Source organism: Brumimicrobium aurantiacum, from assembly GCF_003402975.1.
Classification (GTDB): Bacteria; Bacteroidota; Bacteroidia; order Flavobacteriales_D; family Crocinitomicaceae; genus Brumimicrobium; species Brumimicrobium aurantiacum.
In genome coordinates, this window is the sequence record NZ_QURB01000005.1 from 173,015 (window position 1) to 230,685 (window position 57,671).

At 34.6% G+C, this 57,671-nt stretch carries 50 protein-coding genes (2 of these 50 running past the window's edge); 33 read left to right on the plus strand and 17 right to left on the minus strand.

The genetic code is table 11. From position 1 onward, the window contains the following. Positions 1-233, minus strand: the 5' portion of a protein-coding gene (locus DXU93_RS09465) for an FkbM family methyltransferase (RefSeq protein WP_116881042.1). It extends 604 nt beyond the left edge of the window; 233 of the gene's 837 nt are visible here — the first part of the coding sequence; it begins with the start codon at positions 231-233; its stop codon lies off the left edge, out of view. An 18-nt stretch (positions 234-251) separates the two neighbouring features. Then, positions 252-1,091, minus strand: a complete 840-nt coding sequence (locus DXU93_RS09470; protein WP_116881043.1) for a universal stress protein — start codon at positions 1,089-1,091, stop codon at positions 252-254. Between the two features lie 314 nt (positions 1,092-1,405). Here DXU93_RS09470 and DXU93_RS09475 point away from each other — a divergent pair, with 314 nt between their 5' ends. The 7 genes from DXU93_RS09475 (at position 1,406) to DXU93_RS09505 (ending at position 8,015) form a co-directional block, all read left to right on the plus strand. After that, positions 1,406-3,574, plus strand: a complete 2,169-nt coding sequence (locus tag DXU93_RS09475) for a tetratricopeptide repeat-containing sensor histidine kinase (protein ID WP_116881044.1) — start codon at positions 1,406-1,408, stop codon at positions 3,572-3,574. Continuing rightward, positions 3,564-4,310: a LytR/AlgR family response regulator transcription factor gene (locus tag DXU93_RS09480; RefSeq protein WP_116881045.1), complete on the plus strand. Its 747-nt coding sequence runs from the start codon at positions 3,564-3,566 to the stop codon at positions 4,308-4,310. The genes DXU93_RS09475 and DXU93_RS09480 overlap by 11 nt, the downstream gene beginning before the upstream one ends. A gap of 39 nt (positions 4,311-4,349) precedes the next feature. Then, positions 4,350-4,982, plus strand: coding sequence for a DsbA family oxidoreductase (locus DXU93_RS09485; RefSeq protein WP_116881046.1), 633 nt, complete (start codon positions 4,350-4,352; stop codon positions 4,980-4,982). Positions 4,983-5,084: 102 nt separating this feature from the next. Then, a complete protein-coding gene (locus DXU93_RS09490) occupies positions 5,085-5,699 on the plus strand; it encodes a hypothetical protein (RefSeq protein ID WP_116881047.1) in 615 nt (204 codons plus the stop codon). A 3-nt stretch (positions 5,700-5,702) separates the two neighbouring features. Then, positions 5,703-5,993 (plus strand): winged helix-turn-helix domain-containing protein, encoded by a 291-nt coding sequence (locus DXU93_RS09495; protein ID WP_116881048.1) that lies wholly within the window; start codon positions 5,703-5,705, stop codon positions 5,991-5,993. Positions 5,994-6,046: 53 nt separating this feature from the next. After that, a complete protein-coding gene (locus tag DXU93_RS09500; protein WP_116881049.1) occupies positions 6,047-7,336 on the plus strand; it encodes a DUF4153 domain-containing protein in 1,290 nt (429 codons plus the stop codon). 163 nt (positions 7,337-7,499) lie between these two features. Beyond that, a complete protein-coding gene (locus DXU93_RS09505; protein WP_116881050.1) occupies positions 7,500-8,015 on the plus strand; it encodes a biotin transporter BioY in 516 nt (171 codons plus the stop codon). A gap of 36 nt (positions 8,016-8,051) precedes the next feature. Here the strand turns inward: DXU93_RS09505 and rlmN are convergent, their stop codons facing one another. Continuing rightward, positions 8,052-9,116 carry a 23S rRNA (adenine(2503)-C(2))-methyltransferase RlmN gene (gene rlmN, locus DXU93_RS09510; protein WP_116881051.1) on the minus strand — a complete coding sequence of 355 codons (1,065 nt, stop codon included), beginning with the start codon at positions 9,114-9,116 and terminating at the stop codon, positions 8,052-8,054. A gap of 476 nt (positions 9,117-9,592) precedes the next feature. Between rlmN and DXU93_RS09515 the strand changes: the two genes are divergently transcribed. The 12 genes from DXU93_RS09515 to DXU93_RS09575 all read left to right on the plus strand — a co-directional run bounded on the left by DXU93_RS09515 (position 9,593) and on the right by DXU93_RS09575 (position 25,529). After that, positions 9,593-10,003 carry a DUF983 domain-containing protein gene (locus tag DXU93_RS09515; protein ID WP_116881052.1) on the plus strand — a complete coding sequence of 137 codons (411 nt, stop codon included), beginning with the start codon at positions 9,593-9,595 and terminating at the stop codon, positions 10,001-10,003. Then, positions 10,000-10,296, plus strand: coding sequence for a thioredoxin (gene trxA, locus DXU93_RS09520; protein WP_116881053.1), 297 nt, complete (start codon positions 10,000-10,002; stop codon positions 10,294-10,296). The genes DXU93_RS09515 and trxA overlap by 4 nt, the downstream gene beginning before the upstream one ends. Positions 10,297-10,368: 72 nt before the next feature. Then, a complete protein-coding gene (rnpA, locus tag DXU93_RS09525) occupies positions 10,369-10,749 on the plus strand; it encodes a ribonuclease P protein component (protein ID WP_116881054.1) in 381 nt (126 codons plus the stop codon). 46 nt (positions 10,750-10,795) lie between these two features. Further along, positions 10,796-12,433, plus strand: coding sequence for a S41 family peptidase (locus DXU93_RS09530; protein WP_116881055.1), 1,638 nt, complete (start codon positions 10,796-10,798; stop codon positions 12,431-12,433). Positions 12,434-12,442: 9 nt separating this feature from the next. After that, positions 12,443-13,981: an O-antigen ligase family protein gene (locus DXU93_RS09535; protein WP_116881056.1), complete on the plus strand. Its 1,539-nt coding sequence runs from the start codon at positions 12,443-12,445 to the stop codon at positions 13,979-13,981. A 186-nt stretch (positions 13,982-14,167) separates the two neighbouring features. Continuing rightward, on the plus strand, positions 14,168-17,590 hold the full coding sequence (gene ileS / locus DXU93_RS09540) for an isoleucine--tRNA ligase (protein ID WP_116881057.1): 3,423 nt from the start codon (positions 14,168-14,170) through the stop codon (positions 17,588-17,590). Positions 17,591-18,612: 1,022 nt separating this feature from the next. Continuing rightward, positions 18,613-19,152, plus strand: coding sequence for a hypothetical protein (locus tag DXU93_RS09550; RefSeq protein WP_123776104.1), 540 nt, complete (start codon positions 18,613-18,615; stop codon positions 19,150-19,152). A 147-nt stretch (positions 19,153-19,299) separates the two neighbouring features. Continuing rightward, positions 19,300-21,702: a TonB-dependent receptor gene (locus tag DXU93_RS09555; protein ID WP_116881060.1), complete on the plus strand. Its 2,403-nt coding sequence runs from the start codon at positions 19,300-19,302 to the stop codon at positions 21,700-21,702. 308 nt (positions 21,703-22,010) lie between these two features. Further along, the gene (locus DXU93_RS09560; RefSeq protein ID WP_116881061.1) at positions 22,011-23,198 is read left to right on the plus strand and encodes a 1-deoxy-D-xylulose-5-phosphate reductoisomerase; all 1,188 of its coding nucleotides are present in this window, start codon (positions 22,011-22,013) and stop codon (positions 23,196-23,198) included. A 306-nt stretch (positions 23,199-23,504) separates the two neighbouring features. Beyond that, positions 23,505-24,164, plus strand: coding sequence for a T9SS type A sorting domain-containing protein (locus DXU93_RS09565; RefSeq protein ID WP_116881062.1), 660 nt, complete (start codon positions 23,505-23,507; stop codon positions 24,162-24,164). A 12-nt stretch (positions 24,165-24,176) separates the two neighbouring features. Further along, a complete protein-coding gene (locus DXU93_RS09570; protein ID WP_116881063.1) occupies positions 24,177-24,863 on the plus strand; it encodes a T9SS type A sorting domain-containing protein in 687 nt (228 codons plus the stop codon). Positions 24,864-24,875: 12 nt separating this feature from the next. Next, positions 24,876-25,529 (plus strand): T9SS type A sorting domain-containing protein, encoded by a 654-nt coding sequence (locus tag DXU93_RS09575; protein ID WP_116881064.1) that lies wholly within the window; start codon positions 24,876-24,878, stop codon positions 25,527-25,529. Between the two features lie 303 nt (positions 25,530-25,832). Here DXU93_RS09575 and DXU93_RS09580 read toward each other — a convergent pair whose 3' ends face one another. Continuing rightward, complete coding sequence (locus DXU93_RS09580) at positions 25,833-26,147, minus strand: DUF3817 domain-containing protein (RefSeq protein ID WP_116881065.1); 315 nt, start codon at positions 26,145-26,147, stop codon at positions 25,833-25,835. 212 nt (positions 26,148-26,359) lie between these two features. Here DXU93_RS09580 and leuS point away from each other — a divergent pair, with 212 nt between their 5' ends. The 5 genes from leuS to DXU93_RS09605 all read left to right on the plus strand — a co-directional run bounded on the left by leuS (position 26,360) and on the right by DXU93_RS09605 (position 33,947). Next, complete coding sequence (gene leuS / locus DXU93_RS09585) at positions 26,360-29,170, plus strand: leucine--tRNA ligase (RefSeq protein ID WP_116881066.1); 2,811 nt, start codon at positions 26,360-26,362, stop codon at positions 29,168-29,170. A gap of 113 nt (positions 29,171-29,283) precedes the next feature. Beyond that, a complete protein-coding gene (locus tag DXU93_RS09590) occupies positions 29,284-30,000 on the plus strand; it encodes a LamB/YcsF family protein (protein ID WP_116881067.1) in 717 nt (238 codons plus the stop codon). A 5-nt stretch (positions 30,001-30,005) separates the two neighbouring features. After that, positions 30,006-30,740: a 5-oxoprolinase subunit PxpB gene (pxpB, locus tag DXU93_RS09595; protein WP_116881068.1), complete on the plus strand. Its 735-nt coding sequence runs from the start codon at positions 30,006-30,008 to the stop codon at positions 30,738-30,740. Next, positions 30,733-31,584: a 5-oxoprolinase subunit C family protein gene (locus DXU93_RS09600; protein WP_116881069.1), complete on the plus strand. Its 852-nt coding sequence runs from the start codon at positions 30,733-30,735 to the stop codon at positions 31,582-31,584. Before pxpB ends, DXU93_RS09600 begins: the two co-directional genes overlap by 8 nt. A 140-nt stretch (positions 31,585-31,724) precedes the next feature. Beyond that, on the plus strand, positions 31,725-33,947 hold the full coding sequence (locus tag DXU93_RS09605) for an NADP-dependent isocitrate dehydrogenase (protein WP_116881070.1): 2,223 nt from the start codon (positions 31,725-31,727) through the stop codon (positions 33,945-33,947). Between the two features lie 409 nt (positions 33,948-34,356). On the opposite strand, the gene galE is transcribed toward DXU93_RS09605, so the two are convergent. After that, on the minus strand, positions 34,357-35,385 hold the full coding sequence (galE, locus tag DXU93_RS09610) for a UDP-glucose 4-epimerase GalE (protein ID WP_205679252.1): 1,029 nt from the start codon (positions 35,383-35,385) through the stop codon (positions 34,357-34,359). Positions 35,386-35,449: 64 nt separating this feature from the next. After that, entirely contained in the window at positions 35,450-35,812 is a 363-nt protein-coding gene (locus DXU93_RS09615; protein WP_116881071.1) for a hypothetical protein, read from the minus strand. 98 nt (positions 35,813-35,910) lie between these two features. On the opposite strand from DXU93_RS09615, the gene DXU93_RS09620 reads away from it, so the two are divergent. Both DXU93_RS09620 and DXU93_RS09625 read left to right on the plus strand, forming a co-directional pair. Further along, positions 35,911-36,102 carry a hypothetical protein gene (locus DXU93_RS09620; RefSeq protein WP_116881072.1) on the plus strand — a complete coding sequence of 64 codons (192 nt, stop codon included), beginning with the start codon at positions 35,911-35,913 and terminating at the stop codon, positions 36,100-36,102. 48 nt (positions 36,103-36,150) lie between these two features. Then, complete coding sequence (locus DXU93_RS09625; RefSeq protein ID WP_116881073.1) at positions 36,151-36,591, plus strand: nucleoside deaminase; 441 nt, start codon at positions 36,151-36,153, stop codon at positions 36,589-36,591. Between the two features lies 1 nt (position 36,592). Here the strand turns inward: DXU93_RS09625 and DXU93_RS09630 are convergent, their stop codons facing one another. Genes DXU93_RS09630 through DXU93_RS09640 form a run of 3 tightly spaced genes read right to left on the minus strand, consistent with a single transcriptional unit; the run spans position 36,593 to position 39,088 of the window. Then, a complete protein-coding gene (locus tag DXU93_RS09630; protein ID WP_116881074.1) occupies positions 36,593-37,498 on the minus strand; it encodes a hypothetical protein in 906 nt (301 codons plus the stop codon). Next, entirely contained in the window at positions 37,498-38,838 is a 1,341-nt protein-coding gene (locus tag DXU93_RS09635) for an FAD-dependent oxidoreductase (RefSeq protein WP_116881075.1), read from the minus strand. Before DXU93_RS09635 ends, DXU93_RS09630 begins: the two co-directional genes overlap by 1 nt. 37 nt (positions 38,839-38,875) lie before the next feature. Continuing rightward, positions 38,876-39,088 carry a hypothetical protein gene (locus DXU93_RS09640; RefSeq protein ID WP_116881076.1) on the minus strand — a complete coding sequence of 71 codons (213 nt, stop codon included), beginning with the start codon at positions 39,086-39,088 and terminating at the stop codon, positions 38,876-38,878. Positions 39,089-39,271: 183 nt separating this feature from the next. Between DXU93_RS09640 and DXU93_RS09645 the strand changes: the two genes are divergently transcribed. Next, on the plus strand, positions 39,272-40,129 hold the full coding sequence (locus DXU93_RS09645; RefSeq protein ID WP_116881077.1) for an ion transporter: 858 nt from the start codon (positions 39,272-39,274) through the stop codon (positions 40,127-40,129). A gap of 53 nt (positions 40,130-40,182) precedes the next feature. Here the strand turns inward: DXU93_RS09645 and DXU93_RS09650 are convergent, their stop codons facing one another. The 3 genes from DXU93_RS09650 to DXU93_RS09660 form a co-directional block, all read right to left on the minus strand. Beyond that, entirely contained in the window at positions 40,183-42,096 is a 1,914-nt protein-coding gene (locus tag DXU93_RS09650) for an alkaline phosphatase D family protein (RefSeq protein WP_116881078.1), read from the minus strand. A gap of 1 nt (position 42,097) precedes the next feature. Beyond that, positions 42,098-44,671, minus strand: a complete 2,574-nt coding sequence (locus DXU93_RS09655; protein ID WP_116881079.1) for a T9SS type A sorting domain-containing protein — start codon at positions 44,669-44,671, stop codon at positions 42,098-42,100. Positions 44,672-44,835: 164 nt separating this feature from the next. Continuing rightward, on the minus strand, positions 44,836-45,789 hold the full coding sequence (locus tag DXU93_RS09660) for a hypothetical protein (protein ID WP_116881080.1): 954 nt from the start codon (positions 45,787-45,789) through the stop codon (positions 44,836-44,838). A 110-nt stretch (positions 45,790-45,899) separates the two neighbouring features. On the opposite strand from DXU93_RS09660, the gene DXU93_RS09665 reads away from it, so the two are divergent. Continuing rightward, entirely contained in the window at positions 45,900-46,091 is a 192-nt protein-coding gene (locus DXU93_RS09665) for a hypothetical protein (protein ID WP_116881081.1), read from the plus strand. 97 nt (positions 46,092-46,188) lie between these two features. Here DXU93_RS09665 and DXU93_RS09670 read toward each other — a convergent pair whose 3' ends face one another. The 3 genes from DXU93_RS09670 to trpS all read right to left on the minus strand — a co-directional run bounded on the left by DXU93_RS09670 (position 46,189) and on the right by trpS (position 49,580). Beyond that, positions 46,189-47,190 carry a glycosyltransferase family 9 protein gene (locus DXU93_RS09670; RefSeq protein WP_116881082.1) on the minus strand — a complete coding sequence of 334 codons (1,002 nt, stop codon included), beginning with the start codon at positions 47,188-47,190 and terminating at the stop codon, positions 46,189-46,191. Continuing rightward, positions 47,174-47,938 (minus strand): glycosyltransferase family 2 protein, encoded by a 765-nt coding sequence (locus DXU93_RS09675; RefSeq protein ID WP_116881083.1) that lies wholly within the window; start codon positions 47,936-47,938, stop codon positions 47,174-47,176. The genes DXU93_RS09670 and DXU93_RS09675 overlap by 17 nt, the downstream gene beginning before the upstream one ends. Before the next feature lie 670 nt (positions 47,939-48,608). Then, the gene (trpS, locus tag DXU93_RS09680; protein ID WP_116881084.1) at positions 48,609-49,580 is read right to left on the minus strand and encodes a tryptophan--tRNA ligase; all 972 of its coding nucleotides are present in this window, start codon (positions 49,578-49,580) and stop codon (positions 48,609-48,611) included. A 263-nt stretch (positions 49,581-49,843) separates the two neighbouring features. Here trpS and DXU93_RS09685 point away from each other — a divergent pair, with 263 nt between their 5' ends. The 5 genes from DXU93_RS09685 (at position 49,844) to DXU93_RS09705 (ending at position 55,018) form a co-directional block, all read left to right on the plus strand. Then, positions 49,844-50,419, plus strand: coding sequence for a lysophospholipid acyltransferase family protein (locus tag DXU93_RS09685; RefSeq protein ID WP_240623449.1), 576 nt, complete (start codon positions 49,844-49,846; stop codon positions 50,417-50,419). A gap of 518 nt (positions 50,420-50,937) precedes the next feature. Next, positions 50,938-51,237, plus strand: a complete 300-nt coding sequence (gene gatC / locus DXU93_RS09690; protein ID WP_116881086.1) for an Asp-tRNA(Asn)/Glu-tRNA(Gln) amidotransferase subunit GatC — start codon at positions 50,938-50,940, stop codon at positions 51,235-51,237. Next, positions 51,237-51,503 (plus strand): hypothetical protein, encoded by a 267-nt coding sequence (locus DXU93_RS09695; RefSeq protein WP_116881087.1) that lies wholly within the window; start codon positions 51,237-51,239, stop codon positions 51,501-51,503. The genes gatC and DXU93_RS09695 overlap by 1 nt, the downstream gene beginning before the upstream one ends. A 36-nt stretch (positions 51,504-51,539) precedes the next feature. Further along, positions 51,540-53,420 carry an LTA synthase family protein gene (locus tag DXU93_RS09700; protein ID WP_116881088.1) on the plus strand — a complete coding sequence of 627 codons (1,881 nt, stop codon included), beginning with the start codon at positions 51,540-51,542 and terminating at the stop codon, positions 53,418-53,420. Between the two features lie 278 nt (positions 53,421-53,698). Next, positions 53,699-55,018, plus strand: a complete 1,320-nt coding sequence (locus DXU93_RS09705) for a hypothetical protein (RefSeq protein ID WP_116881089.1) — start codon at positions 53,699-53,701, stop codon at positions 55,016-55,018. A gap of 60 nt (positions 55,019-55,078) precedes the next feature. On the opposite strand, the gene DXU93_RS09710 is transcribed toward DXU93_RS09705, so the two are convergent. Beyond that, positions 55,079-56,794, minus strand: coding sequence for a SulP family inorganic anion transporter (locus DXU93_RS09710; protein ID WP_116881090.1), 1,716 nt, complete (start codon positions 56,792-56,794; stop codon positions 55,079-55,081). Positions 56,795-56,994: 200 nt separating this feature from the next. After that, positions 56,995-57,671: the 3' portion of an ATP synthase F1 subunit gamma gene (gene atpG, locus DXU93_RS09715; protein WP_116881091.1), read on the minus strand. Its footprint extends 202 nt past the window's final position; only the last 677 of its 879 coding nucleotides appear in the window; its start codon lies beyond the right edge, outside the window; the stop codon is at positions 56,995-56,997.

Sequence of the window (57,671 nt, forward strand, 5' to 3'; positions counted from 1 at the left end):
TGACGCAGAACATTAAGTTCTGCTTTTTCATATTCCCCTGTAAAATAAATCTTTTCTTGAATCCAATCATCGATTTTCAATTTCAATTTGAGTCCATCATGCTCCACTTCACAAACCAAGTTCTTAAATAAATTGTAGGGTTTAAACACACGTTGATGAAAACCAAAGAACATGGGTTTCAATACTGGAATTTTAAAAACTACACGAAAAAACTTAGCGATTAAAAGCTTCATATCTGTTTAATTCTAAATTTAAACAGCAGGCAAAGTAAACAAAGGAATATTTAAATGATGAACCATTTGTTTTGAAACGCTTTTCTTAAATAGTTGTGTAAAAAAATTTCTTTTTCGTGGCTGAATTGCCAAAACATCAATGTCCTCATCAATGTATAATCTTGAAACTGCTTCTTCAAAGTTAGCACCAGAAACAACATGTGACTCCAATTGATTGGAATCAACATTTAATTTCTTTTTCCATTCTTCCATTTCACTTTCTTCCATTTCAGTGACATCCTTATAGAAATGAATAGTACTCATTGAAGCGTCCATTATCTTTGCAAAATCATGAACAACGTTAAACGAATCAATTTCTTCATCTTGATAATTCGTTAGGTAGGCAATTTTATCAATTGTATTGGTTGGACTCACATCATTTGGAATACTCAACACATTACAAGGTGATCGATCAATAACACCAGCAGTTACAGATCCAAGCAAAACTTCTTTTAATCCTGATGCTCCAGTAGTTCCCATCACAATATAATCTGCTTTCTCTTTGATGGCTAAATCGATAATTTTTGGAACCGTTTGACCTTCATCCATCTGTTGTCTAAACTCAACATTTACATAACCATTAACGATCGCTTTATTGCGTAATTCCTCCACAGACTTTTTGAACTTTTCCAGCGTTTCCATTTCCATTATCTCGAAAACTTCTTTGGATGTATTGTGTAATGACCTTCCTAAATCTGGCAATTCATAAATATGTGTTAGTACCAACTCAGCATTTAGCTTTTTGGTAAGTTGAAGTGCATAAAAAAAGGCATTTTCTGCAGCTTGCGAAAAGTCGGTTGGGAAAAGTATCTTTGTCATAGCAGATGTTTTATAACTTTTGGTATCAAAATTAAATAGGGTACTAAGTTAATTTCATATTTTGAATTTTAACATTTTAGCTTCAAAAAAAAATGATTTTTTTGACAAAAAAACTATCTCTGCTTCGAAATATGAATTTCATAAAAAAACCTTTTTCATTCGTAAAAATTAAAGATATTTGAGCCGTTTATTATTTTTAGAAGAACAATCTTACTCAATTTTAAGTAAAGGAAAGAAGGTCTATATACACATAGATCTAAAATGTTTTTATAACTTCATAAAACAATGAACACTAACAATATTGATTTTTTGGCATGAAAAGAATACTACTTCTATATGTATTGATTTTGCTTACTTTCTCAGTAAATGCTGAAGGTGAAGACAATTTCATCAATGAAATAGTAAATGCTAAAACTAAATTAGAAAAAGAGAAGCACTTTTTAAATTGGGTAAATTCACTAAGTCAAACCAATAACTTAAGTTGTGATTCCTTAATCATCAACCACAAACGATATATCGACCAGTTTTCCGAAGAAGGAAGTTTTTATTTATTGATTTATGGATTTAATAATGCAAGAATAGGTGGTTTAAACAACCCTGAAAGTAGATTTGCAAATTTCAGTATGAAGGCCCCCGATGTTCTACTCACCAGTGGAATGATAAAATTCCTCGAAAAGAGTTTGATCACAGATGAGGAATATACCACTCTAAAAAACAACATTGACCATTTTTCAGATCCTATTCGTAAAAGTCTTTTTTATACAATATCAACTGCCAAGACCAACATCACTAAACGTTCAAAAATTGATTTTTTGGAAAAGGCGTTGGAACAAGCTAAATTAGGTCCAACACAAACTTTAGCTTCCTCCATTTATGATATCATCTCGAATTTATACTTAGAAAATGAACAATTTGAATTAGCTCTTCTTAATCAACAAAAAGGAGTTTCCTTATCTCGAGAGAATAATTTAACCGCAAATACAGCATTTCACTTAGTAAGGATTGGTGAAATACATTTAAAACTAGGCAACTTAAACAAAGCAAAATCTAGCTTTAAAGAAGCAGAACAATTGGTTAAAAACACACAATTAGATTATATTCTTGGAACTTTATATAATTATTTAGGGGTGATTTATGAATTGGAATTCAAATACAAAAAAAGTATTTCTAACTATCAGAAATCATTGATAAAGTTTTACAATGTTCAGAACGAAGACGGCCTTGCCCGTACACATAAAAACATTGGTAAAGTATTTTGCACCAAAAATTATTTCGAATTAGCTGATGAAAATTATGACTTGAGCAATGAATTCTATCTTACGATTGGCGATTCTAGTGGATATGCTGATTTAAATTACTATCGATCTATTCTATACCTCAAACAAGATAAACTCGAAAAAGCTGAAAATGCCTTAATATCTGCAATTGAATATTGGACATCAAGGAAGAAAAAAATCCCACTAAAAAAAGCGTATTTGCAATATGCAAAAATCAAATCCGAACAAGGCTTGGTCAAAGCTTCGAATGATTATTTATTAAAATACATATCCGTTAGTGATAGTATTCACAAAGCAGAAACAGAACATAAGCTCGCTGAATTAAGTGAATTATATCAATCTGAGCAGAAGGAAAGAAAAATCATCGAACAAGAGAAAGAACTTGAACAACAACAAGCGGATAGAAATAAGGTTGAAAATGAGTTAACAATTTCGCGGTTAAAAACCAATCTGATGATTGTTATTTTCATCTTCGCTATCGGACTATTCATCATAATCTACATTACAATTAAGAATAAAAATAAGCGAGAACAGTTAGTCAACGCTCAAAAAGAAACGGAGTTGCAGCAGAAACTTTTACGTTCACAAATGAATCCACACTTCATATTCAATGCAATGACAGTCATTCAGAGTTACATTTATGATGAAGACACCTCTAATTCTACAAAGTTCTTGGTTCATTTTTCGAAACTCATGCGTTTAATGCTTGAAAACAATACCAAAGAATTTATTTCATTAGAAAAAGAAATGGAAATCATCAATCGTTATTTGGTGATTCAAAAGATGAGATTTGAGGAACGATTCGAATTTGTTATTGAAAATGAGACCATTAAAGATCTGTCAAACATATCTATCCCTCCAATGCTTATACAACCCTTTATTGAGAATGCAATTGAGCATGGGAATTTGGATCAAATTGAAGACGGAATGATTAAAATTCGCTGTGAAATAAAAGGAGATTTATTTATATTTACAATAGAAGATAATGGAATTGGAAGAAAGGCTTCTTCCCAACGAAAAACCAAAAATTCGGAGAACCATCAAAGCATGGCCATTAAACTTACAAGAGAAAGAATCGCTCTACTTAATAAAAAACATAAAAGAAAAGGTGAACTACGTATAGTTGATCTTAACAAAGCTGAAGAAACTGGAACCAAAGTTTTTATTTCTACTGCTTATAAAACTAATTATATAAATGAGTTATAAAGTAATCATAATAGACGATGAAGGTCGAACCAGATCTATGTTAAAAAAAATGGTTTCTAGCACAAACTTTCCTTTAAAAATTGTAGCAGAAGCTGACAGTGTACAATCAGGAATAGACGTCATCAACGAACACAACCCTGATATCGTTTTGTTAGACATTCAAATGCCAGATGGCTCTGGATTTGATTTATTAGATAGACTAAGGCATCGTAATTTTGAAATCATATTTGTTACTGCACATCAGGAATTTGCTATTCGAGCAATTAAATTCTCTGCCTTAGATTACATCCTTAAACCTGTAGAAATTGAAGAATTAGAAAGTGCTTTGGAAAATGCTATCGACACTATTCAATCAAAGTCTGATTTGTCAATGCGATATGAAACGCTGCTCGAAAACCTCAAACACAGTAATAAAAGAGTCGTGATAAGGACCAAAGGCTCTATGTATGTTGTAGACCTTAAAGACATCATCCATTGTCAATCCGATAGAAATTACACTTACTTTCATTTAACTGACGGAAGAAAGATTTTTACTTCCAGAACCATGAAAGAGTACGAGAATGTTTTAAGCCTTCCAGACTTTATTCGATGTCACCGTTCCCACATCATCAACTTTAATCACATAGAACGATACGAACGTGGAGATGGTGGTATAATCGTAATGAAAAATGGTTCAGAAGTTCCATTGTCGAGACAAAGTAAAGATCGTTTTATGGAACTTTTAGAAAGTTTATAAACAAAAGCTAAATCTAACTGTTTAGCTAAAAATAGAATTATGAAAATTGAAGTTTGGAGTGACATAAGATGTCCATTTTGTTATATAGGAAAAAGAAGATTAGAAAAAGCTATTGAGGCTCTTGGTGCAGAGAATATTGATGTTGAATACAAGAGCTTTCTATTGGATCCAAGTATAAAAACGGATGAAACAATAGATGCAAAAGAGCATTTAGCACATTCCAAAGGAATATCTGATGACGAAGTCACTAAAATGTTTGGACACGTTACTGAAATGGCTTCAGGTGAAGGTTTGAAATTTAATTTTGATTCTTCAATCGTTGCCAATTCAATCAATGCTCACCGACTTTTACACCTTGCTAAACAAGAAGGTAAACAAGCAGAAATGAAAGAAATCCTTTTGAAAGCACATTTCGAAGATGGAAAAAACATTGATGATGCGCCTACCCTAAAAGCCCTTGCTGAAATGGCAGGTTTGTCAAAAGACAAAAGTACAGAGGTTATCGAAAGCGATGCCTTTACAGAAGAAGTGAAAAACGATATTCAACAGGCAAGAGACATCGGCGTTCAAGGTGTTCCATTTTTTGTTGCCGAAGGTAAATACGCTGTATCAGGTGCTCAAAGTGTCGATGTTTTTAAAGGTTTCTTAGAAAAAGCACAAGAAGAAGCATAAAACTCATTTGAAGGGACTCTACCTCAAAAAACGTTAAAAAAGCATTTTTTTAAGGTGGAGTTTTTAAAAGTCAATTAACTTTGTATTTAAAAGTACTTTATTATGGCTGATAAAAATATAGATGATCTTAAGGCGATTCGTTCCATGATGGAACAATCATCAAGGTTTATTTCATTGAGTGGCTGGTCTGGTGTTTTCGCAGGAATTTACGCCTTGATAGCAGCAGGAACAGCATACATGCTCTTTGCAAATAGTGGTACGCATTATTTTGAAACGACTAACAGGACCATAAGTATTGACTTACTTAACCAACTTTTTGCGATAGGAATGATCACTCTCGTTCTCGCATTAACAACTGGTATTCTTTTTTCGGTAAGGAAAAGCAGAAAAAACAATCTCCAGATATGGAATCATGTCACTAAAAAGCTATTAATTAATCTTGCCGTTCCTTTAGCTATGGGAGGAATTTTCTGTTTTGCATTATTTTTAAATGGAAGTGCTGTTTTGATCGCTCCTACAACTTTAATATTTTATGGTCTTGCGCTTCTAAATGCTGGAAAATACACTTTCCCTGCAATAACATATTTAGGATATTGTCAGTTAGTTTTAGGAATTATCGGATTATTTTTTGTTGGAAAAGGACTCTTATTGTGGGCCATTGGTTTTGGAGTACTTCATATCATTTATGGTTTTTACATGCAAAAGAAATATCAATAACCAATGAATGTCCAAGAACTAAATAAAGACTTTGAAAATCGAACAAGACTTGGAATCATGTCTTCACTCATGGTGAACGATTGGCTCAGTTTTAAAGATCTGAAAGAATTGCTCAATGTAACGGATGGTAATTTGGCGAGTCATATCAAAGGACTTGAACGCAAAGAATATATTGAAGTCAAAAAAGAATTTATTGACCGCAAACCCAACACCACTTATCGTGTTACCCAATTGGGAAGAATGGAATTTAAAAAGCACATTGAAATACTTGAAAAACTAATCAAAGGGGAATAGTATATTTTTTTAAACCTGTACTTTGAATTTAAAAGTACTTTTAAATATTAATTATGAAGAGAAATAAAAAGTTAAATCTGACGCTTATCACGACAATCTTATTTGTCATCTTATTCTACAATCAATACATTGGTATAAACTTTGGAATCATTGCAATCGTTACCTGGCTGCTATTCCACCTGAATACTGATAAAAAAAGAAAAACGAAGAACTATTGGTTGCTTTCAGGTATGGTTTTTATCGGATTTATCTCACAAATCTATTATGCCGACACCTACTCCTTTTTTGCGCTTTTCATCGCTCTTTCAGCGTATGGAGTAAATGGAAAATATGAAAATCTAAACATTATTTTATACCCTTTTTTAAGGTTTTATAACTCCATAACTTTTATTTTCAGATTGCTTCATGGAAAATGGATGCCGTCCAAAAAAGCCAACAATAAAGTATTCACCAAAATCATAGCATTGGTAATTATACCTCTCATATTTTCTATTATTTTCCTCTTGGTTTATGCTACTGGAAGTAGTACTATATCAGACTTCTTTAAAAACTTATCTTTCTCATTTGATCCATCAAAAGTAATTCTACTCACATTATTAGGAGGGTTCTTTTTCTTTAACTTTTGGTTTACGCATTTACCGAGATTATTTGCAACTTATAATCAAAAAATGACCAACGATTTTGAGCCCCATCAACAAAAAGAGAGAAAACAAACAGTGGCTTTTCTTCCGCTAGACCTTGAACGTAAAAGTGGTGAAATCTCGCTCATCATGCTGAATATCTTTTTACTTATTTTTATCATCACTTTCAACTATGAGCAATTTTATCAAACAGCAACAGATACAACATTAAGCGATGCTACCCACGAAAGAGTTCAAACGATTATCTTCTCTATAGTTTTAGCTATTGCAGTGATCTTGTTTTACTTTAAATCAACATTCAATTTTGACCATGAAGCTACGCTCCTTAAAAAACTCACCTACTTTTGGATTGCCCTAAATGGAGTTTTAGTGCTTTCTGCCATAACCAAAAACACCGAATACATTTATGAATTTGGACTCACCCATAAAAGAATTGGTGTTTATATCTTCCTAATACTTTGTATCATTGGCTTATTTTTCTCTTACCTTAAAATCAAAAACAAGAAAACAAATATTTACCTCATCAATCGAATGACATGGACTTTCCTTATCGCATTCAATATTTGCAGTGTAATTAATTTCAGTTGGATCATCACCAAACACAATCTAACTGTAAACAAAGGCGTTGAAATACATTATTTAAGAAGCCTACATTACAATGATCAACTCTTGTACAATCACTTTAAAGAAGACTTAAAATAGAAAGATTTTATTCTCGATAAACGCATTTATCAATCGAATGAGCTCAAACAAGATATCCGTTCGCAAAACCTCTATATTAGATGCTTAGACTTAGAAGAATAAACAATCCTTAGTTTTAAATCCAACCCTATAAACTTCCAATTATCTTTTCTACATTTACTGCATGGAAAGCAGCATTCGGATTTTTATAGGGTTGATTTTTATCATCTTGTTTACGCAAATACAAATCGACATTGAATTATTGAATGTTGACATTCCAATCACTGGCCAAACCTTTGCTGTTTTATTGGTTGCTTATGTTTTTGGACTCAAAGATGGAACAATTTCTATCTTACTTTACTTGTTAATTGGCTTAGTAGGCCTACCAATTTTTGCAGATGGAGGAAATGGAATTAATGCTTTCAAAGGAAATAGTGGTGGCTATTTAATTGGGTTTCTATTTGGAGGTATTATAACAGCTTTGCTTTCAGAAAAATGGAGCAATACAATTAGCAATGCATTGATAACAGCTTTGCTTGGAACCCTAATTATCTTACTTTGCGGTGTAACGAGATTAGCGTTTAGTTTAGGAATTTCAGATGCGATACTTTATGGATTCAATCCATTTGTATTGGGTGGACTTGTGAAAATACTTCTTGGTGGAACCACCGGTTGGCTACTAAAAAAATATGTCATTTAAATGTATTGCGGACGGTTCATATTAAGTGGACCGATTCTACTTCAACATTCTTTCGGTAACCACTTCATTTTTATTGGCCAATTGTCCACAAGCGGCATCAATGTCTTTTCCTCTACTTCTGCGAACGTTAACAATGATGTTCTTATTTTCTAAATAGGCTGCAAAACGATCTACTTTTTTGGCATCTGCTTGCTGAAATTCACCATCATCAATCGGATTGTATTCAATGATATTCACTTTACATGGTACAATTTTGCAAAATTCGGCCAACTCTTGTGCGTCTTCCAATTCATCATTAAAATCTCTAAAGATGATGTATTCATAAGTTACTCTCGTTCCTGTTTTCCCATAGAAATATCGTAATGACTCTGCCAAGACCTCTAAATTATTGGTCTCGTTAATCGCCATGATTTTATTACGTTTTTTATCATTCGCTGCATGAAGAGAAAGTGCCAAGTTGAACTTTACTTCGTCATCACCTAGTTTTTTAATCATTTTGGCAATTCCAGCAGTGGAAACAGTAATACGTTTTGGAGACATTCCCAATCCTTCTTCAGAAGTAATTTTATCAATGCTTTCCAACATGTTTTTATAGTTGAGCAGTGGTTCACCCATTCCCATATAAACAATGTTGCTCAAGTTTTGGTTATACTTGTTTTCCGAGAGGTTTTTCAAGTGAACGACTTGATCTACAATCTCACCCGCAGATAAATTCTTCAGTAATTTAAGTTTTCCGGTAGCACAAAATTTACACGCCAAACTACATCCAACTTGCGAAGAAATACATGCAGTCATCCTTGTTTTTGTAGGAATCAAAACACCTTCAACAACTTTTCCTACCCCAACATTGAATGCACATTTTATGGTACGGTCACTAGAAACTTGTTGTTCATCCAAGGTAATATGGTCAATAAAGAAAGTTTCCTTTAATTGCTCACGAAGCTTAACACTTAGGTTTGTCATTTCGTCAAAATTGGCGGCATTCTTCTGCCATAACCATTCGTAAACTTGCGTTGCACGAAATGATTTTTCACCCATTTCAGTAAATGCTTTCTTTAAATCTCCTTTGGTTAACGACCGTATATTTTTCTTCTTTTCCATAAATGCGGTGCAAAGTTCGATGTTATTTTTAGAATAGGCAAGAATAAGGTATCAATATTCAATGTAAATGCAGAAGAATGATAGTTGAGTAGAATTCACCCACGCTGTGGGTTGTAAGCTTCTAAATCACCACAGCGTGGTGAGATGTTAATAAAAAAGTAGAATCAACAATCATAAAGCCACAGCGTGGCGACACTTAAACATAAAACCAACCAAACGATATGCTGAAAATATAAAGTCCATTAAGAAAAGCCTTCACTAGTGTTAATAAAGACAGTGAAGAATGACATTAATCAAATTTCATGCTATCTTCAAATTTTTGATAGCTCAATCTTTTAAGGTGAAAATGACGAATTTGTTCAAAAACTAAATCTACTTACAGGAAAAACACGTGATTGGCATTTAAAATGATTCTAAAGTGAATGATAATGTAATAAAAGTCACAAACCAATTGATATTATTTTTATCTTTGCTGTATGGGTTGGAAAGGTAGTAGAGTAAAAAGCGTGTTGACAAATAAATGTCCACGATGTCATGAAGGAAAGGTGTTTAAATACAGTCAAATCTTCAACTTAAAGAAGTTTGATAAAATGCACGAATATTGTCCAAGTTGTGGACATAAATACGAAAAAGAACATGGTTTTTTCTATGGAGCCATGTATGCTTCTTATGCCGTTACGGTTGCTTTTTCCGTAACCATATTCCTTTCCGTTTATCTTATTTATCCCGAAACACCATATTGGGTACATATTATTGATATTTTGGTTGGATTAGTGGTTTTGGCGCCTTTAAGCTATAGATTGGGAAGACTCGTTTGGATTAACTTATTCACAGGTTATGACCCTGAAGCCATTCAAAAATTCAAAGAAGAAAAAGAAAAGTCATGAGTAGTTTTAAAGACATTATCAAAGGTGATACACCTGTTTTAGTAGATTTTCATGCCGATTGGTGTGGACCGTGTCAAACGATGAATCCAATTGTTGATGAAATTAAATCTCAGTATGGCGAAAAGTTACGTGTACTTAAAATCAACGTCGATAAAAACCAAGCGGCTTCACAAAAATATAAAGTAAGAGGTGTTCCTACCTTTCTCTTATTCAAAAATGGTGAAATCAACTGGAGAGCCTCCGGTTTGCAATCACGTGCCGATTTAAAAAGTGAAATTGATAAGGTTGTGTAATATTATATTTTCTGAATTCCTTCTTATTGAATACAACTCATAAAGTCACCAAAAAACCACTACTTTTACAGCATGAATGAAAAGTTCGGGAAAGAATATAAATTGTGCAGTAAAAAAGTGATGACAGCTGTTTTTGAGAAAGGAAAAACAGAAAAAAACTATCCTTTTGTTTTACGTTATTTAGACACAGATTTAAAAACCAATACGTGTTTTCAAATTGTTATTTCTGTACCGAAAAGAAGATTCAAAAAAGCGGTGGATCGCAATAGAATAAAGCGATTGATAAGAGAAGCGGTACGAAAAAACAAACATATTATTGAGCAGTCAATGACCGAAAACCAACCTCAACTCGCTTTGTTTTTAATCTACACCGGAAACAAAGAAGAGCCATATCAAAAGATCTACGATAAAATAGAAGCACTTTTTCTACGTTTAGTGAAGAACAGGGCTTAATTTATTGCCTTTATCATTACATTTGAAGTCTAAAATCTAGTTTTTTATGCGAAATATTTATGCAATTGCCATTTTTATTCTTTTTGGAGTAAATTTCAACAGTCATTCTCAATCGAATGGTTTTGAGGTTATCAAAAATCTTGAACTTATCGATTTGATTTACATGAACTTGGACAAGTATTATGTGGACGAACCTAAAACTGGAGAAATTTCAAAAGCTGCAATTGATGCAATGTTACATGAATTAGATCCTTACACAGTTTACTATCACGAATCAAACATTGAAGATTATCGACTCATGACCACTGGGCAATATGGTGGAATTGGGGCTTTAATTAGAAAAACGGGAGACCATGTAATAATTGCTGAACCGTATGAAAATATGCCTGCACAAAAAGCAGGTTTAAAAGCAGGGGACAAAATCATATCGATTGACGGAAAAAGCATGAAAAATGTAGACTCAGAAGTGGTTTCTAATGCTTTAAAAGGTGCAAAAGGGTCAACTTTTATGCTGGAATTCGAACGTCCAAATCAAGGTGTAAGAACCATTGAGGTGAGTAGAGATGAAATTAAAGTACCTGACGTTCCATATTCTGGGATGGTCGACGAAAAAGGAAAGGTTGGATACATCAAATTGAGTTCTTTTACTCAAACTGCTTCTCGAAACGTAAAATCTGCATTCGAAGATTTGTCAAAAGATGGAATGGAAAAATTGATTTTAGATTTGCGCGGAAATGGCGGAGGTTTGCTCATGGAATCTATCAATATTGTTAACTTTTTTGTTCCTCAAAATGAAGAAATCGTAAAAACAAAAGGTAGAATTTTAGACGAAAACAGGACTTACAAAACACAAAATGCTCCATTAGATATAGATATTCCGGTAGTTGTTTTGGTGGATGAATTCTCTGCATCTGCATCTGAGATTGTTTCAGGTTCCTTACAAGATTTGGATAGAGGAGTAATTATAGGAAACACCACTTTTGGAAAAGGTTTGGTACAAAGAACAATTGATTTGAAGTATGGAGCTAAAATGAAGTTGACCATTGCAAAATATTATACGCCTTCTGGACGATGTGTGCAGAAGTTAGATTATTACCATAAAAATGACGGAAAAGTAGATGAAGTCCCTGATTCGTTAATAAAAATATTCCACACCAAAAACGGAAGAGAAGTAATTGACGGTCGAGGGATTGAACCAGACATTAAAATTGAAGAAGAAAATTTGTCAAGATTTACTGCGGTTTTAACTGCGGAGAATATCATTTTTGATTTTGCAACGCAATTTGCGCAACAAAACGAAGAAATTGCATCTGCTGAAGAATTTTTTGTCGGTGATAAAATTTATAAAGAATTCAAAAACTACGTGTTAAAGCAAGACTTCGAATATAAAACTGCAACACAAGAACGATTAGAAAATGTTCTGGAGGTTGCCAAAAGAGAAGGCTATGAAGAGAAAATAGATGGCGAATTCGAAGCCCTTGAAAAAGTGGTTAAAGCATCAAAGAAAGATGATTTAGATTTGTTTGAAGACCAAATTAAAGAAATATTGGCCAATGAAATAGTTTCTCGTTACTATTATCAAGAAGGTCGAGTTTTGAACGCCTTCAACGACGACAAACCATTGAAAAAAGCAATTGAAATTCTGAACAACGAATCAGAATACAAAGCCATTTTAACACCTTAAAACAAACAAATGCTTAACCGAATATTCGGTCCTAAAACCCACGACAATATTAATTTATTTGCCGTGTTTTCTCTTGCTATTGGATTACCATTAAACAAAGTGGTGATGTCTTTAGCAACAGCTTTACTTGCCCTTAATTTTCTACTCAACGGAGATTTTAAGAATGTAATTTCTCGTGTAAAAAAGAGCAAAACAACCTGGTTTATTGCGATCGTATTTCTACTTCATTTTGTCGGTGTTTTTTACTCCACAGACCTTAACTACGCATTACGTGACATCAACATTAAATTGCCATTATTTGTTATTCCTATCGTCATGATTGCTTATCCAATTAAGCAAAGTCAATTGAAATACATATTATTTGGATTTATAGCTTCATTATTGCTTACCTCAATAGTGAATATCAACTTTATGCTCAATCACCCTGAGGCCAATTACCGAGAATTTTCGCGCTTTGGTTCTCATATTCGCTATGGTTTACTCATTGTGATGGGAATATTGGTAATTCTTCACTTTACCCTAAAAAACAAGAAATGGTGGCCTTTACATGTCGTCATAATCATTTGGTTAATTTACTATACCATCATGAGCCAAGTATTTAGTGGTTATGTTGCGCTTTGCTTTTTAGGATTGGGCTGTTTTATTTACTTTATCATGCAAGTCAAGAATTTCAAGGTTCGTTCTCTGGTGATTCTTATTTTCTTTGGTAGTTTAATTTTTGCCGGGTATAAAAGCTATGACTTTTTAACACCTGATCAATCATTGTTGAATTTTAGTGACCTTCCAACACATAGTCAACAAGGAACACCTTATTATAACGACACCACTACCCTATGGTTTGAAAATGGTCATCATGTCCCTTCTTTAATTGCAGAGAATGAATTAAAAAAGGAATGGAAAAAGCGATCCGAAATTCCTTTCAATGGTCTTACTAAAGATGGTAAAAATATCAAACCGGTTATTTTCTGTTATATGAGCTCCAAAGGACTTCCCAAAGACAAAGTTGGGATGGATCAACTAACACCAAAAGATATTGAAAACATTGAAAACGGGATAACTTCAATACATCTTACATACAATCCGTTCAAAAAACGTTTAACCCAATTGAGAAATGAGTTATACCTTTATTCCATCGGTTTTGACCCTGATGGAAATTCTCTGCTACAACGATTTGAACATTGGAGGGCAGGCTCAATTATTATCCAAAACAATTGGTTATTTGGAGTTGGTACTGGTGATTTGCAAATATCTTTCAACGAAGTATATTCTGAAATGGATTCTCAATTAAACCCTTCTTTTTGGAGAAGAGCCCACAACCAATTCATGACATTTTGGATTTCCTTTGGGATTTTTGGATTTATAATCTTCACTTCATTTTGGTGCTTTTACTTATGGAAAAACATCTCTCTTCACAACTTTATAGGAATCGGATTTGCTTTAATTTCCATTGGTTCTTTTATATCTGAAGACACTTTAGAAACTCAGCAAGGCGCCACCTTCATCGCTTTATTCTTAGGTATTGTTGCCATAATGAATTACAAAAAATGATAGGTGATTTCGATAAATTTCAACACATTTAATAACAGTCTTGCGTATCTAATTCATTTACCCAACTTCATCAATATCATAACAACTGATTTTATGCAATAAGATGTCATAATCATCTCCGACTTCGTTTGCAATGCATTCCGATTAAAATGATTAAATTTGCAAACTGCAAAATAAAGGCAAATTATGAGCGCAAAATATCAAGAATACAAAGGGTTGAATTTACCCGAATCAGCAAAAAAAGTTGCTGAGAAATGGAAACAAGAAAATGTTTTTCAAGCTTCAATTGATTCTAAAAGTGATGAAAAATCATTTGTGTTTTTCGAAGGTCCGCCTTCAGCAAATGGACTTCCTGGAATTCACCACGTTATGGCGCGATCAATTAAAGATATTTTTTGTCGCTATAAAACGCTAAAAGGATATAAAGTTAACCGTAAAGCAGGTTGGGATACACACGGTTTGCCTGTAGAATTGAGTGTTGAAAAAGAATTGGGAATTACCAAGGAAGATATCGGAGACAAAATTTCGGTTGAAGAATACAATGCTGCATGTAAAAAAACAGTGATGCGCTACACAGATGTGTGGAACGACTTGACTGAAAAAATGGGATATTGGGTAGACATGGAAAATCCATACATTACTTACGAATCAAAATACATGGAAAGTGTTTGGTGGTTATTGGGTCAATTGTATGAGAAAAACATGATCTACAAAGGTTATACAATTCAACCTTATTCGCCAAAAGCAGGAACAGGTTTATCATCTCACGAGATCAACCAACCCGGATGTTACCAAGATGTAAAAGATACAACGTGTGTTGCTCAATTTAAAGTAGTGAAAAACGAGGATTCAGCACCACTTTACGCTTCAATCGAAGGAGAAGAATTGAATGATGTTCACTTACTAGCTTGGACAACAACGCCTTGGACTTTGCCTTCAAATACTGCATTAACTGTTGGTCCAAAAATCGAATATGTTGTGGTTAAATCTTTTAACCAATATACTTTTGAGCCAATTAATGTTGTTGTTGCTTTGCCTTTATTGAAAAAGCAGTTCAATAAGAAGTTTACACAGGTTGAATCTGTTGAAGATCTGAAATCATACAAAGAAGGAGACAAGAAAATTCCATATTTCGTTGGAAAAACCTTTACAGGGAAAGAATTAGCAGGAATGCGTTATGAGCAATTATTGCCTTATGCATTACCGTTGGAAAATCCTGAAAACGCATTCCAAGTGATCTTAGGAGATTTCGTAACTACTGAAGATGGTACAGGAATCGTACATACTGCTCCAACATTTGGTGCGGATGATGCCATGGTCGCTAAGCAGGCCAATGTTCCTGGAATGTTAGTTGCCGATGAACATGGAAATCCAGTTCCTTTGGTTGACTTACAAGGTAAATTCCGTCCAGAAATGGGTGAATTTGCAGGAATGTATGTGAAAAATGAATATTATGATGAAGGTCAAGCACCTGAAAAATCAGTAGATGTTCAAATCGCAATTAAATTAAAGGAAGAAAATAAGGCTTTCCGTGTTGAGAAATACGAACACAGTTACCCGCACTGTTGGAGAACTGACAAGCCAATCTTATACTACCCATTGGATTCTTGGTTTGTGCGTGTAACGGATAACAAAGACCGCATGATGGAATTGAATAAGACCATCAATTGGCAACCAGAATCTACTGGAACTGGACGTTTCGGGAAATGGTTAGAAAACCTTAACGATTGGAATTTATCTCGTTCGCGTTATTGGGGTATTCCAATTCCAATTTGGAGAACTGATGAAGGAGAAGAGTCTATTTGTATTTCTTCAATCAAACAATTGAAAGAGGAATGTCAAAAAGCTGTTGAAGCAGGTGTAATGGATAGTAATCCGTTGGCTGATTTCGACGTGAATGACATGTCAAAAGAAAACTACGATCAAGTAGATTTACATAAAAACTACGTTGACCAAATCACACTTGTTTCTGCATCAGGAAAACCGATGAAAAGAGAAGCAGATTTAATTGATGTGTGGTTTGATTCAGGTTCTATGCCTTATGCTCAATGGCATTACCCATTTGAAAACAAGGAATTAATTGACGGAAATAAAGCTTTCCCTGGTGATTTTATCGCCGAAGGAGTTGACCAAACGAGAGGTTGGTTTTATACGCTGCATGCAATTGCTACAAGTGTATTTGATTCTGTAGCATACAAAAATGTAATTTCAAACGGATTAGTGTTAGACAAGAACGGACAGAAAATGTCTAAACGACTTGGAAACGCTGTTGATCCATTTGTAACTTTAGAAAAATTTGGACCAGATGCTACACGTTGGTACATGGTTACAAACGCTTCCCCTTGGGATAATTTGAAGTTTGACACAGAAGGAATTAAAGAAACACAACGTAAGTTTTTTGGAACCCTTTACAATACTTATTCTTTCTTTGCTTTATACGCAAACATCGATGGTTTCTCTTACGATGAGGAAAGAATAGCAACGAGTGAAAGACCTGAAATTGACCGTTGGATTATTTCAAAATTGAATTCATTGATCAAGGATGTTGATGAAGCATTTGAAACATACGAGCCAACAAAAGCGGGACGTTTAATTCAGAATTTTGTGAATGATCAATTGTCAAATTGGTACGTTCGTTTATGTAGAAGACGATTCTGGAAAGGAGAATATTCTGCAGATAAAATTTCAGCATACCAAACTTTGTACGAATGTTTAGAAGCTGTTGCGATTATCAGTGCGCCTATTGCACCATTCTATACAGATGAATTATTCTGTGATTTGAATAGTATTTCAGGTCGTCATACTGCAACATCAGTTCATTTGGCTGATTTCCCAACGGTAAGTGAGGAAGATATCGACAAAGAATTGGAAGCACAAATGGAAATTGCACAAAAAGTTTCTTCTATGGCTTTAAGTCTACGTAAGAAGGAACGTATACGTGTACGTCAACCATTACAGAAAATCATGGTTCCTATTTTAGATCCAAGTTTTAAATCTAGAATAGAACACGTAAAAGATTTGATTCTTTCTGAAATAAATGTGAAAGAATTGGTGTTATTGGAAGATACAACAGGCGTTTTAACGAAGAAGATTAAGCCAAACTTTAAAACTATTGGTCCTAAATACGGAAAGCAAATGAAGGCGATTGCTGGAATGGTGAACGCTTGGGGAGATGCAGAAATTGCTGCTGTAGAATCGAACCAAGGTTGGTCTGGAGAAGTGAATGGAGAAGCAATTGTTTTAGACATGAATGACTTTGAAATCGTTACAGATGACATTCCTGGTTGGTTAGTAACTTCAGAAGGTGGAATTACCGTTGCGATGGACATTACGATTTCCCCAGAATTAAAGCAAGAAGGAATTGCAAGAGAATTGGTAAATCGTATTCAAAACTTCAGAAAAGAAGCAGAATTTGAAGTGACAGACAAGATTGTTGTTTCGATAGAAACTACAGAAGAAATCAGTGCTGCAATCAATGAAAATAAAGCATACATTGCCGATGAAGTATTGGCAAATGAAATAACAATTGACGAGCCAAAAGGAAAAGTTTACACGGCAGATATCGAAGTTGAAGGAGACGCAAAAATTGGTTTGGAAAAAGTAGGGTAATCCTGAATTCCATTTTAAAAAATATACTATCGGTGAGGGTTTCATCCCTCACTGATGGTTATCAATTGAATTATGATTGTTATTATTTTCACATTCATTTTTATAATTTGCTGGATTATCGGAATGATAACTATGTTAAGAATAGCTGTCATTAAGAAAAAAATAAATTCAGATTTAGCTGGAATAGGTCCTCGACTAAATAATCCGATGAATACGAGTTCTTTGACTCAGTCGACCGACAAAATCAAAAGTAGTTCTTCTTATTTTTTAAAGATGATCACTAACTTTGGTTCATCCAAACACACTCGAAACTATGTCAATAGCCTAATCAAGCTTTCAGAAATTGAGCAGTTAAATGATTCGGAAATCTCATTAAAGATAGACAAATTCATAAAATTATTTTCACTTTTCTCGAGAGTTTGGGTAATTGCGATGCTCTCTATTCTCCTTGCTTTTGTTTTTTCATAATTGGTGCGATACATAAGTATTAGCTAATTAATAAAGACTTTCATATTAGCCATTTCTAATGGTTATCAAAAACACACGATTATTCACTAAAACACATGAACTATCGATGAGGGTTTCGATCCTCACCAATAGTGATTAGATTGACTTGATTTTGGCGAGATTTCAATAAAATCATGACAAAATAAATGAGGAATGTTACTTTTTAAGAAGTTGTGTAATTTACTATGTCGCCACGCTGTGGCTTAACAAAAAACGCAATACGTTTTTTAATAACATTTCACCCACTCCGTGGGCTGCATGATAAATCATAAAGTAGTCACATTCTTAAGTATCAATTTTCGTAAAACTTTCTACGGAAAGCCACAGCGTGGCTAAACCTTAATGAAAAACCATCATTAAAAGACCCTAAGCCACAGCGTGGCGACATGTTTATGTTCAATCGCTAACCTGAAATCTTAATTTCCCATCCTTAAATAATCCTCCAAAACTACCGTACAATCAACCTAAGACTGGAAAAGTGTTTTTTAAATGAACAATTGTGTACATTTGTGTTCATGAGAAAACGAATACCAATATTATTTATCCTGGCGCTGATTTTGCCGTTTACAGGAATATATTGTTGGTTGAAGTTTGAAAAAACAGCCATACAGAAATCGGTTAAACGTCAATTGATGCAAGGTATTCCTAAAGAGGAATTAATCACTTTTTCTTTTGCAAAAGAGGATACTGCAAAGCTTTTAGACTGGAAACACGAAAAGGAGTTTGAATGGCAAGGCGAAATGTATGATATTGTAACAAGAAGCTATTCTCAGGATTCTGTGAGCTATGATTTGTGGTGGGATCATGAAGAAACTGCCCTCAATAGAAAATTGGCGCGACTCACCAATAGTCTAATTAACCAAAATCCTGAACAACAATCTAAGAATGACTACCTCAACTATGTCTTTCGCACTTTATTTTCTTCAGATGATGAAATAACATTGGCAGAACCATTAATGTTTGACGCCCATAGTTCACCTTATAATTTATCAAAAACTCCTGTTCTTACAAGGTCAATAGAACCGGCTTCGCCTCCTCCTCAGTTATTCGTTTAAATTTTCAAATTTATAAGGTCGAAATACAGCAAATAAGCCAAGTATTTTCGATGAATTACTCCTGCATTATTAAATGTGAATGGACAATTCTATTTTGTCCAGCTTTTGCTATTGTAGGAAATAAAATAATTTAAACATTAAAATATTATGAGAGTAATCATACTCATGGGAATGCTATTTAGTATTTCCTTGTCAATGGCGCAAAAAGTGACCGTCCTTGACAAAACAACTTTTGATCCTATCGAGTTTGTTCAGATAGGAAGTAAAGGTGCACAACATGTTGCAATTACAAACGCTAAAGGAGAAGCAGATGTATCTGCATTCAAAGGTTTGAACGATATCATATTCAAATTATATGGATATGAACCGAAAGAGGTCAATTATGAGACTTTAAAAGCAAACGACTTTAAAATTGAATTGACCGCAAGCGTTTTTATGATGAATGAAGTAGTGATTTCAGCCAATAAATGGAGTCAAATTTCATCGGATGTTCCGTATAAAGTTTCAAGTTTATCTCCTAAGGACATCGCTTTGCAAAATCCACAAACAGCAGCCGATTTGTTAGGCACTTCGGGAGATGTATTTATTCAAAAAAGTCAGCAAGGTGGAGGAAGTCCGATGATTCGAGGATTTGCAACCAATCGTTTGCTTTATACAATTGACGGAGTAAGAATGAATACGGCGATTTTCAGAGGTGGAAACATCCAGAATGTAATTTCATTGGATCCTTTAGCGATGGAAAACGCTGAAGTACTTTTCGGTTCAAGCTCTACAATTTATGGTAGTGATGCAATTGGTGGAGTAATGAGTTTTCAAACGCTTAAACCACAATTCTCAAAGGATGACCAACCTTATGTAAAAGGGAAAGCAATGATGCGCTACTCTTCAGCAAATCAAGAAAACACTGGGCATTTTGATGTAAATGTAGGTTGGCAAAAATGGGCTATTGTAACCAGCGTTTCTGCCAATAAATATGGTGATTTACGCCAAGGAAACCATGGTCCAGACGATTACCTAAAATCCTATAATGTCCAACGTATCGATAGTGTGGATGTTGTTGTAAATCAGGAAGACGAATTACTGCAATCACCAAGTGCTTATAATCAAGTGAATTTAATGCAAAAAGTTCGATTTGCACCAAATGAAAAATGGGACATCGAATATGGATTTCATTATTCAGAGACAAGTGCCTATGGTCGTTATGATCGTCATTTAGAAGTGAAAGGTGATGAGCCTAAGTACGCAGAATGGGGTTATGGTCCGCAAAAATGGATGATGAATCAGCTTTCTATTAGCAACTTTTCTGACAATTTTTTGTATGATCAAATGAGCATAAAATTGGCCCATCAAGATTTTGTGGAGAGTCGAATTGATCGTAAATTTAACAATGACATCCGAAGAAATCGTGAGGAAAACGTTGTTGCTTATTCTGCCAATGCTGACTTTTCTAAACGTATAGGAAAGAATAACAACTTGTTTTACGGTTTGGAATACATTTTAAATGATGTGAATTCTACAGGTATTCAGGAGAACATTGTAACGGGTGATGTAACGGCAAGTGCCTCACGTTATCCACAATCGCAATGGCAGTCTTTTGGGGCTTATATCAATGATGAACACAAATTGACAGATCGCTTCACCTTACAAGCAGGATTGCGTTATACACATTACATGCTAAATGCTGAATTTGACAATTCCTTTTATGCTTTTCCATTTCAAGAAGCAAAGCTAAACAACGGTGCCTTAACTGGTGGAATTGGTGGTGTATATAGCATCAACGAGAAAACAGTTTTGCGTTTCAATGCTTCAACAGCCTTCCGATCTCCTAATGTGGATGATATTGGGAAAGTATTCGATTCTGAACCAGGAGCTGTTGTGATTCCTAATCCAGATTTAAGTGCAGAATACGCCTACAATTTCGATTTAGGAATAACTAAGGTAGTTGGTAATGTGTTGAAGTTAGATTTAACAGGGTATTACACTCTACTTGAAAATGCAATTGTGCGTCGTGATTACCAATTGAATGGCGCAGACAGTATTTTGTATGATGGAACATTGAGTCAAGTTCAAGCACTTCAAAATGCTGCAGTTGCTGATGTTTATGGAATTCAAGCCGGAGTAGAAATCAACCTCTCCAAAGGTTTCATGCTGACTTCTAAATTCAACTACCAAATGGGAGAAGAAGAAATGGATGATGGTTCTGTGAGTCCTTCTCGTCATGCTGCCCCTTGGTTTGGAATCACACGTTTGAAGTACAATTACCGTAAATTGAGTTTGGAAGTAAACGCCCAATATCAAGGAGAAAGAGCGCACGAAGATTTATCTGTTTCTGAACAAGGTAAAAGTGATATCTATGCACTTGATGAAAATGGAAATACTTATTCGCCAAGTTGGTACACTGTTAATTTAAAAGCAATGTATCAATTCCACGATAACTTTACGGTAAGTGGAGGATTGGAAAACATCACAGACCAAAGGTATCGACCATACAGCTCTGGACTTTCTGGAGCAGGGCGAAACTTTGTTTTGTCGTTAATTGCTAATTTCTAGGAATTAAAAAGCCTGATTTTAAGAGAGGACTGTCGATTGACAGTCCTTTTTTTTAGGTTGAAAACAGAAGGATATTTTGCGCGGTAATGAGTACGGACGATTTGCAAATCGTCCGTACATTCCGCAATAAAATAATAAAGAAAATAAAATCCGTGAAAATCCGTGAAAATCCGTGTTGCTTCTTGAAGCATCCGTGTCATACGCATTCCATCATCTCACATAAACCTTACAATTCGTAATTAAATGATCATTAATTCGCAATTAAATCATTCGTAATTGATTAAATTCGTGCGCTAAACTATTTTACCGTGAATACAGGAGTTCAAGAAGAAAAGAAAAAGACGAAAGGAATTGCCATTTTAGGGTGTACTGGTTCTATTGGAACACAAGCCCTTGAAGTGATTGAGAACTATCCAGATTTATTCGATTTGGAAGTAATCACTGCAAATAACAATGCGGATTTACTGATTGAACAAGCCATAAAGTTCAAACCCAACACAGTGGTTATTGTCAATAAAGACCATTTATTGAAGGTGAAAGATGCGTTGGAAGAACATGATATTCACGTGTATGGTGGAAAAGAATCCTTATGTCAAGTCGTTGAATTTTCTGATGTTGATATTGTGCTAACGGCTCTCGTTGGATATGCTGGTTTAAAACCAACGATACATGCCATTGAAGCTAAGAAGACAATCGCGTTGGCCAACAAAGAGACATTAGTTGTTGCTGGTGAAATGATTACAAAAATGGCCAGAGAAAACGGTGTAAATATCTATCCTGTTGATTCGGAGCATTCTGCTATTTTCCAATGTTTGACAGGTGAATTCCACAATAAAATTGAGAAAATCTACTTAACGGCTTCAGGTGGACCATTCCGTGGTTGGACAACAGAAGAATTAAAAACGGTAAAGCCAGAACAAGCATTAAAACACCCGAATTGGGATATGGGCGCAAAAATCACGATAGATTCTGCGACTTTAATGAATAAAGGATTGGAGGTAATTGAAGCGAAATGGTTGTTTGCCTTAACTCCTGATCAAATTGATGTGATTGTGCATCCGCAGTCTATTGTTCATTCTTTAGTGCAATTTGAAGACGGAAGCATGAAAGCACAAATGGGATTGCCAGATATGAAATTGCCTATTCAATATGCGTTGACTTATCCTGAGCGTTTAAAAACAGACTTTCCACGATTTAATTTCATGGACTATCCAAACCTCACTTTCGAACAACCCAACAGAGCAGTTTTCAGAAATTTGGATACGGCATACAAAGCGATGGAAATGGAAGGAACAGCCGCATGTGCTTTAAACGCAGCCAATGAAATCACTGTTCAAGCGTTCTTGGACAAGAAAATCGGATTTTTAGACATCGCCATCATCAATGATAAAACAATGCTTGGGGTTGAGAATATTCTTAAACCAAAATACGAAGACTACGTTTCTGTTGACAGTGCTGCAAGAACGTTTGCGGAGCAATTGGTAGAGGGTAATTGATAATTTGGGGAATTCAAATTTCTTCGCTATGCTGCGAAATCCGATGACTATCGGATCACTCGAGCTGAAGGGGAACGAAACGAAATTATCCATTCTGCTAGGTAAACCGATTACTCGAACCGACGAGACGAGGGGCGATATAGATTTCTCCATTTAATAGTAATAGGATTTGCTCTTCTAGTAGGTGTATTAGTTACTTATGTCAAAAAAACGGACCGATAAAAAGCGTAAATAAGTGTTAAACAATGTTAAACTTCATAGTTTTGATTTCATAGTTTTGATTTCAAAATATTTAAACTACTTTTTATGAAATCATTTACAACATTTATTGCGATTCTCGCCTTTTTCTTTTTTAATCTGTCAAATTTATACGGACAGTCATCAGACACAATCAATACCAATTTTAATGATACTAGGTTTAGTAAATTTGATGGAGTATGGCATGCTTATGACTCTATTGGTAATTCATATTATGAGATAAACAAAGATTTTATCAGTATTAAATATGAGAAAACCACTACTAGCAATCAGATTAAAGTATTCGAAGCAAGTAATCAGCTCGTGTTTAAACGTAAGAATGTTTTAGGTTGGTATGACTATGAGGTGAATGTATCGGAAGATTCAATTTTCAATTATGTAATAAATTTGGAGTCTTCAAGTCTAACTAATTTAGTAGAGATTTCTACTAAAGGAAGTTATTTATCTACCCCAAATGATTCCGAACATGGTAATCAATGGTATCCTGCAGATAGCTATATTGATGTTGATTTCAGTATAGAAAACGTTTCGAATGTGACAATTGCTGTTTCACCAGTTTCAGGAAGCGGTAGTGTCAATAATTATGTAGTAAATCTAAATGAAAGCACAAAACAAATTGATGTTTCTAATTTGAATACAGGCTGGTATAGTGTTACATTAATGTGTGATGGAACGCTTAAGGATGCGAAATTAGTGTATGTAAACTAAAAAATAAAGTTGATGAGATATATATTATTGATATTAATTATACTGTACCCACTTTTTGGGTACAATCAAATCCCTGTAGTTCCAGGGTGGAAAATGCACACTATCGATTCGGTTCGAATTGATTATGGTCAGAATCCAACAAAAGTTTTTATTAGGGAACGAAATAATCGTGTTTTTTATATTAAACGCCTTTCAATAGAAGTATTAAGCGCTGATACCTTGGCAGTGAATCTGTTTTATATAGATTGTTCTTCATATTTTATAGGTCAATTAATAAATGATACAATCATTGATGTTCCTCAGGGCTTAAATCCACGTTTTAACCTTATTGTGCGAACCTATAAAGATACGAATACATATTTCAATGGAAATTGTCCAGAAAGAGATTTTTATACTTTAACAGATAGTGCTTTTGTTTCAGAAGAAGACTCTACCTACTCACCATTATCAAGTAGCTATTTGAGTAAGGAGGAAATTGAAATATCGCTATTTCCAAATCCAGTAACTACCCAACTTTATGTGGATTATCCTTCGGCAGTGAAAACTTTAAATTATAGTATTTATAATACACAAGGAAAACAATTGCTTTATGGGGAAGTGGAAGAGTTTATAGATGTTTCCGGTCTCAACAAAGGGGCGTATATAATTCATTTTGAGGGTAAAAATGGAATTGCAACCAAAAGATTTATTGTTAAGTAAAATAAAATTATTATGAAATTACTATTATTTTTTTTATCAATTTCTACTTCGGTTTTGTCCTACAATACTTTTGATAGTGTATCTGTTTTTCAGGAAAATGGAGAAAATAAAGTGTATTTTAAACTGAAAGGTATTTATCTTGGTTCCACAATTAGACGAGTTGAGAGTGAATTTGTTGCTAGTGATACACTTACAAAAATAGATGTCTATACGAAGTTTTGTGAAGGTGCATTGGCAAATAATTATTGGGATACGGTTGTTGTGTTAGATCAAGCTATTTATCCACCAGAATTCAATTTAAGGATTAATGTTTTTTATGACACAAATACGGTGTTTTCTACCCCTCCGGAAAACTGTCCTATATATCACTCTCCTTGGTTAGCATTTTGGTATCCATTGTCAATAGATGAAATAGCATCCACTACAGAAGCACAATTAGAAAAAGACTTCTTAATTTATCCCAATCCAGCTTCTGGTTTTATTACAATTCAAACAGATGCTCATATTTTAAATGAAGAGTATATTATCACAGATCCCCTTGGTAAAATGGTGCGAAAAGGTAAGTATAAACCTAAGATTGATATAAGTGAGTTATCTAAAGGCCAGTATTTTTTCATTCTTAGAACAGAAAAGTACATTTATCGCCGGAAGTTTATGGTGGAATAGGGTTCGCTGTATTTTGACGTTTCTTCAGCACGTCACTTCGAGTGCCGAAACGAAAGTGCAAGTGTATAGAGAAGAGTGCTGAATTAGGAAGGCCCCTTGTTCTCGATACAAATTTCTTCGCTATGCTGCGAAATCCGATGACTATCGGATCACTCGAGCTGACGGGGGAACGATACAAATTTCTCCGCTTTCATCAGAAATATCCGCGCGTAGCCCGATTACATTGCGTGACAAGTGCGGTGACTGAGGTTACTGAGCTTGCCGAATGTAAGCTCGTAGAAGGCCCGCGATCCATCATCCAAACTATAGCGTTTTCAACTCCTTCTCTTGTTCTTTTTTAAAGATCTTCGCATCAGCAACGAAAGTTCCAAAAGGAATAAGCGAAGCTAAATACGCCCAAAAGTTTGTCATAATTGACCATTTTTTCTCTTGGTTAACTACAAAAACCATAATACAATAAGAAATGAAAAGAACACCATGCGCCATTCCAACAATTTTGTTGGGCATTGGCATCTCATACATATATTTCAAAGGCATTGTTAAACCTAAAGCAAGGTAAGAAATTCCTTCTATCAAAGCCAAAACGCGGAGTATTCCTAAACTAGTTGAAAAATTCATATTTTTTTCGCCGAAGATAAGGATTTTAATACGTTGAATTGATCGGTGATTTGTTAAAAATACGCTGCCGAGAGTTTTATAAATACGACTACGAGTTGAAAACTCTCGGCAGCGTATTTATAAAAACTAAATCTATTCTCAACCTTTCTTTACAATTACCAACTTAAAAAAAATTATCTTTGCCTCTTTCAAAAAACAAACAGCAAAAAAGCATGGAATACAATTTTAACGCAATAGAAGAGAAGTGGAGGAAATATTGGCAGGAAAACAATACTTATGTTGCCAAAATAGACACTGAAAAACCCAAATATTATGGTTTAACAATGTTTCCTTATCCTTCAGGAGCTGGACTTCACGTTGGACATCCACTTGGATACATCGCTTCAGATATTTATGCGCGTTACAAAAGATTAAAAGGGTTTAACGTCCTTCACCCTATGGGTTATGACTCTTTTGGTTTGCCAGCTGAACAATATGCTATTCAAACGGGGCAACACCCAGCGGTAACAACGGATGAAAATTTGAAACGCTACCGTTCGCAATTGGATAAAATTGGTTTTTCTTTCGATTGGTCAAAAGAGGTGAGAACTTCAGATCCTAAATATTACAAATGGACACAGTGGATTTTTAAACAATTGTTTAATTCATTTTACTGTAATGATGCCAACAAAGCATTGCCACTTGAAGAACTAATTGCTGTTTTTGAAAAAGAAGGAAATGCAAATATAAATGCCGTGAACGCTTGCGAAATCGAATTTTCTGCTGAAGAATGGAAAGCTTTCGATGTAGAAAAACAAGCTTCAATTTTGATGGATTACCGTTTAACTTATTTAGCGGATTCATGGGTAAACTGGTGTCCTGCTTTGGGAACTGTTTTGGCCAATGATGAAATCGTAAACGGCGTTTCAGAACGTGGTGGACATCCGGTGGAACAAAAATTAATGCGTCAATGGTCAATGCGAATCACAGCTTATGCTGAACGTTTATTGAAAGGATTAGATCAATTAGATTGGTCGGATGCAGTAAAAGATATTCAACGCAATTGGATTGGAAAATCTGTAGGTGCATCCGTAAACTTCAAAGTTGATAATCACGAAGAGGAAATTGAAGTATTTACAACTCGCCCTGATACAATTTACGGTGTTTCATTTATGGTTTTGGCTCCAGAACACGAATTGGTGAGTCAAATCACAACTCAAGAATATAAGGATGAAGTTAATGCTTACCAACAACAAGCTGGATTGAAATCGGAGCGTGACCGTATGGCGGATACCAAAACAATCTCTGGACAATTCACAGGTGCTTATGCTGTTCACCCATTGAGTGGAGAAAAAATTCAAATTTGGATTGGAGATTATGTTTTGGCTTCCTACGGTACTGGTGCTGTAATGGCGGTTCCTTGTGGAGATCAACGTGATTATGATTTCGCGAAGCACTTCGAAATTCCAATAAAAAATATATTTGCCGACGTTTCAATTGAAGAAGAAGCGTACACTGAAAAGAAAGGAAAAATTGCTAATTCTGATTTCTTAAATGGATTGGAAGTTGCCGAAGCGATTCAAAAAGCAATTGAAGTTTTAGAGGAGAAGAAAATAGGAAAGGCGAAAACAAATTACCGTTTGCGTGATGCAGTATTCTCTCGTCAACGTTATTGGGGAGAACCATTTCCAGTCTATTATGACAATGGAGTAGCAAAAACAATTGAAGATCAATATTTACCAATCGAATTGCCAGAGGTAGATAAATACTTACCAACTCCAGATGGTCAGCCACCACTAGGAAATGCGACAAAATGGTTTTGGGATAGTGAGAAAAATGAATTGACAACCAAGGACCGTGCAGACGAAGAAAATGTTCATCCAATGGAATTGAATACAATGCCAGGTTGGGCAGGAAGTTCTTGGTATTTCTTACGCTACATGGATCCTTCAAACAACAACGAATTTGTTGCCAAGGAAAAAGTGGACTACTGGAATAATGTAGATTTATATATTGGTGGGGCTGAACACGCCACTGGACACTTGTTGTACTCTCGTTTTTGGTCGATGTTCTTAAACGATAGAGAACATATTCCATTCGAAGAGCCATTCCAAAAAATGATCAACCAAGGTATGATCTTGGGAAGAAGTAATTTTGTTTATAGAGATAAAGACAGTGGTAAATTCGTAAGCTTTGGTAAGCGAAAAGAATTTAAAACTTCACGAATTCACGTAGACATCAATATTGTAGACAATGACGTTTTAGATGTTGAAGCTTTCAAAGCATCGAGAGAAGAGTATGCAAACGCAGAGTTTATCTTAGAAGATGATGGAAGTTATAAATGTGGACACGAGGTTGAAAAAATGTCGAAATCAAAATTCAACGTTCAGAATCCAGATGATTTAGTAGAAAAATATGGAGCAGATACCTTAAGAATGTATGAAATGTTCTTAGGTCCAATCGAACAAGCAAAACCTTGGGACATTAAAGGAATCAATGGTGTAAACAACTTCTTGAAAAAAGTGTGGAGATTATTCCATGACCAAGAAGGAAATGTTAGTCTTTCGGAGGACAAAGCAGATGCAAAGGCATTAAAAACGTTGCATAAAACCATCAAGAAAGCGCAAGAAGATATGGATCGTTATGTGTTTAACACAACGGTTTCTGCGCTGATGATTTGTGTAAATGAATTGACAGAACAAAAATGTAACAACAAAGCTATTTTGCAAGAAATGGTGATTTTACTTGCGCCTTACGCTCCACATATTGCTGAAGAATTATGGTCAATATTGGGCAATGAAGGGTCTGTAAATGATGCACAATATCCAGTTTGTAATGAAGATTACTTGGTTGAAGACGCATTCGAATACCCTGTAAGTTTCAATGGAAAAATGAGATTTAAAGTAGAATTAGCCAACAGTTTGTCAAAAGACGAAATAGAAAAAGAGGTTTTAGGAATGGAAAAATCTCAAAAATACCTAGACGGCAAAACACCTAAAAAGGTAATTGTTGTTCCGGGACGAATTGTAAACATTGTGGTTTAATTTACAATACAGAAATACAAATATACTAGTGGTTAACATTCTTTGAAATCATAAAAGAAGGTTAACCACTTTTCAGTAATTGTGAAATTAATATTTTTCACTACCTTAATGCCATGCAGAAATTGAAGATCAATATCAATGCTGACGTGGGAGAAATGGCTGGCCAAGATAAAGCCCTAATGCCCTATCTACAGTCATGTAATATTGCTACGGGCGGACACATCGGAGACAACCAATCAATTCTAGCAACGCTTGAATTGGCCAAAAAGAACAATGTAAAAATTGGTGCACATCCCTCCTATCCTGATAAAGAGAATTTTGGAAGAGTTCGTCCTGAGATTACTGATGAATTCCTCAAAGCCAGCTTAGAAGTTCAGTTACTTAACTTCTATTCAATTGCTGATCAAAACAATGCTGAAGTTCACCACATCAAACCTCATGGAGCACTTTATCATGATTTAGTCAATGATAAAAACAAAGCAGAACTTTTTCTCTCAGTTTTAGATGAAATTGACGTAAAAACATCAATTTACACCTTAAAAGGTGGTTTTTTGGATACTTTAGGTCAAAAAACACATAAAATTTATCATGAAGGGTTTATTGACAGAAGATATACTGCTGATTTAAATTTGGTGAATCGGAAAAAGGAAAACGCGCTAATTTCAGAACCAAAAGAAGTTTGGAAACAACTAAAATCAATGCATTTCGACAATACAATAATCGTTGATACTGGTGAAAAAAGGCATATCACTGCTGAGACCTATTGTTTGCATGGTGATCACCCTAAAGCAGTTGAAATACTTAAATTTATTCATACGCAAATCAAATAAACGCAATGAAAAAGTCACCCTCAATATCACAATTTGGAGATCATGGATTAATCATCCGATATAGTGATGAGATTGACTATAAAATTCACCTGCAATTGGACACTGTGACCAATAAAGTTCTGAAGAAATTTAAAAAATACATCGAAGGTTACTCCATAGCTTATCAAGAGAGTGCAATTTATTTTCATCCTGAATTTAAAATTGAGAAAAAAATAAAAAAAATAACACAATTCATTACTGATATCGTACCTCAAGAAATACTCGAAGACCAAAAGGAAATTATCCAAATTCCAGTGTGTTATGAAAAGCCTTTTGCCCTCGACATTGATGAATTGGCCCAGGAGAAACAGATTGAGACATCAAAGATTATCGATCTTCACACCTCTCCCATTTATCCCGTATATTTTATTGGTTTTGCACCAGGCTTCCCCTATTTGGGAGGTATGGATAAACAGTTGTCTTTTCCGCGCAAAGCAAGTCCGAGAAAAAGTGTTGCTGCCGGATCAGTAGGAATTGCTGGCAATCAAACAGGTGTTTACCCTAATGCATCTCCAGGTGGATGGAATATAATTGGAAGAAGTCCATTGTGTTTTTTTGATGTTACCAAAACGCAGCCATCCTTACTTCAAGCTGGAGATTTAATTCAGTTTAGAAGCATTGACAAAAAAACATTCGACCATATTGAGAAACAAGTTGAATTGGGTCAGTATTCACTTGAAAAAATCGCAAACAATGATTGAAGTAATAAACCCAGGATTACACACTACAGTTCAAGATCAAGGAAGATTGAATCATCGACATTTTGGCGTTCCAACAAGTGGAGCTATGGATCAACATGCCTATATTTTAGCCAATCATTTGTTGCAGCATCAATCTTTAAAACCTGTTTTAGAATTCACCATCAGCGGTCCAACCCTATTTTTTTATGCTGAAACATATATTGTACTGACTGGTGCTGAATTCGATGTGCAATTAAACGGAAAGGAAATCACTCATTCTTCACCAATATATGTACCTGCAGAAAGTACATTAGCAATTGGTCAAGCAAAAACTGGAAACTATGGTTATTTAGGGATTTTAGAAGGATTTTCGACAGTGAAAGTATTGGAAAGTGTGAGTTATCACCCTTCTATAAATCCAGGAGCAAAGTTGACCAAAGACATGCAATTATTGTATGTAAAAACACAATTCCAACCTTTAGATTTCAATGCTAGGGTTATCCCGATACACGATAAATTTTGCCGCACCCGTTTGGATGTTTATCCCGGTCCTGAGTTTGATTGCTTAGGTAAAGATGATCAAGAGAAATTATTCAATCATAAATACTTTGTAAAACCAAAAAGCAATAGAATGGCAGTGCAGCTGGGGAACACACCCGATCTTACCGCTCCAGAAATTATTACTGCACCGGTACAACCAGGAACAGTTCAACTCACACCATCAGGTGAGCTCATTATCCTTATGAGAGATGCACAAACAACAGGAGGTTACGCTAGAATTTTACAACTTACAGATCATGCAATGAACAGTTTATCACAATGCAAAATTGGTAAAAAAGAGGAGGTAACATTTCACAAGAAATAGTCAAGCCATTTCTTTAGACCAAAATAGCCTATCCCATTTTAACCAACAAATTACCACTAAAAACCACCATTAATTCTTATCTTTGTGACTGCAAAATTTTAATCAGAAATCGAGCATTTGCTCATAAATAAATAAGAGGTATGGCACCGATAAAATCAAACATCATTTACACGCTAACGGACGAAGCGCCAATGTTAGCAACACACTCTTTACTTCCAATCATTCGTGCCTTTGGTAGTCAAGCAGGAATTGAATTTGAAACTAGAGATATTTCTCTTGCAGGAAGAATCTTAGCTCAATTTCCAGAATTGTTAAGTAAAGAACAACAAGTTGCTGATGATTTAAAGGAATTAGGTGAGTTGGTTAAGAAACCTGAAGCCAACATCATTAAATTACCAAACATTTCTGCTTCTGTAACACAGATCAAAAAAGCAATTAGCGAATTACAATCTCAAGGATACCCTTTACCGGATTATCCTGAGGAGCCAAAAAATGATGAAGAAAAGTCAATTAAGGCAAAATATGATGTTGCAAAAGGTAGTGCTGTAAACCCTGTTTTACGTGAAGGTAACTCTGACCGTAGAGCACCAAGAGCAGTTAAAGAATATGCTAAGCAAAATCCACATAGAATGGGAGCTTGGAGTGCTGACTCAAAAACGCATGTTGCAACTATGTCAAGTGGAGATTTCAAATCAAACGAAAAATCTGTAACTATTGACGGAGCAACTTCAGTACGTATCGAATTGGATGCCAACGGAGAGAAAACTGTATTGAAAGACAATTTAGCATTATTGGACGGAGAGGTTATCGACGCTACAGTAATGAATAAAAAAGCTTTAATTTCATTCTTAGACGAACAAGTAAAAGATGCTAAAGCAAAAGGAATCTTGTTCTCTTTACACATGAAAGCGACAATGATGAAGGTTTCTGACCCAATTATTTTTGGTCATGCTGTTCGCACATACTTCAAACCTGTATTTGAAAAACATGCAGCTAAATTCGATGAATTAGGTGTAAATGTTTCAAATGGTTTGGGTGATTTATTGAGTCGTATCGAAACTTTACCAGCAGATGAAAAAGCAGCAATCCAAGAAGATTTAAATGCAGCAATGGAGAATGGTCCAGACATCGCAATGGTAAATTCAGACAAAGGAATTACAAATTTACATGTACCAAGTGATGTTATTATTGATGCTTCAATGCCAGCAATGATTCGTACATCTGGACAAATGTGGAACAAAGAAGGTAACCAGCAAGATACTAAAGCGGTAATTCCAGACAGTTCTTATGCAAATGTATTCCAAGCAACAATCGATTTCTGTAAAGAACATGGAGCTTTTGACCCACGTACAATGGGAAGTGTTTCAAACATTGGTTTGATGGCACAAAAAGCAGAGGAATATGGTTCACATGATAAAACATTCGAAATTCCAGCAAATGGAACAGTTCGTGTAATTGACGCTAACGATAATGTATTAACAGAGCACACTGTTGAAGAAGGTGATATCTGGAGAATGTGTCAAACTAAAGACGAACCAATTAAGGACTGGGTAAGATTAGCTGTTAAACGTGCTACTGATAGCGGACTTCCTGCAGTATTCTGGCTAGATGAAAACCGTGGACATGACCGTGAGTTAATCAAAAAAGTAAATACATACTTAAAAGAATACGATACATCAAAATTAGCGATTCAAATTATGTCTCCATTTGATGCTACAGTATTCTCATTAAAACGTGTAAAAGAAGGTAAAGACACAATTTCTGTAACAGGAAACGTATTACGTGATTACCTTACAGATTTATTCCCAATTTTAGAATTAGGAACAAGTGCAAAAATGTTATCTATCGTTCCATTGATGAACGGAGGTGGATTATTTGAAACTGGTGCTGGTGGATCTGCTCCAAAACACGTTGAGCAATTAACAGAAGAAAATCACTTGCGTTGGGATTCATTAGGTGAGTTCTTAGCATTGGCTGTATCATTAGAGCATTATGCAGAGGTTACTGAAAATCCAAAAGCAAAAGTAATGGCTGAAGCATTAGATAATGCAACAGTTAAATTATTGATGACTGGTAAATCTCCATCACGTAAAGTGAATGAGTTAGACAACAGAGGAAGTCACTTCTACTTGGCAATGTACTGGGCGCAAGAATTGGCAGCACAATCAAACGACGCTGAATTAAAAGCGAAGTTCGAGCCTATCTCATCTAAATTAACTGAAAACGAAGAAGCAATTGTTAAGGAATTGAACGAAGTTCAAGGATCAGCAGCTCCAATCGGTGGGTACTTTAACGCTCCAGAGGAAAACATTACTAAGGTAATGCAACCAAGTGCTACATTAAATGAAGTATTGAAGTTCTAAGCTTCACTCAGCATAAAATAAAAACACCTTGTGGATTGATTTCTACAAGGTGTTTTTTTATGGTTATATTTTGTTTACGGGGTTGTTTTTACAGGTTTTTCGCCTGCGGGGATTTTAATACATCACTTCTCATTCTGAAATGTTTTATGTTGTTTTTACCGCTGAGATACGCAAAGATTACGCAGAGATGTGCGCTGGTAGAGTTCCCGGAGTTTCTCACCTGCGGTGATTTCAATACCTCACTTCTCGTTCTGAATTGCTGTTGCTGTTTTTACCGCAGAGGTAACGGAGGTATCGCAGAGTAACGCAAAGGTCAGAAAGTAGTTGAGTTCGCGGAGTTTTTCACCTGCGGTGATTTTAAAACATCACTTCTCACTCTGTTTCTCACTCTGAAATGCTGTTGCTGTTATTACTTTCTTAATTCTCTGATGTACTTTTCAAATTTCCAAGAAGTTGCTATCGCTTCATTAATTGTTTTACGAGATTCCCAGTTTAAAGTTTGATTTACTTTATCCGTGTTGGCATAAATTTCTTTAATGTCTCCTTCTCTACGTGGACCTATTTTGTATGGAAGTTCAATTCCTGTTTCTTCCTCAAAAGTTTTGATCATTTCTAACACGCTTGATCCTTTTCCTGTTCCAACATTGAAAACCATAAGATTTTCTGTGCTATTCATTGCATTTTCTAAAGCTGCAACATGTGCTTCTGCGAGATCTACAACGTGAATATAATCACGAATACAAGTTCCATCTGGTGTATCGTAATCATCACCAAAAACAGTCAATTCTTTTCTTACTCCAGCTGCGGTTTGGGTAATGAATGGTAATAAATTGTTTGGTTTTCCATCTGGTTCCTCACCAATTAAACCACTTTCGTGTGCTCCAACTGGGTTGAAATAACGTAATAAGGTAGCTTTTACGATTGGACAACTTGCAACAAATTGTTCAATCATCTCCTCACAAACTTTTTTGGTAAAACCATAAGGTGAATTGTAAGAAACTGGACTTTCTTCTGTTACAGGAATCACTTCAGGATCTCCATAGACAGTACAACTTGAAGAGAATACAAAGTTCTTCACTTCAAATTCCTGCACCAATTCTAAGATACTCGTAAGTCCCCCAAAATTATTTTCGAAATACTTTAAAGGTTTTTCTACTGACTCACCAACAGCTTTATCCGCCGCAAAATGAATCACTCCTTCAATAGGAAATTGTCCAAACACACCTTTCAAGCGAAAACTATCTTGACAAGCCACATTAAAGTATATGATTTCTTCTCCAGTAATTTTGGATAAACGCTCAATCACATCTTGATTGGCATTTCTAAAATCATCAATAATTATAGGTGTATACCCCTTTTCGATTAATGTAACTACGGTGTGAGATCCGATATAGCCAGCTCCTCCAGTGACTAATATATATTTTTTATTTGATTCCAATTTTCTTGATTTAATGTTAGATTGCTAAGATAACAAATTGAAGATGCTAAAACCATATTTGATTTTAAACCACCTCATCCATTTCTACAATTTGTATTTGATTATCAAAAGATGTTTTGTAGCCCAATTCATAGACCATTGTATAACGGTCGCCAGATGGTGCATTAAACAAATGAGTATGAAATTTCTTGTCAAAACCATGTGCCTCTAGAACACTCAATGGAATAGCCGAACTACGGTAAACTTTAAATAAATCTTTTAAGATTACGCGATTCTTTTGTAAGGTTCTGTTCAATGTGATTACCGTTTGATTTGAGTTTCGGTATTCTTCATTATGATATTGATTTTTACATGAAACAGAACAATACTTTTTGTTTCTTCTACCTTGAAATTCCTTAGAACAACTTGGACAAATTTTGGTATTCATAATTCGTGTTTTTGAAAATGTTAGTTTTATAAAAGCGTTTAGTATCGTTTTTAAACGTTATTTTCGAAAAAAGGTTACCAAAACCGAATTAAATATATATGAAGTCATCAAAATTCGATTTTAAAAAACATCAAAATCTCTCCAAAAGTTGGAAAATGGTCATCCGTTTTGTGATCTATTCTGTCGTTATTGCAGTTTTACTATTTTTAATCTACAACATGGAAGACAACAAAAAAAGTGATACTGATTCAATTTCTGGATTCGAAATTGAAAACATTGAAACCGAATAAAGGTAAAATCGACTCCTTTCTTAAATTTGCATTAAAAAAACACACAACATGATTACACCTTTTGATGATAATTATTTCATGCGTAAGGCTTTTGAAGAAGCAGAGCGAGCTTATGAATTGGATGAAGTTCCTGTGGGAGCTGTAATTGTTGTGGAGAATCAAATTATTGCCAAAGGACATAATCTTACGGAACAACTCAACGACGTAACGGCACATGCTGAAATGCAAAGTATTACCGCTGCTGCAGAGCATTTGGGAGGAAAGTACCTTAAAAAATGTACCTTATATGTAACCCTCGAACCTTGTGTGATGTGCGCCGGGGCTTTAAACTGGTCACAAATCAGTAAGATTGTTTACGGTGCAAAAGACGAAAGACGTGGCGCTTTAAGATATGAAGGAGTGTTTCACCCCACTACAGAAATTGTGGGTGGAGTAATGGCAGAGGAATGCAGCGAACTCATGAAAAACTTCTTCAAAAGTAAACGTTAAACTACTTACTCTTCTGATTTTTGATATGCTGTCGATCTGTTGAGTTAATTTCAACTGGAGGACAACGGTTAGGATCTTTTTTAAACAACCATACAAACTTAAGTCTTAGCATTGCAGGGTAATATTTACTAGAGAACCAATGAATTGCTGGAGTTCCCCCATTCCATTCATGCAATCCTAAAAACGGAACTTCAATACTTGGTATGAAAAAGAATCCTTTATCTGCATAAGGTTTAATCCCTAATCCTAGAGCGTAATGTAATTGTGCCATTAAATCCTCTTGAAACTTCTGTTCAGTTGGAGCTCTATAGCCATCATATTCCATATTTCCTCTCATAATTGAGTAATCTAAGTTAACGCCTAAGGCATTATCTAAGAAAAAATGAGGATTAATTTGAAATACATTATGTGCACTAAAACGTCCATACAAATAACCATTGTAAAACTTCCCTTCACCTTCTAAACTCCCAATTAAGGTATCGCGATTATCGTAAACATTTGTATTGGTAATTTCACGTCCACCATACAATTTAAAACCAACTCCCCAGTCATAGTAATGAAGTAGTTTACGTGGTTTTTTGGTTATATGAACCATTCCGATTTCTACAAATGCACCAAGTCTACCTTTAGCTTCTTGGTTATATATCAACAATGAATCTGCACCTGAAGAGGAAGATATAATAGAATGTTCGCCTTCACTGACTCCTGTTTTTGTAAAAGTATAGGTCGGCCCAAACGAAAATTGAATCCCGTTTCTCGCATAGTCACCTGTTACCCAACGGTAAAGTGGCATTTGAATTCTTTGATTCCCATAAAACTGCTTCTTCTTGTTTTTTGGTTTGTATTGGGCATTAAGTCCAATAGTAAACGACAACGTAATTAAAAGAAGCAATACTAAATTTTTCATTATACTAAAGTCAATATTTTATCAATTACCTTTTGATCATCCCAACATTCGTGAATATTCTCCATTTCCATCACCTCATCCATAATCTTACGTTGGCGATTTCCAGCAGCTAAAGCTTCAGAATATCGAATATGACTAAAAGTTACCTGAGAATATAACGGCATCCATTTATTTGGGTACAGATCACTGAACTTTCTTTCTATTTTCTTACGCAACAAAAAGTCTTTATCACCAGCCAAATCGCGCATTTCAATGTAATTATATAAAGCTAAATCAGCAATTGCATTTCCGTCTGGAACACGTTGTTCACTAAAGGCTTCAAAAAATTCTTTTACATTTCCGTTATACTTTTCATACATCTCAAAAAACACGCTACAATCCTCAAGCCCTGAATTCAATCCTTGTCCATAGAATGGTACTACAGCATGTGATGCGTCACCAAGTAATAAAACTTTATCTTCATAATTCCACGGACTACAACGAACAGTGACTAAGTTAGAAGTTGGATTAGCAAAATAATCTTCAACTAATGTTGGCATGTGTGGTACAGCATCTGGGAAAGTAGCTTTAAAAAAGTCCATTACTTTTTCTTCAGTATCCAAACTTTCGAAAGATGTTTCTCCTTTGTGAGGGAAAAATAAAGTAACTGTAAAACTACCATCCAAATTAGGTAGTGCAATCATCATAAATTCGCCACGTGGCCAAATATGTAAACAGTTTTTATCAAAACGGTGAGTTCCGTCTTCGTTAGGAGGAAAAGACAGCTCTTTATAACCATGCGCTAAATATTCTTGAGAATAATTGAACATTGGTGTTTTTTGTAGTACACCTCTAACGGCAGAAAAAGCACCATCAGCACCGAAGATATGATCATAGGCATAATGCTCCTTGTCTTTAGAAACTTCGTTTATAAATTCAATTTTGTTTTCTTTCAAATTGATATCTTCACAAAAACGATCAAAGCGATATTTTACATTTTCATAATCATCAGCCAAATTCATTAGGCGTCTGTTCAATTCACCACGAGAAACAGAATAAATTGCTTCATTGTCTTTCCCATAAGCTTGGTAGGTAAGATTACCTTCAACATCATGCATTTTTCTACCATACATGGGAATAGAAATATCACGAATTTCTTGTGCAAATCCTGCCAATTCAAGTGCCTTAAAACCACGGTTTGAAAGTGCCAAGTTGATAGATCTTCCGCCAATTTCTTTCGCTTTTCTCAAATCAGGACGACGTTCAAACACATCGACTTCCATTCCTTTTTTGGCCAATAGCACAGCAAATAAACTTCCAACAAGTCCTGCTCCAACAACTGCAACTTTTTTTTCTTCCATGGTAATTTCCTCTAATTATAATAATTGATTTTCTGCATTATTTCTTCTTCCAACTCTTTGAAAAAGTGGAATCAAAATAAACACTAGGTTTTCGTTTGGCTTTTTTCTTTTTATGAAAAACGGCCATAATTCTCCACAATACCAATCCTATGATTAGTACCGCAAAAACTTGAACCAGAAGCTCTATATATTCAGCTTCATTGTTGAGTTCTCCTGTAAATCTACGTTGAATCAACTCTTGTATATTCATGTTTTCAAAAATACAAATTATTGAAGAATAAGTACCAAATGAGCACATCTAAGAAGCTCCTAATAATCAAACGAGGTTAAAATAATCGCCTATTAAGTCCGTAAAGGCTTCTTCAAAGACCTGTTTACAAGCCAATGAATCAAATAAAAATAAGTACATTTAGGTTCTCAGTGGGAGTTAACTATGAAAAATCGAATTCACAAGACATTATCATTTAGGGAAAAGGAGTTTAAGCTCAGCCCATGGCAATTAAAAATTCAAGAGGTTATTTATGGTACCTACACCAAAGCAGGAAAGAATTTTGACATCATCTTATTGATTACCATTTTACTTTCCATCATTATCGTAATGCTCGAAAGTGTTTCCTACCTGAATTTAAAATACAGCTTTACATTCTTTACCTTGGAGTGGATCATCACCATATTTTTCACAATCGAATATATACTTCGCATCATCAGTTTGAGGAAGCCGATGACCTATATTTTTTCATTTATGGGAATTGTCGACTTTTTGTCAATTCTACCATCCTATTTAAGTTTATTTGTAGATGGAACTACATCTCTTATGTTATTGCGATCTATTCGATTTTTGCGAATATTCAGAATTTTAAGACTCAGTAGATACATGCTAGGGGCGGATATATTGGGGGAAGCCTTAAAAAACAGCCGTCATAAAATTACTGTTTTCTTAATTTCAATTCTTACCATCGTGATTATTTTAGGTGGTTTAATGTATGTGATTGAACCAAAAGAAGCCGGTTTTACAAGTATTCCAAGAAGTGTGTATTGGGCGATTATTACAATTACTACTGTAGGATATGGAGACATCGCGCCGGTGACACCCTTAGGACAAGCTTTAGCCTCCTTCATCATGTTGTTTGGATACGCCATTATAGCTGTCCCAACAGGCATTGTTTCTTCAGAATTCACTTCATTAAAATCAGGTGATGTGAAAGAATTCGAATGTCACAATTGTGGAGAAACAGGCCACGAAAAAACAGCACAATTTTGCAAGAGCTGTGGCTATGAATTAAAAAAATAAAGCCTCATTGCACTAAGTACAATGAAGCTTTAACTTGTAGTAGTTGTAACGGTTTATTTTTTTACCAATTTACGAGTACTAAGGGTCCCGTTTTTTGAGTTGATTTTCAATATATAAACACCTTTTGATTCCTTATCAAGGTTAAAAACAATCTTGTGATTTCCACTTGGAATATTCATTGCTTTATCTAAAACTAGTCTTCCTTTCAAATCGAATACTTTCAAATCAATTACTTCTTCTGTATTATTTGTAAGCCCTAAGGTAAATTGTCCACTTGAAGGATTAGGATACACGCCACTTAAAAAGTAATTAGAACCTTGCTCTAATCCTAGTGTTGGTGTTGAATCACTGTACGGTCTTGGAGTTGAAGGTGCTGGAATCATTTGATTTTCTTTCCCTGTTGCAGCACTCAATGCCTCTTGCAAATATCCTTCATTAACATAGGTGAAAACACTTCTCGCTAAACTATCTTTTGTAGAATTCGGAACTGTTGTTTCAGTATAAAAGAAATCTGCTTGCATCTTCAAATCTGTGATATCTAAAATCACGTAACCATGGTTATCCAAATCAACATATCTTAAGTGCGGGTTCTCAACCAATAAAGCCATTTGATCCGGCAACTGACTCGTTCCTGGATTACTTTCATTTCGATTTGGAGAAGCTAAACTTGGAGAACAAATTTCAACTCCGAATGTACCTTGCCCTGTCAATGGTTCATAACTCGTTCCATCAAAAGGATGCTCCGATAAATCAAAAGCCCAACTCCTGTGCGTATCACCAGTGAGTACAACACTGTTTTTATCGGTGTAGGACTTTAATTTATCAATCACCAATTGACGCTCATAAGGATAACCTGTCCAAGAATCCATATCAGCATCATTTTCACCTGTTTCAGAAATCATAATTTGATTTCCAATTATTCTCCAAGTAGCATCTGATTCATCCATTTTATCAAACAACCAGTTACGTTGAACATCACCTAACAACAATCTTGAAGTATCGTTAAATAATGGGTCTTGAACGTTGATTGCTGGCTGATCTCTATCCTCCACACGTGTATCTAACATGTGTAAATCAAGTAAATCACCAAAGGAGAAGCTTCTGTAAATTTTTGGATCACCAGTAAATTCAGGGTGACGAATCGGCATCCATTCCAAATAAGCACGAATCGCACCTTCTTTTCTTGTTTGAAAATCACCTTCTGATAATTCTTGATGATTTGCAGCTCCAGTTTCATAGGTATTATTAGCGATTTCATGATCGTCCCAAATACAAATAAATGGATGTTGCTGATGTGCTGCTTTTAAGTCTGGATCTAACTTGTAGAAATTATGACGAATTCGATAATCATCCAAAGTTAAAATTTCATGATTTGGTCTATGCTCACGTCCAATTTCAACGGAATATCCGTAACCATAAGTTGCATATTCATAAATGTAATCTCCAAGGTGAAGCACAGCATCTAAGTCATTACGCTCCGCAATTTTCTTGTAGGAATTAAAATAGCCCATTTGATAGTTACTGCATGAACCAAATGCCAAGCGAACATGTTGGGTATTGTTACCCGGTAAAGTTCTTGTTCTTCCTGTTACACTATTTTTATTTAGCGCAGAGAAATGATAATAATAGGTTGTATTTGGTTGCAATGCTTTCACATCAATCTTCACAGTGTAATCTTTGGTGTAATCCGTTTCGTAACTTCCACGGGCTACAACATTTTGGAAACCTGTATCAAGGGCCATCACCCAATTTACTGGCACTAAAGTATCCTTTGCTGGTGTTACTCGAGTCCAGATAATTACACGGTCTTCCAAAGGATCACCAGAAGCTACTCCATGATAAAACGGTGCTAAACTAGGATCGAAATAACTTTGTTCTATTCCTTGATCAGGTCCATGAGTAAATCCATTTTGAGCAAAGGTAAATCCAGCTGAAATAAGGAATAATATTGCGACTAATCTTCTCATTTTATTGCTTGATTAAGGTTGTTGTAAATACAGTATCATCCAAGACAACTTTCAATATATATGATGCTGCTTCTAGATTAGAAATGTTGAGTTTTTCATTTGGAAAATGTGTTTTGGTTAAAACCTCACGGCCATCTAAAGCATAAATACTAAGCGTAACTTGCGTTGTAATTCCATCAATCGAAATTTGATCATTTGCAGGATTAGGATAAACATTAAGCTGAAGCGACATTTCATCTTTTAGATTTAAAACACTTACATCTTTTTTATTAACAAGCATTAATCTATATCCATCCTCAAATGGAGCATCTGTTGAACTTGCATATTGTGAACCAATTCCTACAGCAGAGAAAACACCTTCTGGTGCACTTGTTTGAGCAAGATCAGAATTTCCTCCAACAAATAAAGCTACTGTATCTCCTGTGTTTATATTCTCGGCATAAACCACTTGGTTTGTTGGCCAAACTGATATTGCAGGCACTAGTTGAAGTGATTCAATTTTTGCGTATTCTCCTTCGTTTGATTCTGAAATTACAGTTAAATCGTTTGGTGTTTCAAGTGTATTATTACTAGAAACCATTGCAATTGAATCCAATTGGTCAAGTCTAATTAAACCTCTAAACTGACTAATTCTTCCCCAAACATTTACTTCATCTCCTTCGTTTGGAATATAATTTTGATTTGGATCCATAGAATAAACATTGATACCTTTACCGTTCTCCAAAACATAAAAATCAACTCCTCCAATAGTATTGTAATTAATTCCATGAACAACACCGTTAATCTGCACATTCATTCCCATGCCGGTTGCTACTCCATCATTATCTATATTTTTCAGGTCAGCAATTGGTAATAAAGGGTAGTCATAATTATCAATATAGATTGTATCGTAGATATTCGTTCCCAAGAAAGCATTTGCTGGATTTGTGATTTCAAGCACAAAATATTCTTGACCTTCGAAAGGCTCACTATTTAAAATATTGAATTGAAAGTTAGCAATACTGTCTGTTCCTGTCAATGGAAATGAAATTGTACTTTCAACAATATCAATATCATTACTCAAATTAACATTTCCTTCATCCATGATTCTCACCTCTACTTGAGAAAGAAAGTTGTTTTTATTGTGAATCACTAAAGGAACATCAACAATTCCGTCATCTTCGTTGAAAGTTGTTGAAGAATTAAGGAATTCAACGTTTAATATATTTGCTGTGGTTATTGCAGCTATTGAAAAGTCATCAATTGCCAATCCATCATCATAACTTGAAGAATTAAAATCCGTCCATCGAACCCATAGCGTATCCATTGGTTGTAGACTCAAATTACCTATTACAGCCAACAATTCTGTTTTATTGTCAATTGCATTTCCATCCATTGGTGATTGAAGTATTCCATCAATCACAGGAGAAAAGAAATTCAATAAAGATAAATCTTGATAATTTCCTTGATCAATTCCATCTGCATTAACAGCATAAGAAAAGTGAAGTGTATCTGGACCGGTTGTTCTTGCAGGTCTACCTTGACGCCACATTTCCCCTGTAAAACTTACTTCAACATTTTCAATTACATTTGAAGTTGTATTAATGTATGCTGTACCAATATGAGATTTATAAACACTTCCAGAACCAATAGAACCTAATGCTCTTTCTGTTGAAGCACTATCTCCAAAACTGTAAAGGTTTCCACCACCAAATTCTCCATAGGAAACAGTATATTCTTGATTTGCATTTCCACCTTCCTCATAAGCATACCATCCATTTGGTAAAGTTGAAAAATCGGAATTTCCACTATATTCATGCTGAAGTCCATCAAAATCTTCATCATAATAAGTATTCATCAATTCAAACTGATTAAACAACTGTGTATTTACAGTAGGCTGTGCTGAAAACTCTACCGTTAAATCGTCAACACCCAAGGCGTCATCATAACTTGAAGAATTATCATCTCGCCATCTCAACCATAAGGTATCTTGAGGAGCAAGGTTTATATTTAACACCCCAGACAATGAAGTTTGATTGGCTGCTAAGTTACCATCCGCTTCTGTGTTTGCTGTTGCAGTTGGAGCCGCTGGACTTACGAAAAACATTGATGATTCATAAGTAAAGGCTGCATTATTATCAATACTTGTTGGATTAATACCATAAGAAAATCGTAAAGTATCTGGACCCGTTGAACGCGTAGGGTTACCAACTCGCCATAACTCACCATTAAAGTTGATTTCAACTGAATTTATGGTTGTGGTTGTTTGATTAACAAATTGACAAGCGAAATAAACTTGTGGATTAGAACCACTTCCTACTGATCCTAAAGCACGTTCTGTTGAACCGATTGTACCTAAACTATACAAATCACCTCCAGAATAATAACCATCTGATGCGCGATAAATATCATCTGCATTTGAACCTGTTTCTAGAGCAACCCATCCTGAGGGTAAAGTTGAGTAATTATTTGTGGTTCCAGTACTAGCCAAGCCGTTAAAATCCTGAGTATAAACATGATTAGTTTGATTAACATCAATTTGTGCCGAACCATAAAAGGAGGTTATTGCACCAATAAAAAGTAAAATTTTTCGCATTTGTGTGTTTTTGCTGCGAAATTACCCTTTGCATATAGCATGTTTTTTATGTTTAGATTAACCCTTTGTGAATAAATACTAGATATGTTAATCCCACATGAAGTCAGTGTTAACACTAAATTCAGAGAGATCTGAAAACAAGAGCGATAGTTAATAGTAACGCTTTAATACAAGAACTTCAATATATTGAGCAGAATCAACAAATAGAATAAAGTGTTTGGAATCCATTTCCTTTTAATGTTTAGAAATGCATACGGCAGAATAAATGGCAGAATAGCTATAGCAATTGTAAAGTAAAAGTAGGTATCGTAAAATAATAATATAAAAGTACTAATTGTTGCTGCATACAATAACGAAACAAAGGTTACCGACATGATTCTTTTGTAGCGAATTGAACTTTTCAACCGACGTGCTAAAACTTTTTTATTGGCCAACAAAGTGATAACCAAAACTATTAAATAGGCAGCATAAATCACAAAATCTCCAATATTGGAATGGGACAAATAGGAGCTAAATGAGAACATTTCTTCTAAAAAAAAGGGATTGACTAAAATAACCCACAAAAAAGGGAACACAAACCCAATAATCGGCAATAAATATTCACGCCAAACAAAAGGTCTGATAGTAAATAATCCAAACCAAATTATAAATACAAATAAGGTGTAAGCGGGTAAAAAAGTTGCAGCTGAGCCTAAAAACAATCCACTTAAAAAAGCGTTGTTTCTTGCATCATCATTCTGTTGAATTTGAAGTAAATTATAAAAGGAAAGAATAAATAAAAAGTGAGCCACAAGGTCTTCTCCAAATCTTAGACTGATGGGAAAAAGAAAAACTAAGAAAACATAAGTAAGACTGGGAAGGTATATATACTTGTCATAGAAGGACAAGGAATTAAATATAAAATTCAGTAGAATAGCATTAACACAAATAAAAATAAAAGCTAAAATTCGAGAAGTTAAAAGATTGAACACCGTAAAGTCTAAGTTCCATAAATTCTCTTGTCCGATTGTAGTCATGCTAAATGATGGAAAGAAATTATCCAATAACATGTGTAATGCTACAAAAATCGGGATGAGCACAACAACCAAGGAGTTATTATTAGCAAAATATTTTATCATGTTCGAATTTTATTAACCAAAAAGCAAATGTATTTAATCATTCAGATAAATATAGCGTTTTTAAAAATTCAATTGGAAAAATATTATATTTGTGCTTTAAATATTTTGTTATGACTTACAATGAAATTGTTAATCAAATAGGAGATGGTCTTTTATGGACAACTGAAATATTATTTGAAGTGGTTGGGAACGTGTTTAACTATAGCGTAATCGTTCTTGGGTTTATCGGTTTGTTTATTTGGCTACGCTTACAAGCGAAGTACAACAACGAAGCGAAAAACGATCCTTCAAAAATTAAGTAAGACTATTTTCTTTTAAAATATGTTTTTCGTCTAAATTAATTTAGACGAACCTCAACTTGAGTTCCTTTTTTAAAGGGACTTTTTTTTGTTTACAACACTATTTATCAATCACTTGAAAGACAGATTCGATAGAAATACGCTCTATATCTGATAGTGACGGTTCCGCAGCTTGAGTTGCAGTTAATACCTTACTCATACTCCCAATTGGCGCCCATCTACCAGGATGCATTGGCCTTAAATCAGTATATAATCCTATGGCTTTCTTACCTAAAATAGAGGCTAAGTGTAAAGGACCTGTACTACACGCCACCAATACATCACACGATTCGATAAAGGCTATAAATTCGGCTAAACTACTTTTCCCTGAAATATCAATAATGTTTGGATGAGTTGGCAGTGCATCACGGAATAACTCCCCTTCCTTCTCCGTTCCTGAGAAATAAACAGTATGGCCTTTTACAACAAGAATATTGGCCAATGCGATATACTTATCAATGGGCCACTCAACGGCAGAACCTTGAGATTTGGTATGTAAAATCACCCGCTTTCCCTCTTTTAAAACTTCTTTTAATTGAACCGGTACCTCAACTTGAGGTTTAAAGCTCCCAATGTACTTCATCAGCTCATTGCGATTCGGTAAAGTTTGTACTCCAAATTTTCTCATCAATTCGAAATTCAATTGTGCTTCATGGAAGTTAGACTTCTTTCGTGTAAAACTTGGTCGAACATTACATGTAAAAAGATGGTATAAACGATGGGAGGTTCCTACTCGGTGAGGAATTTCTGCAGCTTTTGCCAGTTTTGCCAAATGTTTATTCGGAAAAACATGAATAAATGCAAAAATATTTAATGCTTTAACCAATTTGATTTGTTCTTCAAATGAGACTTTTTCCCATTCATCCAAGGTAATGATTTGATCAATATTAGGCGAACATTCTAAAACATCTTTGGTGTACGATTTACCCAAAAACAAAACACGAGATGTTGGAAACCTTTCTTTTATCCAACCAACTAAAGGAAGTGTCAATACCACATCTCCAATACTATCCGTACGACTAATGAGTACTGTTTTATGAGATAAATCAATTGTTGCTTTCATGTTGTAACCTTCTTAATTCTTTGTATTTATAAATGTTAGACAAAGCCGAAATACGAGCTATTGTGAATCCTGCTATACCATCCAAGAATCCTGCTTTAATGATAAACATGGCTACAAACCTACCCAATGCACTAATGTATGGCTTCAAAGGTCCAACACGCTTTCCTCTTTTATACATTTTGATGGCCGTCAATTCAGAATATTTGTCCGCTCTTTGACGGTGATCTTCTTGCGAATAATAAGAATAATGAAGTAAATGACCCTTTATTCTTTCAGGTTTAGGATTTCCTTTAACAACTAATTCCTCATGAACATAAGCGCCTTCCCATTGACTAGTAGATTTAGGAAAAATACGAGTTTTCACATCTGGATACCAACCCGAGTGCTTAATCCATTTCCCACAATAATTGGTCATTCGGTTTACCTCGTAGATTCCTGTTAAACCCAATGCTTTGATTTTTAAAATCTCATTTTGCATCTCGGTATCGGGAGCTTCGTCGGCATCAACTGAAAAAATATATTCATAACTCGCCAGTTGATTTAAGTAATTCTTTGCGCTAGAATAACCTTTCCATTCTCGTTGTTCAATACGCACATTTTTGCGCTTACAAATGGCAACTGTTTCATCTGTTGAAAAAGAGTCGAGTACAATAATTTCGTCTGAAATTGGAACTAAAGCGTCTATACAACGCTCAATATTTCGTTCTTCATTGAATGTAATTATTGTAGATGTGATTTTATGCTCCATGGATTTTCTTCAAAAACAAATATAATGGTTCTTGGGTGAATTGAAACACTGTTTCTTGTTTTAAAAGGTGGGGTTTATAACGTCATCAAATATATTGGTAACAAGTTGTTTTTACCGCAGAGATACGCAAAGGTTACGCTGAGTTTTGCAGTGGTAGAGTTCGCGGTGATTTCAGCACCTTACTTCTCATTTTGTTTCTCGCGCTGTATGCTCTTTCTCAATACTCACCTGGAGTGTGGGTTTTACCTCGGAGATGCGCAAAGGTTACGCGGAGACACCCAGAGCCATTTAAAATTGTCGGGACGCAGAGAGTTTAGTTCGCGGTGATTTTCACCTGCGGTGAAATTTAAAACATCATCCGAACACTTTCGGATTTCGTTCTGTTTCTCGCTCTGAAACGCTGTATGTTCTCACTTGGTACTCAATACTAATTTCATCTGTGGTGAAGGTATTATTCCTAAAACTAAAAAAACCACATCCCGGTGGACGTGGTTTTAAATTTTCTCAAATTGCAAGCTGAGAGGTTTTTTGTTATTAATAATTAGTTTTCAATTCTAAATATAACGAAAAATAGAAAACTGAAAAAACTTAAGTCTATTAAATTTAAATAACCATTTGTTTTCTTACTCCTCAAACGAGCTATCAAAACGGTTTCGTTTTTATAAAAAAACTAGTACCCTAATTCAGTTCTTACCCTTTGAAGGGTTTGTTGCGCAACTTTTCTTGCTTTTTCAGCTCCTGTTTTCAAAATAGCGTCAACTTCATCTCTATTCTCCATGAAATAGTTGAATTTTTCACGTTCAACCTTAAATTTCTCAACAATCAATTCATACAATGCTTGTTTAGCGTGACCATAACCAAAGTTCCCTGCACGATATTTATCGCCCAGTGCTTGAACTTCTTCTTCAGTTCCCAAAAGCTTATAAATTGCGTAAACATTGCACGTTTCTGGATCTTTTGGATCTTCCATTGGTGTGCTGTCTGTTTCAATTTTCATTACTTGCTTTCTCAACTTTTTGTCGGGTAAGAAAATATTGATAAAGTTATTTCTAGACTTACTCATTTTCCCACCATCGGTTCCGGGAATAAGTTTTACGTTTTCTTCAATTTTTGCTTCAGGCAATACCAATAAATCTTTCCCGGTACTGGTATTTAATTTTTGAGCAACATCACGTGTCATTTCAAGGTGTTGCATTTGATCTTTCCCTACAGGAACTTCTTCTGCATCATACAATAAAATATCTGCAGCCATCAACATTGGATAATTAAATAATCCAGCATTAATATCTGTTGTTCGACCAGCTTTATCTTTGAAAGAATGCGCCAAGGTTAAACGTTGATATTGAAAGTGACACATTAAATACCAAGAAAGTTCAGCTACTTCAGCAACATCACTTTGACGATAAAAAACAGTTTTTTCAGGGTTTAGTCCGAAAGCAAGCCAGGCAGCAGCAACACCATAAGTATTTTCTCTTAATGTGTCTCCATCTTTAATCGTTGTCAAAGAATGTAAATTGGCAATGAAAAGATAAGATTCATTTTCACTGCTATTCGCCATTTTAATTGCGGGTATAATAGCACCTAATAGATTTCCTAAATGCGGAACTCCAGTACTTTGAATACCTGTTAAAACTCTTGCCATAATAAAACTGGTTTTTGAATAAATAAATTAGTGAATACAAAAATAAACTTTTGTGGTAGACATAGGCAAAATATTTATATTTGGAAGGATTTAATATAGAAATGAAATTTATTAAAGGAATACTCTACTATACATGGAAACTCTATATCGGAATAGTGTTTGGCATAACCCTACTCTTTTTTTACCCTTTTCTTTATTTTGTTCTATCCTTTGAAAAATTAAAACCTTTCAGTTTTAAAATCAACATTTTGTGGTCGAGATGCATGCGTGTATTTTGCTTTTATGCAGTGGAAACGAATAGAGACATTCTAAAAACTGAAGCGCCTTTTGTAATTATTGGAAACCACACATCTTACCTTGATATCTTCATTTTATACAGTATACTGCCACATCAAAAATTTCTTTTTATGGGGAAATCAGAAATATTAAAATATCCTTTGGTTAAAACTTTTTTTAAGAAATTAAATATTCCAGTTGATAGAAAAAGCAGTATCCGTTCTGCAAAGTCATTTATTCAAGCAAAGAAATGTTTAAAAAAGGGATGGAGTATTGTAATATTCCCTGAAGGTGGGATACCAGATGAAGCTCCAAAATTAGCTCCTTTCAAAGATGGTGCTTTTCAACTGGCTAAATCTTCCAATTGTGCGATTCTTCCCATTACTTTTATCAATCATTATAAGTTTTTTTCTGAACCTGAAGACTTTTATGGATCTGCAATGCCAGGTTTAATAAAAATTAAAATTCATGACTTGATTTCTAAGGAGGAAATTCAAGAAAATGAGATAGCAACAGTTAAAGAGAAGACATTCCAAGTTATAGATTCTTACTTGGAAAAGTAGTTTCTTAATGAGAATTGAGTAGCCCATGCATTAGGTATCACCACGCAGTGGCTTTAAAAAACGTAAACGTTTTTTTATTAACGTGTAACCCACTCCGTGGGCTTGATTCAAACACTTAATCTAACTTGAGAACATGATTCTACGATAACTCTTGGTAGAATGTATAAACAAGAATAGCACAAGTAAGTAAAACGTATCTCACAACGGTGAACCACAAAGTAATTCATAAACAATTGATAACTTGATGCTTAGCCACAGCGTGGCGTAACGCTAATAAAAAGTACATAAACCCTAAACCTAAAAGCCACAGCGTGGCGACACGTGAACCGAATCAAACCAAATTGTATTGTTTTATTAACTAAAAGTAAGCTTTTGGTACTCTATTCAAACACTAACACCACCATGACTACAACTCACCAGATCACTTGGTTTTGTTCATTCAACAAAGCAATATTAACTTTACACTATGTTACCGCAAAAAATTCATTAATTTTGTACACACATTATATTGATTCAATATGGAAATTAAAGACGAATTAATCGATCACATTGCGCACTTGGCTAGACTTTCTTTTAAAGGAGAGGATAAAGCTGGCATTAAAAACGATATGAACAACATCATTGATTTTATGGGAAAACTCAACGAAATCAATACAGATAATGTTGAACCATTGGTTTTTATGTCTGACCAAATCAACGTGCTTAGAGAGGATGTTCCAAAACAAACCATCACGCATGAAGAGGCCTTGAAAAATGCCCCGAAAAAAGATTCAGATTACTTTAGAATTCCAAAAGTATTGGACAAAACAATAGATTAATGAAATTATTTTTCACATTCCTATCTGCTCTTTTTTTTGTTTCTTGTAGTAATCAACCGCTATGTGATTGTGTTCAAGCTGGAGATGAAGTCAATAGAATTTCAGCATCTTTTTTTGATCGTGCACCAACCAAAGCTGGTGAAGATAGTTTAAGACTAGCAAAAGAAAATCGTGATAAACTTTGTGCCCCTTTCCAAGATATGGCGCCTCAAGAATTACATGAAAGAGCTGCAGAATGTGCATCTTTAGAATTCTCTGCTGAATAAAAATAGTTTTTTAAACTAGATTCTATTTTTCGCATTATGAAAATCTTCAAAAAATTAGGTTTAGCATATTTGTCTTTTCTAGCTTTTTGGATTCTAGTATTTGATTTTCAACGCATACTTTTTTCAATTCATAATTATCCAAAAATTGCTGATGTGTCGTCTTTGGAATGGATACAAGTATTTTTCCATTCAATTCGAATCGATCTTTCAACTGGTAGTTTTCTAAGTGCAGTTCCATTATTGCTTATTTCCTGCTTTTTATGCTTCAATAAAAAAATATTTTTTACGCTATTTAAAGCTGTCATGTTCATTGAATTGGTTATGGTTGCAATGATTCATGCAGGTGAAATAAACGCATATGGTGAGTGGAATCACAAGTTAACTTCTAGAGTATTTATGCATCTGAGTCATCCTGATGAGGTATTTAGAACTGCTGATTATAGCATGACATTATGGTTTATGGTTTACTTTATTTTGGAGTTTACCTTTGGAGGACTAATCTTACAGAAATTCTTTAGAATAGGTAAGTTCAAAATCAAAAATGTCCCAATTTCGTCAAAAATTGTACTATTCTTACCGATATTACCTCTTTTATTAGGTTTTTACTTTGTACTAGGAAGAGGCGGTTTCCAACAAATTCCTCTCAATATAGATTCAGCATATTTCTCCAAAAAATACGTTATTAATGATATTGCTGTTAATTCCCCTTACTTTTTCGGTAAAAGCTTTCTTTTGTATAACAGATCAAATATTGGTGAGTTTTTAAGTGATTACAGTGAGTCAGAAATCAATGAACTTCTTAATGACTTTTTGACTTATGAGAAAAAACATGAGCATTACATTTTAGAAAACACCACACCAAACCTTGTTTTTGTAATCTTAGAGAGTTGGACTTCAACTGTGAGTAGTAAGCTTTCGGGAAAACCAGGGGTGACAGAAGAGTTAGATAAATTATCAGAAGAGGGTGTTTTATTTACTAATTTGTACGCTACAGGAAGTACTTCTGAAATTGGAAATGCAAGTATTTTTTCAGGCTATCCTGCACTTCCTGAAATTAGTATTTCTATGCAGCCATTTAAGCATAGAAAACTAAAATCTATTAATCAATCCATCGCATCACGCGGATATACATCAGGGTATTTATTTAGCGGTGATCTAAAATATGGAAATATCAATAGTTATTTTACCGATCATGGATTTAACCGAGTCCAAGATGAAAGCGATTTTCCCGAAGGCCTTGAAAAAGGAAAGTTAAATTATTATGATGAAGCTTTATTCGAGTTGTTTCTTGAAAAACTAAATAAACAAGAAGAGCCTTTTCTAGAAGGAGCTTTTACCGGAAGTACCCACTCACCTTACGATTTTCCGGGGCACAACAAAGAAAAATGGACAGGGAAAGAAACTAATTTTATGAATTCTGTGATTTATGCTGATCAATGTTTAGCCGACTTTATTGAAGAAGCCAAACAACAAGATTGGTATGAAAACACCTTGTTTGTGATTGTTGCAGATCATGGTCACGCTTCTCCTTATGTTACCAATCCAAATGATTCGGAAATGTACAGAATCCCATTGTTACTGTACGGTCCAGCATTAAAAGATGATGCAAAAGGTATGATAATCGACAAAGTTGGTTCACAAGCTGATATCGCTCAAACCCTAATGTATCAAATGAAAGTTGACACAGGGGATGATTATCCGTGGAGTAAAGACTTATTGAATCCGAATGTTCCAGAATTTGCTTTACATGCCACTACAAGAGGTTTTGGATGGGTAACACCAAAAGGAAAGTTTACCTATCATTTAGATTACCAGAAATACATCGTCAATACATTCGAGAAAGAAGTTTTGGAGCAGGAACGTAAAAGATGTAATGCTTTGATGCAAATGGTTTATGAAGAGTATGAAGATCTATAGATAATTACGAATTTTTTGGATTTAATAATAGTTTGATTTTCTTGTTTATTTTTCATTAAAATACAGCTGACATTTATAAAACCCCACGGTAAATGAGTGGTGTGATTTGGTGAAAAACTATTAATAACAAGGTGTATTTTAGTACTAGATAAAAGTGGATTTAATAGGCTTTTAAGCGTAAATTAATGGATTTAAACCCATCCCAATCAGTTCGATATAGCTGAAAAAATTCAATTTAAGCTTTTAAGAGTTGAAAAGATTGATTAAATTTAGATACTATGAGAAACATAACACTACTATTATTTGTGCTTAGTTTGCTTTTAAATGCACACTCCCAACATTTAGAAATTAATGTAATTGATGAAAATAATCAGCCAGTTTTTGGATATTCCGTTTATGAAAATGGCTTTTTTATTAAAAAACATACGAATGAAAAGACGCTATTATTAGAAGTCACGCATAATACGTCATTAGAAGTTAAACATCCTTTTTATAACTCGTTTGGTTTTCAAATACCAACTTCAGTAAAAAAAGAAGACACTATTCGTCAGTTAATAACACTCAGCCCTAAGCATCAAGATTTTGAAGAAATTGATATTATAGGAAGTAAATATCAAGAAGTTTTTGATGAGAAAAATGAATTTATTTTAGATTACTGTTTGTACCCAAAAAAAAGCATAGTTTTACTAACAAGGATGAATAAACAGAAGTACTTAAAGCTTTTGAGAAAAGAAAAAACCATCGATTCATTAATCCTTGATTTTAATCCAGATCACTTGTTTAGAGATGCCAGGGGTAATTTTTTTGTAGTTGGAAAAGAAAATGTTGTTCAGTTTAATATTATTAATGATAAGTTTTCATTTCAAAAAAAGGAATCTATAACTGATTTTAATAAAACGCTTAAAAATGCAATAAGTTTACAAGCCGACTACGCAGTCTATGAACATTTTTCAATGCACAATCAATACTATTCACTCATAAAAATACATAATGGTAATGGTGAATCAGTCTATAGCTTTTTGGCAAATGAAAAATATATAAGGGCGCTGTATCACTATAATAAAACAGTAATTCATTATATGTCGATAATTCCTGAGAAGGATAATGTTATTTTAATGGGTCTTTGGGATGGAGATTTGATGTCTTTAAACTCTCACCCAAATACAGGGCTTGAACAAAAAGGAATTAATACAAACGAGGAGATAATGTCTTTAACTTCATGGAGTGATAAAATAACTTCAAAGCCAATAAACATAAAGGCATTCGGGTTATTAGAAAGCTTAATAGTTTTAAATAGTGAATGTGATAGTATAATTCATTTAGACTATGGAAATTTAGCTATTAAAGAGGAAATTCCTACAAAATCTAACCTTTCGGGAGATTATTATTTTGATTATTTCTATAATCAAATTTTTATTATAGAAACAAAAAACGGAAAGAAAGAGGTTTATGCTCTGAATATTAGCAACGGAAAATCAAAATTAATCGCAGATTTATCGGAAATATACCAACCTAGAAATATTAAAATAATGAATAACAAGGTGTATTTTTTAGTACTAGATAAAAGTGGATTTAATAGGCTTTTAAGCGTAAATTAAGGGAACTCTCCTACTAATGGTAAACTAATTCGTAATTTCTAATTCAAAATTCGTAATTATCTACTTCTTTTGATTCGTTTGAAAATTTATATCTTGATTTACCGTTGTCTCTTTTCCTTGATAGGCACGCATGGCTTCTGAAACCGTTGGGAAAAAGTTTTCTTCGCCCATTTCATGAAATAAATCTGCTTTTTTAAATTGATCACGCACAGGGCCTTTTAAGCCAGCCATCGTTAGTCTAATTCCATTGCTTTTATATTCTTCCGCCAAATCCTTAATGGCATCCAATGAAGTGGTATCAATACTGTCTATAGATTCAGCATTGACAATGACCATTTTTAAATTCTTTTTACGTGCTTCGAACTTTTTTAGTTGAGCAACAAAATGTGGAACATTTGCAAAAGATAATGCGGCATCAAAACGATATATCAAAACACTTTCATCGACATCTACCTCTGAATAGCGACTCACATTTCGAAAAGTGTTTTCAGAGCCTTTAACCAAAGCAATTTCTGCTGTATGGGGGTAAGAAACGGCATAAACCAATGACATAATGGAAAGAACAACTCCAGCGATGATTCCTTCTTGCACGCCCACTAAAAAAGTAACTAAAGTTGTTACTGCCAACATTAAAAAGTCGCGTTTGTCAATTTGCCAAAGGCGTTGATAATAGTTGAAATCCATCAAACCAATAATGGCCACAATGATAATTGCAGCCAATGCAGCTTTTGGCAAATAATAAAAGTAAGGTGTTAGAAAAATCAGCGTTAAAACGACTAAAAGTACAGTGAAAAAGGCTGCAAAATTGGTCTTAGTTCCTGCTTGTTTATTAACTGCTGATCTAGAAAAACTGGATGAAGTTGGATAAGATAAAAAGAAAGAACCAACAACTTTAGAAAGTCCAGTTGCAATAAGCTCTTGATTTGGATTTAAATTTCCTTGATTCTCTTTATCTTCTAAAGAAACACCAATGGCATAGACTTCTACAAAAGAAATAAAGGCAATGGTTATACTTGCAGGCATAAGTAACTTAATGAGTGGCCAATCGAAGCTTGGAATAGACAAAGAAGGTAAACCCTCTGGAATCGTTCCTAAAATGGCAACCTCGGTACTGTCTTTCATAAAGAAAAACATCACCAATAGAGAAACCAACATTACGATTAACTGGTTGGGTATTTTCTTGCTGAATCGCTTCATAAAAAACAAATAAGCAATTGATAATACAGTTATAATTAAGGTGGCTAAACTAATTGAAGAAATATTAGAACCTAAGGAAAGAAGCGTATTAATAGAACCTCTACCTTCAAAATTAATTCCTGTAGCACTTTTCAGCTGACTTGTAAAAATGGTGAGTGCTGCTCCAAAAATAAATCCTTTCAATACAGGTTTAGAGATGAAATTGACGATTCTTCCCATTTTAAAGATTCCCATTAAGAATTGGATTAAACCGGAGAGCAATGCAATTACAAAAACAGCATTTATAAATTCATCAGGATCAGTTATACCCGCATGATTTAAACCAGAAAAAGCAAGTAAGGAGGTTAAAGCTGCAGGGCCAATTGCGGTATAAATTGATGTGCCTAAAAGCATGTAAACCAACAAGGGAATAATAGAAGCATACAAACCGTACACAGGTGGGATTTCGGCCAAATAAGCATAAGCCATTCCTTGAGGAATCAGCATCACACCAACCGTTAAACCTCCAATTAAATCTTTGACAAAGGTATTGCCGTTATAGGATTTTAACTGTTTAATTAAAGGAATTTGAACCTGCATTTTTGATTTGTGTTCTATCTTATTATTTACAAATATAACAATTCATTTCCGGACTTTTTGCATGCAAGTATGCTTGCCCTAGTAGGTCAAGCATACTTGCAAAAAAACAAAAAAAGGCGCTTCTTTCGAAACACCTTTTTTAAACTCTATATCACGAACTTCATAATTCGTAATTAATAATTCTTACTATTCGTAATTGCCTATCCATTCAACGCTTCTGCTCCACCAACGATCTCAAGGATTTCGTTTGTAATGGCAGCTTGACGCGCTTTATTGTATTGAAGTTTAAGATCACGTTGTAATTCAGTAGCGTTATCTGTCGCTTTGTGCATTGCAGTCATACGTGCACCATGTTCAGATGCATTTGAATCTAGTACAGCTTTAAACAATTGTAGTTTCAAAGATTTTGGAATTAAATCACCGATAATTTCAAGTTTTGAAGGCTCAAAAATATAGTCACCAATTTCATTTCCTTCGTCTTCAACATTTGAAGGAACGATAGGTAACAATTGTTGATCACGAATAATTTGAACAGCTGCATTCTTGAATTCGTTATATACTATGATTACTTTATCGTATTTACCATCGATGAAGCTATCCATTGCATACTGTGCGTATTCAGAAACATGGTCGAAAGTTAAGTCTTCGAAAATTGCTGATGCATTACTTAGCGTTTCAGGACGGTTTATTAAGCCACCGTTTTTGAAAGCGTCATTCACTTTTTTCCCGATAGTTAACAATTCAACTTTTTTACCTTTCAAGTCATTGGCTAAAAGCTCATTAACTCGTTTAGTAATATTATTGTTAAAACCACCACACAAACCTCTGTTAGAAGATACACCAATAATCAATACGCTTTCAACGTCACGTTGCTCTG

Coding starts and splice junctions, on each gene's coding strand:
- DXU93_RS09620 (WP_116881072.1), top strand. CDS start 35,911: ATGAAGTCATCAAAATTCGATTTTAAAAAACATCAAAATCTCTCCAAA.
- rnpA (WP_116881054.1), top strand. CDS start 10,369: ATGAATGAAAAGTTCGGGAAAGAATATAAATTGTGCAGTAAAAAAGTG.
- DXU93_RS09490 (WP_116881047.1), top strand. CDS start 5,085: ATGGCTGATAAAAATATAGATGATCTTAAGGCGATTCGTTCCATGATG.
- DXU93_RS09655 (WP_116881079.1), bottom strand. CDS start 44,671: ATGCGAAAAATTTTACTTTTTATTGGTGCAATAACCTCCTTTTATGGT.
- DXU93_RS09485 (WP_116881046.1), top strand. CDS start 4,350: ATGAAAATTGAAGTTTGGAGTGACATAAGATGTCCATTTTGTTATATA.
- DXU93_RS09505 (WP_116881050.1), top strand. CDS start 7,500: ATGGAAAGCAGCATTCGGATTTTTATAGGGTTGATTTTTATCATCTTG.
- DXU93_RS09705 (WP_116881089.1), top strand. CDS start 53,699: ATGAGAAACATAACACTACTATTATTTGTGCTTAGTTTGCTTTTAAAT.
- gatC (WP_116881086.1), top strand. CDS start 50,938: ATGGAAATTAAAGACGAATTAATCGATCACATTGCGCACTTGGCTAGA.
- DXU93_RS09480 (WP_116881045.1), top strand. CDS start 3,564: ATGAGTTATAAAGTAATCATAATAGACGATGAAGGTCGAACCAGATCT.
- rlmN (WP_116881051.1), bottom strand. CDS start 9,116: ATGGAAAAGAAGAAAAATATACGGTCGTTAACCAAAGGAGATTTAAAG.
- DXU93_RS09605 (WP_116881070.1), top strand. CDS start 31,725: ATGGCACCGATAAAATCAAACATCATTTACACGCTAACGGACGAAGCG.
- DXU93_RS09710 (WP_116881090.1), bottom strand. CDS start 56,794: ATGCAGGTTCAAATTCCTTTAATTAAACAGTTAAAATCCTATAACGGC.
- DXU93_RS09515 (WP_116881052.1), top strand. CDS start 9,593: ATGGGTTGGAAAGGTAGTAGAGTAAAAAGCGTGTTGACAAATAAATGT.
- DXU93_RS09565 (WP_116881062.1), top strand. CDS start 23,505: ATGAAATCATTTACAACATTTATTGCGATTCTCGCCTTTTTCTTTTTT.
- leuS (WP_116881066.1), top strand. CDS start 26,360: ATGGAATACAATTTTAACGCAATAGAAGAGAAGTGGAGGAAATATTGG.
- DXU93_RS09470 (WP_116881043.1), bottom strand. CDS start 1,091: ATGACAAAGATACTTTTCCCAACCGACTTTTCGCAAGCTGCAGAAAAT.
- DXU93_RS09615 (WP_116881071.1), bottom strand. CDS start 35,812: ATGAATACCAAAATTTGTCCAAGTTGTTCTAAGGAATTTCAAGGTAGA.
- trpS (WP_116881084.1), bottom strand. CDS start 49,580: ATGGCAAGAGTTTTAACAGGTATTCAAAGTACTGGAGTTCCGCATTTA.
- DXU93_RS09555 (WP_116881060.1), top strand. CDS start 19,300: ATGAGAGTAATCATACTCATGGGAATGCTATTTAGTATTTCCTTGTCA.
- DXU93_RS09650 (WP_116881078.1), bottom strand. CDS start 42,096: ATGAGAAGATTAGTCGCAATATTATTCCTTATTTCAGCTGGATTTACC.
- DXU93_RS09530 (WP_116881055.1), top strand. CDS start 10,796: ATGCGAAATATTTATGCAATTGCCATTTTTATTCTTTTTGGAGTAAAT.
- DXU93_RS09685 (WP_240623449.1), top strand. CDS start 49,844: ATGCGTGTATTTTGCTTTTATGCAGTGGAAACGAATAGAGACATTCTA.
- DXU93_RS09575 (WP_116881064.1), top strand. CDS start 24,876: ATGAAATTACTATTATTTTTTTTATCAATTTCTACTTCGGTTTTGTCC.
- DXU93_RS09630 (WP_116881074.1), bottom strand. CDS start 37,498: ATGAAAAATTTAGTATTGCTTCTTTTAATTACGTTGTCGTTTACTATT.
- DXU93_RS09590 (WP_116881067.1), top strand. CDS start 29,284: ATGCAGAAATTGAAGATCAATATCAATGCTGACGTGGGAGAAATGGCT.
- DXU93_RS09665 (WP_116881081.1), top strand. CDS start 45,900: ATGACTTACAATGAAATTGTTAATCAAATAGGAGATGGTCTTTTATGG.
- DXU93_RS09640 (WP_116881076.1), bottom strand. CDS start 39,088: ATGAATATACAAGAGTTGATTCAACGTAGATTTACAGGAGAACTCAAC.
- DXU93_RS09600 (WP_116881069.1), top strand. CDS start 30,733: ATGATTGAAGTAATAAACCCAGGATTACACACTACAGTTCAAGATCAA.
- DXU93_RS09645 (WP_116881077.1), top strand. CDS start 39,272: ATGAAAAATCGAATTCACAAGACATTATCATTTAGGGAAAAGGAGTTT.
- DXU93_RS09500 (WP_116881049.1), top strand. CDS start 6,047: ATGAAGAGAAATAAAAAGTTAAATCTGACGCTTATCACGACAATCTTA.
- DXU93_RS09660 (WP_116881080.1), bottom strand. CDS start 45,789: ATGATAAAATATTTTGCTAATAATAACTCCTTGGTTGTTGTGCTCATC.
- DXU93_RS09695 (WP_116881087.1), top strand. CDS start 51,237: ATGAAATTATTTTTCACATTCCTATCTGCTCTTTTTTTTGTTTCTTGT.
- DXU93_RS09580 (WP_116881065.1), bottom strand. CDS start 26,147: ATGAATTTTTCAACTAGTTTAGGAATACTCCGCGTTTTGGCTTTGATA.
- DXU93_RS09700 (WP_116881088.1), top strand. CDS start 51,540: ATGAAAATCTTCAAAAAATTAGGTTTAGCATATTTGTCTTTTCTAGCT.
- DXU93_RS09670 (WP_116881082.1), bottom strand. CDS start 47,190: ATGAAAGCAACAATTGATTTATCTCATAAAACAGTACTCATTAGTCGT.
- DXU93_RS09675 (WP_116881083.1), bottom strand. CDS start 47,938: ATGGAGCATAAAATCACATCTACAATAATTACATTCAATGAAGAACGA.
- DXU93_RS09635 (WP_116881075.1), bottom strand. CDS start 38,838: ATGGAAGAAAAAAAAGTTGCAGTTGTTGGAGCAGGACTTGTTGGAAGT.
- DXU93_RS09550 (WP_123776104.1), top strand. CDS start 18,613: ATGAGAAAACGAATACCAATATTATTTATCCTGGCGCTGATTTTGCCG.
- DXU93_RS09570 (WP_116881063.1), top strand. CDS start 24,177: ATGAGATATATATTATTGATATTAATTATACTGTACCCACTTTTTGGG.
- DXU93_RS09475 (WP_116881044.1), top strand. CDS start 1,406: ATGAAAAGAATACTACTTCTATATGTATTGATTTTGCTTACTTTCTCA.
- trxA (WP_116881053.1), top strand. CDS start 10,000: ATGAGTAGTTTTAAAGACATTATCAAAGGTGATACACCTGTTTTAGTA.
- DXU93_RS09495 (WP_116881048.1), top strand. CDS start 5,703: ATGAATGTCCAAGAACTAAATAAAGACTTTGAAAATCGAACAAGACTT.
- pxpB (WP_116881068.1), top strand. CDS start 30,006: ATGAAAAAGTCACCCTCAATATCACAATTTGGAGATCATGGATTAATC.
- ileS (WP_116881057.1), top strand. CDS start 14,168: ATGAGCGCAAAATATCAAGAATACAAAGGGTTGAATTTACCCGAATCA.
- DXU93_RS09535 (WP_116881056.1), top strand. CDS start 12,443: ATGCTTAACCGAATATTCGGTCCTAAAACCCACGACAATATTAATTTA.
- DXU93_RS09625 (WP_116881073.1), top strand. CDS start 36,151: ATGATTACACCTTTTGATGATAATTATTTCATGCGTAAGGCTTTTGAA.